Origin of the sequence: Streptobacillus canis (assembly GCF_009733925.1) — a bacterium.
Lineage (GTDB): Bacteria > Fusobacteriota > Fusobacteriia > Fusobacteriales > Leptotrichiaceae > Streptobacillus > Streptobacillus canis.
Genome location: NZ_WOEI01000002.1, coordinates 1 through 57,671, shown reverse-complemented (window position 1 = coordinate 57,671; position 57,671 = coordinate 1). Strand labels below are relative to the sequence as shown.

The following is a 57,671-nucleotide window of genomic DNA, read 5'->3' as shown; positions in this document are numbered from 1 at the left end:
CGATTTCAGCTTTACCTGCAGGTAACATATCTTCTAATTTATATTTGTCAAATTTGAATAATGTATCTGCACTTAACTCTATTTTTTTAACTTTTGGTTCTACATAAACTGGAACTTTAACTTCTACGATTTTTTCTACAACCTTTTCTACAACCTTTTCAACAACTTTAACCTCTTCTACTGGTTTTTCTTGAACCATTGGTTTTTCTTGAACCATTGGTTTTTCTGGAACCATTGGTAATACAGGTTCTTCAGCCATAGGTTTATCTAATTGACCTAATCTTAATCCTGCAGTTAATCCAACTTTATTTATAACGCTTGAATTATTTACACTAAATAATTCTCCACCATTAGTTGGTTTAACCATTAAATGTGTTCTAGATGCTAATGCTTCTACAACAAATGGTCCGTATTCTCCATTTAATCCCACTGCATAGTATAATCCACCTGATCCTTTAGCATCAGTTTCTCCATGTTTTCTTACAAATCCATATCCTAATTTCCCAACTATTGCAAGAGGTGCATCTCCTGTTTCTAATTGTAATACATTAGCTTTAATTACAGCATAAACTGGTACATGGTGATATTTGTTAGCAGCGTCTTTTGCAACTATTGTTTTATCAACATCTGACCATTTTTGGAATCCATATCCTGCTGTTTTGTCAGAGAAATTATACTCTGCTCCTACCCCAACTTCAACTTTATATTGATTAATTGGGAATAATTCTGCATTTACTACAAATCCTCTTTCTAAATCGTTTGATTGATCATGAAAGAATTTATCAGTAATTGATTGTCTTCTGAATACATCGTATCCACCTTTAATTTGTAACTCAACTCCAGCAACAGCGTTTAATGAAGCTAAAGCAGTTAACATTAAAAATGCCTTTTTCATCTTATCCTCCTAAATTTTTCTTTTTATATATTTTCAATGATAGTATACAACATTTTTTTAAAAAAGTCCACTATTTTTTGTAAACATCAATATTATCAAGTAATTTTTTTAGTTTTCCTTCTAATTCTTCTTTTATTGCATTTTCCTTGTCAATAACGTTTTTAGGGGCTTTTGCAACAAATGCTTCATTAGATAACTTATTAAGCGTTCTATCAAGTTCTTTTTTTACTTTTTCAATTTCTCTATTTAATTTCTTAATTTCTTTATCAACATCAATTAATCCTTCTAGAGAAACATATACTTTAGTATTACCAACTACTCTAAATCCTGCCATTTTTGGTACTTCAGTTAATACTTTAATACTTTCAACATTAGCCAGTTTATCAAGTATCTTAGGATTATTAATTAATAATGCTTTTTCATTTTCATCTTCACTATCAATTATTATCTCTATTTTCTTAGCTGGTGATATATTGTTTTCTGCTCTAATATTTCTTATTGAAGATACTGTATCTTTTAAGTAATCAAACTCTTTAATAGCTTCCATATTTAGTAATCCTTTATCTTCTTCAGGATACTCAACCAACATTATAGTCTCTCCATATGTTTTAACTTTTTGCCAAATTTCTTCTGTAACAAATGGCATAAATGGATGTAATAATCTTAATCCATTATCAAGAACATGCCTTAATATCCATTGAGCAGTCTGTCTATCTGCATCATTTTCTTCAATTCCATAAATTCTAGTTTTAGCTATTTCTAAATACCAATCACAGAAATCATTTCTAAAGAATTCATATGCAATCTTAGCAGATGTATCAATATTATATTCTTCCATTTCCTTATTAATATTTCTTGCAGCTAATTGTAATTTAGAAAGTATCCATTGATCTTCTAATTTAAAGTCTAAATCAAGTACTGAAATATCTTCTTTAAATCCTTCTAAATTAGAAATTACAAATTTTGAAGCATTCCATATTTTATTAGCAAATGTAAGTCCCATTTCAAGCAATTTTTCTGAGAATAATATATCTTGACCTTGGCTAGTATTATACATGAAACTAAATCTTACAGCATCTGCTCCATATTTATCAATAATACCTAAAGTATCTGGTGCATTACCTAATGATTTAGACATTTTTCTACCTATTTCATCTCTAATTATTCCAGTAAAGTAAACTTCTTTAAATGGTATTTGATCTAAGAAATGTAAACTCATCATTATCATACGAGCAACCCAGAAGAAAATAATGTCATCTCCTGTAACTAGTAAATCTGTAGGGAAATATCTCTCTAAATCTCTAGTTTTTTCTGGCCAACCCATAGTTGAAAACGGCCAAAGTGCAGATGAGAACCATGTATCAAGTACATCAGTTTCTTCTCTTAATTCCATTTCTTTTCCATATCTTTCAACACATATTTTTTGCGCATCTTCAAGATTTTTTGCAACTATTAAATCATTATTTGGTGTATAGTAAGCAGGTATTCTGTGTCCCCACCAAATTTGTCTACTTATAGTCCAGTCTCTAATATTTTCAAGCCAGTTATAGTATCTTTTTTCCATTCTCTTAGGTGTTAATTTTATTTCACCATTTCTAACAACTTCTAATGCTCTTTTAGCTAGTGGTTCCATTCTAACAAACCATTGGTCAGAAATTCTTGGTTCTATAACTGTTTTACAACGATAACAATGTCCTACAGCATGATTATGTTTTTTAACTCCTACTAAAAGACCAGCTTCTTCTAAATCTTTTAATATAGCTTTTCTTGCTTCAAATCTATCCATACCTTGATATTTTCCACCAAGCTCATTGATTTTTGCATCTTTAGTAAATACATTCATGATTTCAAGACCAGTTCTTTTTGAAACTTCAAAGTCATTTGGATCATGAGCTGGAGTCATTTTAACTACTCCTGTACCAAATTCTTTATCTACATAGTTATCTGCAACTATAGGTATTTCTCTATTCATTAATGGTAATATTGCAGTTTTACCTATTAAATGCATATATCTTTCATCTTCTGGATTTACAGCAACCCCTGTATCTCCAAGCATAGTTTCAGGTCTTGTTGTAGCAACTACTAAATATCCTTCTTCATCTTTTAATGGATATCTAATTTCCCAAATGTTTCCTTCTTTATCTATATGATCTATCTCATCATCAGCTAAAGCTGTAGTACATCTAGGACACCAGTTAACCATGTATTCACCTTTATATATTAATCCTTGATTGTATAAAGTAACAAATACTTCTCTTACTGCTTCAGAAAGTCCTTCATCCATGGTGAATCTTTCTCTTTCCCAATCAACAGAGTTTCCTATTCTTCTTTGTTGCTTTGTTATGATTCCACCATGTTCTTCTTTCCATTCCCATACTCTTTTAATGAATTCTTCTCTTCCTAAATCTTCTTTTCTTAAATTATCTTTAGCAAGTTTTCTTTCAACAACGTTTTGAGTTGCGATACCAGCATGGTCAGTCCCTGTTTGCCATAAAGTATCATAACCTTTCATTCTCTTGTATCTTACAACAACATCTTGTATTGTATTATTAAGTACATGTCCCATATGTAAAACACCAGTAACATTTGGTGGTGGGATAACTATACTATAAGATGGTCTTGTCTCATCTTTAGATGGTTTAAAATATCCTTTTTCTTCCCATATTTTATACCATTTTTGTTCTATATCAAGTGGATTATATTTATCCATATTAATATTCCTCCTTAAACAGCTTCAATATATATTTGTATTTAACATCATATCCTTTTAACCATTGAACAGATTTAACAGCTTGTATCACCATAGAGCTTACAAATAAAAAGAACATGAAAGTCCATATCTTTTGAAACATCGCAGGATCTCCATTTTTTAATAATAAGTTTTTAGAAACCATCATTAAAACAAGATATACTAGCGTCATTGTAAATGCTTTATTTAAAATCTGTACAAGTATAAATTTGGTTCTCTTCGGAAGATTTGCTCTACTAAAATAAATTATATACGGACCAAAGAATGGTAAAACAAAAGAAATTAATAGTATTAATTTAGTTTTAAAAGACTCATTTTTATCTATAACTTCTTCTACTTTATCATTTTTTGGACTATTAATTTTACTTTTTCTCATATATTATCAATCCTCCTCTAGTAATATATTGTATCATAATTGATAATTCTTTACAAGAAAAAAGACTCGAGAAACTCGAGTCTAAATATTATACTTTTTTTATTTAAAATAATCCTGGAATGCTTACTCCACCAGTAACAACACTCATTTCTCTTTCAGCTAATTCTTCAGCTTTTTTCATTGCACCATTAACTGCAGATAATACTAAAGCTGATAATTCATCTGGATTTTTTTCTTCTGCTGCATCATTTATGATGTCTTGAGAAATTTTGATTTCTACTATGTCTTTTTGTCCATTTGCTTTAACAGTAACTAATCCTCCTGCAACTGTTTCTTCAACAAATAAATCTTTTAATCCTTCTTGAATTTGTAACATTCTTTCTTGCATAGCTTGTGCTTTTTTAATTATGTCTGATTGGCTACTTGCACCTGATTGTGCACCTTTTAATTTTCTAACCATCTTTCCTCCTAAAATATAAAAAAATGGTGGCGAGAGAAGGATTCGAACCTTCGAAGGCTGAGCCGGCAGATTTACAGTCTGCTCCCTTTGGCCACTCGGGTATCTCGCCACGATGGTGCCGCTTATCGGATTCGAACCAATCACCTGCTGATTACAAGTCAGCTGCTCTACCTAATGAGCTAAAGCGGCAAATATATAAATTGTTTTCAAAAAAAAATGGCGGAAGTGACGAGACTCGAACTCGCGACATCTTGCGTGACAGGCAAGCACTCTAACCAACTGAGCTACACCTCCATAAATGGTGGTCACAACTGGGCTCGAACCAGTGACCCCCTGCTTGTAAGGCAGGTGCTCTCCCAACTGAGCTATGCGACCATTTATAACTAAACTAATTTGGTAGGCCCTAGGAGAATCGAACTCCTGTTTTTAGGATGAAAACCTAATGTCCTGACCACTAGACGAAGGGCCCAAATCGTTTTAGTTTTTCCTTGTCATCTACTGACAAGGATTATAATACCATAACCAAAAAAATAAGTCAAGTGTTTTTTGAAAATTTTTTTTATTTTTTTAAAATTTACGATTTTACTAGTTTTTGAACTTTCTATAAGAACAATGAAATTATTGCACAAACAATAATTATATTCCTCATTTTTATTTTTAATTTTATCAGTATTATTGATATTACAAAACAAATTAGGGAAATATACTCAACTTTAAAAGAAATAGTCCAATCTATAAACATACTTTTTTTCAATATATTTAATGTAGCAATAAAAATTAGGGAAATAGTTGCTGGCTTAATCCCATCTATCATTTTCATCATCATTTTATTTTCTAATCCTATATAGTTTATAAAAATTGTAAGTAATATAATTTGAGGACTTACTACTCCCACAGTTGCAATAATTGAACCTAATATACCTTTATTAGTCATCCCAATAAATGTTGCAGCATTAATTGCTATAGGTCCAGGTGTAACTTGAGATATCGAAATAATATCTATTAAAGTAGCACTAGTTAACCACGAATATTTTTTTACAATAAACTCTTCTATTAAGGGTAAAATTACATATCCTCCACCAAAAGCAAACATTCCTATTTTAAAGAAAGCCAAATATAATTTAAACAACATTATATTTCACCTCTATTCTTCCACAAACCAAGAAATGCACATATTATTAATATATATACTAACTCTAATTTAAATATTAAAGATAATATTAACACTAATATATTAATACTTACATAAAAAACTTTTTTCTTTGTATTTAATTGTTTAACAAACATGTTATATAAAGTATAAAACAACATTGCAATAATAGCTCCACTAATACCTTTCAACGCCTTTTGTATATATATTTTTTCTATAACTTTACTATAACTAAACGCAATTAAAGATATCACTATTATACATGGTAATATAGAAGCTGCAACAGCTACAATTGCACCTAAAAAACCTTTAGTGTAATAACCTACTAAAAATGAAGTTGATATTGTCATTACTCCCGGTATAGATTGTGCAAGTGTTACTATTTTAATCATTTCTTCTTCAGTAATCGCATTATTTTTTTCAACAAACTCATCTTTTATTATCGGTATAATCGTATATCCTCCTCCAAATGTTATGGAATTAATAATAAATAGACTTGTGAATAATTTTAAAAAACTAATTTTCTTTTCCATCTTATCACCTATAACATTATACCATTTCTACTTGATTTTTACAATTTATTATGATAAAATAAATCTTTAAAACAAAACTTGGAGGTAAAAAATGTTATTAGAAAACTTAAAGGTAGTCTTAAACGATAAATTTTTATCAGCTATCTTTTCAACAATTTTTATAATACTTTTAGGGTATTATTTAAGAAAAAAACAAATAGTAAATGAACATGCTTCAAAAGTATTAAGTTCAATTTTACTAAGTGCTGCATTACCTGCATTAGCTTTCAAAGCTTTCTTAGCAGATATCAGCGAGAAAACTTATACTACAGGAATTAATGTGTTAGTATTTGGTTTTGTAGCATATATTTTATTAATCTTAATTGGTAAAGCATTATATGCAAACAAAAAAGGAGATTTAAAAGATGCTTTAGTTGTATTAACAGCTTTTGGATCTACTACTTTCTTTGGGATCCCTATAATTAATGGATTATTTGGTAACGAAGGAACTCTTTATGCTAATGTATTCAATATAGCTTATAGAGTATTTCTTTATTCTTACGCTCTAATAGTTATGAGTGGCGCAAAATTTGATAAGAAAAACTTAAAACAAATTTTTGCTAACCCTATCATAATTGCAACTTTTTTAGGATTATTTTTATGGATATTCCAATCAGCAATGCCACAAACAAGCATCATGGTTAAAGATGCAAAAACTGGAGAAATGATTGCAAAAAGTATTTCTATTTTTAGAATAGACAAAACTTTACCTTGGTTATTCAATGGTATAAATTATTTAGCTACATTATCATCACCACTTGCATGGCTTGCAATAGGTATGACTTTAGCTCAAATATCATTAAAAGAAGCATTAAAAGAAAAATTAACATTAGTTTATGCATTTAACAAATTATTATTAATACCTGCATTATTCTTTGTAATTTTAGTAGTATTAAACAAATTTGGAATCACATTTACTTATGAAGCTATTGCAGCTATTATTATAATGCTTGCAACACCACCTGCTACAGTAGCCGTTGCTTATGCAATTAAATTTGAAAAAGAAGCAGTGCTTTCATCTAATATTTCATTAGTAAATACAGTATTTGCAATTTTCGCAATAATCTTATGGATATTAATTCTTGCAGCTACACACGCAGCTGGGATAATATAATAGAAAGAAGGAATTAAATGAAAGTTTTATGTTATGGTGTAAGAGACGTTGAAGAAAAGTTCTTCCATGAATTAAATGAAAAATTTAATTTTGAAATTACATGTATACCTGAATATCTTAATACTAAAGAAACTGCTGAAATGGCTAAAGGTTATGATGCAGTAATCTTAAGAGGTAATTGTTGGGCGAACAAAGAAAATCTTGATATTTATAAAGAGTGTGGTGTTAAATATGTTTTAACTAGAACAGTTGGAGTTAACCACATAGATATCAATTATGCTAAAGAATTAGGAATGCAAATGGCTTATGTTCCATTTTATTCTCCTAATGCTATAGCTGAACTTGCAGTTACTCTTGCAATGATGTTATTAAGAAACACTGCATTAATGACTTCAAACTGTGGTAATAAAGATTTCAGAGTAACATCAAGTATGTTCTCTAGAGAAATCAGAAACTGTACAGTAGGAATAATAGGTCTTGGTAAAATAGGATTTACAGCAGCTAAATTATTCAAAGGTTTAGGAGCAAATGTATTAGGATTTGACGTATTTAAAAAAGAAGATATAGAAGATACAGTAACTCAAGTAGATTTAGAAACTTTAATTAAAGAAAGCGATATAATCTCATTACATGTTCCATTTATTAAAGAAAATGGAAAACTTGTAACTAAAGAATTCGTAGAAAAAATGAAAAATAATTCTATCTTAATTAATACTGGACGTGGTGAAACTATGTCTACTCAAGCCATCATAGACGGTATTAAATCAGGTAAACTTGCTGGAGCAGGTATAGATACTTTAGAAAATGAATCTGAATTATTCTTTAAAGACTTTACAGGAAAAACTATTCCAAACGAACTATTTGAAGAATTAACAAATCTTTATCCAAAAGTATTATTAACTCCTCATTTAGGTTCATTCACTGATGAAGCAGTAACTAATATGATAGAAACAACTTATGAAAATTTACAAGAATTCATTACAACAGGAGATTGTAAGAATAAATTATAACCAAAAAGGAGCCAATTGGCTCCTTTTTAACTTTTTTATTTTATTTGACATAATTTTGTATTAAATTTTAATTCTACTAATCCAGGTATCAAATCTTGTTTATTTCCATATTTCATAGTTGGTATAAATAATACAGAAAATTTATCATTTTTTTCTCTATATAAATTTTTTGATTGACCTTGTTTAACTTCATAATCAACGTTTGCAATTTCAATTAATCCCTTATCCAATTTAGGATATATATGAGAGTGTAAATAACCTCCATAAGAATGATAGAAAGTATTTTTTTCTGGTGCTTCCTTAGGCGAAATATAATTAACATCTATCATTAAAACATTAGTTTTAACAGTTAAAGTACCATCATCATTTTTTATAATTTCAAAATTATTGTTTTCACCAATATAGCCAGTAGATGTTTCTTCCAAGAAAATTCTACCATACTTTTTAATATATGCAAGATCCTTTCCATTTGATTTTCCTAACACCATTTCTAATGGTAAATTTTCACTATTGTTACATGTAGCATATGTAACTGATTTTTCAAATTTAGGTGCTTCATATTTATGTCCGCTAGCAAAACTTGTTAATGTAAGCCCTAAAGAAAATAATAAAAAAGCTTTTTTCATAAGCATCAACTCTTTCTAAGATCTAATTTACCTTAATTCTAACATTTTAATTGAAATTTGTAAACTAATAAATAATATTTTATCATAAATAATTTACTAAAAATAACACTATATTATTACTTTTTAAACATTTCCTTCTTATACTCTTCATAAATTATACCTAATGTTTTAAATAACATATCTCTTAATACAGGTTCTTTTATAGTTTTAAGTAATACTTGACCTGTAGATTGCCAACTTGTAACTATTTCTTTCATATTTAGATTTATCCCTGAAATAGATGTAAATAATAAATCTACAAATTCTTTTCTTTGCTCTTCTTCAACAGTTTCAAGCCAACTTGTAACACTCTTACTTAATACCTTACTATCTACTGTTAAATTCTTTTCATAAATAAAGTCTTTACCTAAAATATTCCAAGAATATACATCATGTTGCATAATTAATTTTTGAGAACTTCCAACTATTTTAACCTTTTCCTTTCTTTCTAAAAATAAGCCAACTACTGATGCTTTAGGTATATATGTCTCTATTTTAGAAAGTATCATTTCATATCTTTGATCTTCTAATATTTCATTATTAAATCCAGGTCCATCAAAATTATATATTCTTAAAATCCTCTTCTTATATTCATCTTCTATAAATATAGATGAATATATTGCAAGATTACCACCTTTAGAATGTCCTCCTATTATTACTTTATCATCATATTTTTCAAGTACTTTCTTTAAATAACTCACAGATTCAATTTGAGCTGGAACTTTATTTGTAAAACTCATATTAAAATCCTCTTTCCATCCTACTACAGTATCATCTGTCCCTCTAAATGATACATATCTAACATTATCAGGCAAGGTTATTACCATAGCTGAAAACTGCTTTTCTTCATCATTATCAACATTATTTACATAATCACTTAATATTAAATTTGAATATCTTTTAGATTTTATAAGAGCCTTAGCTAAATCTATATCATATGGCCATATAGTTCTTTGTTCTCTATCTTCTGATTCTAAAAATTCATTCATAGCTTCTTTCAATACTTTAGTTTCATTCTTTTTAATTATTCCTTCAAAATATATATATGAAACTCTTGCTAAAATTAATGCATCTATTTTATTAAATTTATCTGACTTAAATTCTAAATCTCCCCTCCATTTTAAATATTCTAATATCATAATTCCCCTTTCACTAAATATTCTTCATCTAAATTACAAATCTTCTTTAAATTCCCATCAGATAAAATATATGCCTCACCTCTAATAACTTCACCTTTATTTCTAATTCCTAATACATAGCTTCCATCATCAAGACAATAAAAAATTTTACCCATACTATCACTTTTAGCAATATCCTCTATCATTTTATATCCATCTACTTTCTCTTCTTTTAAAAATTGAAAATGTGGTAATATTTGTACATCTGTTATTCCTAATCCTACAAGATTTCTATCATATTTCTTATCTATAACTTCCCCATCATGTTCAGGTATTGAATATACTTTAGTTGCACTATTCATACTCCCTGCACTACAACTCATTAATACACCTTCATACTTATCTATATACAATTTTAAACTAATATCATGGAAAAACTTATTTTGAGTAGGAACATGTCCTCCAGCTAAAAATATTAAATCTGCTCCAAGAACTAACTCTTCTACCTTTTCTTTATTTCTATTATCTAAAATATTAAATACATTTACTCTTATTCCTTCAATTTCTAATGCATTTTTTAATTCACCAGCATATTTTTCAGTCATCTCTATATTTTCAGGATTATTTGCAACAAAAAGAAATGAACATGGATTTTTTAAATTAGATTTAAGATCATCAATAAATCCGTTTTCTTTTATTAATAACCTATCCTCAAAATTTATAGCAGCACTTGTTAAATAATATCTCATAAATCAACCTCCTTTTAGATAAATATATCATATTTAATAAATATATACAAATAAAATTAATTTTATAATTTTTAAAAAAATGTTAATATTATAATAATAATTCATATCTTTTTTATTCTTATCTAAAATTTAATTCCAAATAGAAAAAATCCTCTTTCGAGGATTTTACATCAAATATTTATTAGTAATTTTTCTAAACATAAATATTATTAAGAATACTATTCCTATTACTACTGCTATCATACCTGCTATAGAAACATCTAAATATATAGCACTATAATATCCAACAATAGAAGAAAATACTCCTATTATTATACTAATTACTATCATTGTTTTAATACTTTTTGAAATTAAATATGCTGCAACTGGCGGTCCTATCATAAATGAAATTAAAAGCATCGCTCCTACTGACTCAAATGCTATTACTGATGTCGTAGATACTAAAGTCATTAAGATATAATGAACTAAAGTAGGATATAGCCCTAAAGAAAACGCTAAAGCCCTGTCAAAAGTAGATATTTTTAATTCTTTAAAAAATAGAACTACAAACGATATATTAATAATACTGATAACTAGACCATAAACTATACCTTTAGATATAGTTAGGCCGAATATATCCATAGTATAAAAAGGAGCAAAAGCAATCTCTCCTAATAAAACTGCATCTATATCTAAATGTATATTAGCTGTATATTTTGATATTAACAAAACAGCTATAGAAAACAAGAAAGACAGTACAACTCCTATGGCTGCATCTTCCTTCACTAATCTAGAACTAGTTATCAATTCAACTAAATATACCGTAACTAATCCAATTAAAGATGCTCCAATTATAAGTAATGGAGAATCTAATTTTTTTACTATAAAAAATGAAATTACTATACCTAATAATATAGTATGACTTATCGCATCTGTAAGCATACTCATATTTTTAAGAACTAAGAATACTCCTAGAACTGAACAAGAAATTGCTGTTAATATTGCTACTGTAAGTATTATAAAACTTGAACTCATCTTGCCCACTTCCTTTTTAATTCTCTTTTCTTGTTATATCTTCTAATATATGCATAAAGTAAGCCTTTTTTAACAGAAAAAAGCATACTAAAAATTACAAATAATGATAATACTACTACTATTACTGGTCCTGTTGGTAAAGTAGTATTTAAACTTGATGTAACACTACCTATAAATCCAGAAATTGAACCAAAAAATGAAGCTAGTATTACCACTACACTTAATTTATTACTCCATTGTTTTGCCGCAACTACAGGAGATACCATCATCGCAGTCATAAGTACTACTCCTGCTATCTGTATTCCTATAATTACATTTATTACTATCATTACTGAAATTAACAATCTATATCTATCACTATTTATACCAATAGTTTTAGCATAATCTCTATCAAAAATACTTATTTTTATTTCTTTCCAAAAAAATATAACTATAATTAATAATATTATTCCAACAACACTAATTAAATATATATCTTTTACCACTAATGTTGATGCTTGACCAAATATGAAATTACTTAACCCTGCTTTTTTAGCCCCAGGGACTCTTTTTAAAAAAGTTAATAATACTAGTCCTAATCCAAAAAAAGTTGATAAAATTAGTGCAATTGCACTATCAAACTTCACTTTAGAATTAGTCCCTATATAATGTATAAGAAAAACACAAATTAACCCTACTATTAAAGCTCCTATTAATAGTATTGGTAATTCTTTTTCCCCAGTTAATAAAAATGCAATACAAATACCTGCAAGTGATGAATGTGCAACTCCATCTCCTAATAAGCTTTCTTTTTTTAATACAGCAAAAGATCCAATAATTGCACTTATCATTCCAAGTAAACTACATCCTATAGCAACAACTTTAAAAGTATAACTATTAAATAATACGTCAAACATTTCTACTATATGTTCTTTCTATATTTTCTTTTTTAAATACATCTTTTACTTTTCCTGTTGTAATTATAGTTTTATTTATAAAGGTTACACTATCAAAATATTCCTCAACAGTTTGTAAATCGTGGTGAACCACTACTACAGTTTTCCCTTTATCTTTTAACTCTTTCAATATATTTACTATCGATCTTTCAGTTACTGCATCCACACCCTGAAATGGCTCATCCATTAAATAAATATCTGCATTTTGAACTAAAGCCCTTGCAAGAAATGCTCTTTGCTGTTGACCACCTGATAATTCAGAAATTTGTCTATCTTTAAATTCAGTCATTTCAACTTGTTTTATTGCATTATTAACTTTTTCTATTTCTTCTTTTGGTATTTTTTTTAAAAAACCAACTCTTCCATAACAACCCATCATTACTACATCAAATAAGGTAGTGGGGAAGTCCCAATCGACACTTCCCCTCTGTGGTACATAAGTTATTTTTTTCTTTTCATACTTATAGTCATTTCCATTTATTTTAATACTACCTACTATAGGTTTGATGAATTGAAGAATAGCCTTAATTAAAGTAGATTTTCCTGCACCATTAGGACCTACTAGAGCCATCAAATCCCCTTCATATATATCAAGATTAACATTTTCTAGTACAGGTTCTAAATCATAAGCGACCACTAAATCTTTAATTTCTATCGCCTTCATTCTTCTCTCCTAACTTATTTTAATGCATTTGCTATTGTATCTGCATTAAATTTTAAAGTTTTAATATATGTATCTGTATCATGTTCTTTATCTCCCATAGAATCTGAATAAAGTTCTCCACCTATTCCTACTTCAAATCCTTTTGCTTTTACAGCTTCTTGTAATGATTCTATACTCTTATGGTTAACTGAACTTTCAACGAATATTGCTTTGATTTTATTTGCAACAATAAAGTCTGCTAATTCATTTATTTCTTTAGTTCCTATTTCTGAATCTGTTGAAACTCCTTGGATTGCTTTAACTTCTAATCCAAATTGGCTTGCAAAATATCCAAAAGCATCATGTGCTGTAATTAATACTCTTGAACCTTCAGGTATTTCATTTATTTTATTTTGTACATAGTTTGTCGCTTCATCTAATTGTTTTAAATACGCATCTAAATTAGCCATATAAAAATCTTTATTTGTTGAATCAAGTTCTGCTAATTTATTTGCAACTGCTTTTGCTTGAACTCCCCAAAACTCTGTATTAAACCAAACATGTGGATCATATACCCCTGCTTCTTCTTCAACAAGTTTAGATTGGTCTAATTGTTCTCCTAAATTTAAAACAGCTTTATCTTTTAAGTTGTCAAAAATTTCTACCATTTTACCTTCTAAATGTAATCCACCATAAACTACTAAATCAGCACCTTGTAATTTTTCAATATCTCCTGCTGTTGCAACATATAAATGCGGATCTTCTCCTTCACCCATCAATCCTGTAATTTCAACTTTATCTTTACCTATTTCATCTAATAAGTTTACATAATAATTTAAAGTTGTTGTTACTTTAATTTTTGCAGCTCCTTCTTCAGGTTTTACTTCTTCTGTAGCTTTATTACCACAAGAAAACATAAAAATTGTTAGCACTAATGCTAATAAAAGTGATTTTAAATTTTTCATTTTTGTACCTCTTTCTTAATTTTATCAAGGTAATCATACTATATTTTTTATACTTTGTCAATCAAAATATTATATTTAAAAATTAAGACATATCTATAAAAATAGCCGTTTTATTTTTAGTTTGATATTTACTTAATTATTTATTATCAAACTAATTTTTCTCTAAAACATATATTTACAAAGTTCTTTAATTATTTTTAAGTGAAAAATATTTTAATAATTCATAACCATACCAATTAAGCTCTGTAACGAGAAAATATTTTTTAAAAATTTAAAATAATAAAAATATTATGAAAGTAAAAATAAAGTTTTAGAATTAATAGTTCATATATTAGACAATCAATAATAAATTTGGTATAATATAATTGAAAGTGAGAGTGATAAATTTGAAAAAATCAGTAGGAAACTTAGATGAAAATTTAGTTGCAACTATAATATTAGCAGCAGCAAGCTTACCTTTTATGGGAGTAATTTTTAGCTTTGGAGCTTTAATTTTAGAAAAAGAAAATAATTTTGTTAGAGATTATGCTAAACAAGGACTTATATTTTCCATAATTAAATATGCTTGTTCATTCTTTAAAGAGGTTGATTCTTTCTTTTTTGCAGGAATATACGGAGTATTACAATTAATTTTATTAATACTAATTGTTGTTACAGCAATACATGCTTATAAAAAAGAAGAATTTAAATTTGAATTTATGAAAAAAATTTTTGATTATATAAAACTATAATTAAAAAGGGGCTGTTGAAAAGTAAGAGTTTTTTTCTTCTTCAATAGTCTCCTCAAAAAATAGAAGGGATTAATCTAAAAAAAATTAGATAATTCCTTCTATTTTATTAATTTTTTTGTACAGATAAATTATCATATTAAGTGCAACACAAAAAAACTCATAGAGAATCTATGTTAAAATATAGGTGACCAAACCAATAATTAACAGGAGGATTAATCTATGAGTTACAAACATATTACCATATTTGAAAGAAGTTGTATATAGCAATTTTTAAATTTAGGAATGAGTATAAGGGAAATAGCTAAAGCAATTAAAAGGTCTCCTAGTACAATTTCAAGAGAAATTAAGAGAAACAAAACTAAAACTAATAATAAGTATTCGTCTTTTGAGAGGTATTTTCCAATAGTCTCTCAAAATAAATATGAAAAAAGAAGAATAAAATGTAAAAGAAATCTTAAATTTAATCACAATTCGATAAAATATGTAGAATCTAAAATATTAGAACAATGGTCACCAGAACAAATATATCAAAGGAGTAGTTTAGATAATGTTAAAATCCCATCAACTTCGACTATTTACAGATTAATAAAAAAAGGTATATTACCAAAAGTTTCTATGAAATCTTTAAGAAAAAAAGGAAATTTTAAAAGACCTAATGAAAAAAGAGGAAAGTTTAATGATAGAGAAAGAACCATAAAAAAAAGAGATAAAAGTGTATATAAAAGAATGGAATATGGACATTGGGAAGGTGATACCGTAGAATCTGGAAGATTTGACCACAAGAGAAAAAGTAAATATTGTTTTTTAACATTAGTAGAAAGAAAATCAAGATATTGTAAGGTGGTGTTGCTACCGGATAGAACAGAAAAGAATGTTACAAGGGCAGTTATAGAAGCTTTAGGAGATTTACCAAAAGAAATGGTAAAAACAATAACCTTTGATAGAGGAAAAGAATTTTCAGGATACTTGAAAATAGAAGAAAAATTAGAATGTAAAACATATTTTTGTGATCCATATTGTGCTTGGCAAAAAGGAACAAATGAAAATACAAATGGGCTTCTAAGAGAATATTATCCAAAGGGGATGGATTTATCGGAAGTAAATGAAGAAGAATTAGAGTTAGTACAATCAAGGCTTAATAATAGACCTAGAAAATGTATAAATTTTAAAACACCTAACGAAGAATTGTTCGGAAACTTATATTAGGTGTTGCACTTGGCTTGACAATTTACCCACAAAAAAAGAGGTTAATTACATGTTAGCCTCTTTGATTATTAAATTTTAATTTTTACTTTATTTTTTCAATTTCTTTTATTCTATTTTCAACATGTTCAATTTTTCTAAGTAATTCTTCATCTTTAGAATCTATATTATATGCAGCTTTAAATTCTTTAAGAGCTTTTCTATGTCTTCCCATATGCTCATATTTTCTTCCAAAATCTATATGTGCTCCATACATATCAAAATCAAGAAATATTGCAAGTTCATAACAATCAAGCGCTTCTCTTAACATACCTTTTCTTGAATAAACATTTCCTAATAAAAACAATAAAAAAGGTTCTCTTTCACTTAAATAAAGAGCATTCTTCAATCTTTCTTCTGCTTCATTTAAGTTTAAATTTTCATAATATAGATAACCTAAATAACCTTCTACTTCATGATCATTTGGAAGATATTTTGATAATTCTTCATATAACAATATTGCTTTATCATTTTGAGAATAAGCATGATATATACCTGCAAGTTTTTTTAAAGATTCGACATCTCCGGGAGTTTTAGCTATTTTAGCTTTTAGCTCTGTTTTTAAATCCTCTATATTCCCATTATATCTAAACTCCCTAAAAACTAATGTTGATAACATAAATATCTTTCCTTTCAATAACTTATTTATGTATATATATTAGCATATTTACTGATAAAAATCAATTATCTTAGTCTATTATACACATCAAAGATTTTATCAGTTAAAGTTTTTAATTCTTCATCAGAAAAATTAGAAAATAAATCTTCTAATTTTTCCTTTTGTTGTAAGTATACAACCTGAACTATTTCTTTACCTTTTGGACTTAAACTAATGATACTTATTCTTTTATCATTTTCTGGCTTTTCTCTAATAATCAATTCATCTCTTTCTAAGTTTTTAATTACTAAAGGTATATTTCCATTTGTACCTAATACTAATTTTTGTATTTCACCCACACTTTTAGAGCCTTTATGTTTTAAAACTTCTAAAACAGAAAACTGAGTTGTAGTTAATCCATACATTCTAAAAACCACTTCTAATTCTCTATGCATTAAATTTCTTAATCTACTTACTGCTATTAATAACTTCTCTTCCCTTGTAGACATTTTACCTCCATAACTTAAAATATATCTAAATAGATATTTATTTTACACTACTTAATATATTTTGTCAAGTAAAATATTTTGTGAAAATATTAAAAAATATTTTTAAAAATTATTCATCATCTATTATTTATTTTTCTTTAGTAACAAAAATCTTTATTTTAATATAAAAAATGTACCAACAAACTTTTTCACCTTCCTATATCCAGTTTATTGGTACATATTCTATGTCCTATGTTTTATCTCGTAAAAAAGAGAATACATATTATTATTTTTTATTTTTCTTTATATTAATTTCAGAATACTCAGTTTCTTTACTTTGTGTTCCTATATTTTCATATATTGGCTCATTATCTGCTTTTTTTACATTATTCTCAAAATTAATATCTGCATAAACAGGTTCTTTTTCCTTAGTTTTAACTTCAGTGTAAATCGTCTCAAATTCCTTTTCTTTTTTAACTCTAGGATTAACATTTTCATATATAGGATTTTCATTTTTAATAGATTTAACATCTGAATAAATAGGTTCTTTTTTACCTGAATTTATTTCATTTCTTACTTTTTCTATATCTTCAAAGTCATCATCTTCTTCTATAACTTCTATTTTTTTATTTTTTCTAAATAAATTTTTGAAAAAATCTAGTATATTTAATTTAGGTAATATTCTTCTTTCAAATTTTGTATTCGATTCATCTTTTGAATTATCTATCTTTAAATCTTTAATAGGATTTTCTATAACCTGTTTTTTTATAGTAAATTTAAGGTTAGGATTATCCTTAAAGTTTTCATAAAGATAACGTAATTCCTTAGATGTTACAGAATTATAGAAAGGATGATTTGGATCAAATAAATCTTTTAATTTATTAAAATCAATCACTGTTTTATCTTTATTAAATTTAGTACCATCTGTAGCAAGTCCATCTAATGCAAAGTATATTTGTCCACCTCTTTCAAGTGTTTCTTTTGCAATTAACTTAGTCTTTTCAGAAAAGAAATCTATTCTTGTTTCATTTAATCCTTCTTTTACTTTTAGATATTCTTCTATAACTTCATTTTGTTCTTTAGTAAAGTTTGATGAAGTTTTAGGATAATCTATATCTACAAATTCATTTTTCTTAATTTCTTCAAGTAAAACTTTTTCCTTTTCGTTTAATTCATCCATTCTTATTAAAGCTTTTTTAGCTATTTCATTATTTAATAGCTCTGTAATTATTCTTTTATTATCTTCGTTATTAGCTGAATTTATTCTACTACGAGATTCAGAAATTCTTGCACTTCCACCTTCATCAACAAAATTTGCTATATCATCTAAGTCCTTTTCACTTACTTCATTATTTCTAACTTTTTTAGCAAAATTTGATAATCTTGAAAATTCAAATCCTAAATTTAAATCACCAATATAGCTATCTGCAAGTATTGCATTTTTATTTTCTTTATCAGCTTTATTTGCAGCTTCTATCAATTTTTTTCTACCATCTTTTAATCCATATATTAATGCATTATTTCCTAAATCTGTTTTAATCTCTTTAGAAGTTTCTAAATTTTTATTATTTCCTCCTAAATGTTCTATTTCATTAATTTCTCTTAATCCTCCAGTATATCCTTTATCAACAAGCTTAGTTAATTTTTCTCCTAATTTATCTCCAGAATAGAAAGCTTCCCTTTCTAATGGCTGATTTTTATAATCTAGATAATTTAATCCATTAGGACTAATATAGAATACTTGATTTAAACTTAAAAGTTTAGCATCATTTTTAATTTCATCTGCTATATTTTTATCTTTATTTCTTGCAAGTTCTGCTTGATCATGATGAGTTAGCTCATGAACTATAGTATTTAATATTGATTTATTATTCATCTTTTGAGTTTTAGCAAAATCAAAGAAAGGAACAATATTTGTATGAACTACTCTTTTATCATAATAACCTTGTCCTAATGAAAGTGCGCCCTTATTTGTTCTTACATCGATTTCAGCTGCTTTTCCATCTATTCCTGCAAGTTCTTTTAAAGTTTCTCTTTTAACTTGTTCTACCATATTAAATAATTTAGTTATATTTTCTTGATTTCCTGCAAGTTTAGTTTTCATTAATCTATGGAATTCTGGATTTTGATCTAATTTTTCAGTAATTCTATCATTAATTTTTTCTCTTAATTCAACATATGCTTCGTCAAATTGTATATTTCTTAATATTTTAGCCATGTTATTAAGATTAGATCCTGTAAATTCTTCAATAGTATCAGGTCTTACAAACTTAGTACCTTCTTCATTTGATTTCTTTCTAAGTACTTCATTTTCCTCTGCACTTAATCCATAAGATATTTTTTCTACAGCATTTAATAAATGCTCTTTAGGTATATTTTTAGAATACTCTGCAATTATTTTAAGTTTTTTCTCAGCTTCTTTTGCTGAATCTTTTTCTCTTGCCTTTTTCTTTGCTTCTTCAAATAATTTTTTAGAATCAATATCTGATTTATATACTTTTTGGAATAAACTATCACTTAAATTATCTGCTGATTTAAAAGCTTCTCTTTCTAATGGTTGTTTTGCATAACCATGTACATGAGAATCTGTTGTAATATATAATTCTTGATTTAACGCAAATAAATTAGCATCATTTTTAACTTTAGAAGATAATTCAGAATTATCTTTATTTTTAGCAAGATATGCTTGATCATGATGAGTTAATTCATGTATTATTGTATTTAATAACTCTTTATTTTGATCTTTTTTACTCTTACTTTTAATTGGTGCTACTATATTCATAGTAACTATATCTTCAAGATAATTACCATGTGTTTTTACTTTACCTTTTTTATCTTCTAATACTAATTTAGGTTTTTCTACTTCAATCCCTGTAACTTCTTTAAATGCATCTTTTTTAGCAGTAGAAACAATTTCAAATAATTTTCTTAAATTTTCTTCATTTCCACTTAAGTTAGTATTCATAATTTTCTTAAATTCAGGATCTTTAGATAATTTATCAAAAATTTTACTATCTACTTCTTTTCTTACTTCTTCATAAGATTCATTAAATTTAACATTTTCAAATATTTTACCTATTTCTTTTCTATCATTATTTGTAAGTTTGTTTTTATCTACAGTATCAGGAACAACAATTTTTGTAGCATTTTCAGCTGATTTTTCAACTATTTTTGCAACTGTATCATTATCATAACCATACACTACTTCATTTAATTTATTTAAAAGATGTTCTTTAGGTATATTTTCAGAATTTTGTGCAATTTTCTTAAGTTTATCTACCGCTTCTTTTTGTACATCTTTATTTTCAGCATTTTTACGTGTTTTAGCAAATAAAGCTTCTTTTTCTGCATTACTTAATTGTTTTGGTATATATGGTGTATTTCCAAATCCTTTAACAACTTCTTTTTCTACCTTAGTTTCTGATTTCTTAGCTTTTAATTCCTTTTCATACTCTTCAATTTCTTTTAAATTCTTTTGAAGTGCTTTTTCTCTTTCTTGGAATTCTTCTTTTGTTAATCCATCGTACTTATCTACATCTTTAGATTTTTTTATTTCTTCATATATCCCATCAGATTTTTCTTTTTCATCAATAGCTTTTCCAGGTACTTCTGGTAATGGTCTATTTGTTAAAACTTTTTTAGTCTCTAAACTTTCATATATTGGGTTATCTTTTGTTACTTTTTCATCTTTATTTTTACTAATTTTATTCTTTAAATTTTTAGCTTTTTGAATAATATTTTTGCTATCTTTAACTGAAAAACTTAAACTAGCTGCTCCGCCTTTTTTAAAGCTATCTTTAGTTATCTCTTGCGCATTATCTAAATTAGTTTCTACATCTAATGAATTAACATTTTCAAATCCTAATACTGATTTTGAAATTTGTTGTTTATCTTTAGAATCTCCTATTTCTATATCTGCACCAATTTCACCTGTAAGTCCTCCAGAACCACCAACTATTGCTCCTCCGGCTTTTTCTTCAGTAGTTATATTTTTAGTTTTAATTTCACCTTCAACATTTAATTTACCTTTTTTATTCTTAGACCCTAATACTCCTGCTTCTAATTCTAAATTATTCTTAACATCCACATCTAAAGAACCATTTGAAGTAATTCCACTTTGTTCACTAATTTTGTTTCCTTGTTCATAAATATATCCAGCTGATGCATTTCCACTTATTCTTCCTGCAAGTAAAGTATTACTTGCAACACCTAATGAAATATTTCCTCCTACTTCAGATTTTATCTTTTTATTATCCACTTCATCTAATGTAGATTTAATAATTAAATCTTTTCCAACTTTCACTTTAGCATTTCTATTAGCATGAACTTTAGCTCCTTCAAGTTTTGTACTTTCTTTAGATTCTATTTCTACATTATTTGCACTAAGTTTAGAAATATCGGTAGTTTTTTCTTTATTATTTTCATAAGTAAGTCCAACATTTCCGCCTGCTCCTAATTGAGAATTTGCACCAAATAATGCACTAACTCCTGCGCTTTGTGTTCCTCTAACTTCTGCTTCTATATTAATTTTTTCAATAGAAGTTCTATTCTTTCCTCCGATTAAATTAATATCTTTTTCTGATTTTAATTTAAGTTTATCTCCAGCTTTTACATCTACATTATTTAATGTAATATCCCCTTTTGTAGTTTCTATAGATACATTATTATCTGAATTAATATTTGTTTTATTTATACTTTCTTTTTCTACACCTGTTCTAGTATAAGAAATACCTACACTTTGTTTAGATTGAGATCCAATACTATCATTAAATAATAGATTAGTCGCTGCACCTGCAACTTTTAATGCTGTAAGTGTTTCATTAAGTTCATTATTTTTAACATCAGTTGCTATTTCATTTACTGTATTTACAGAATCTAAAACTGAACTATTTACAGTACCACTTTGTTTTAAAGTTACATTAATGTCATGAGATTTTTCATTATATGTATTAGTTTTTTTAGTAGATTTAATTTCTCCTGCTTTAATATTTACATTACCTTTACTTGCAGCATTTAATCCCCCTAAATCAATAGCTTTTTTAGCTGTAATATCAGCACCTTCACTACCTATGATTATATTAGAATTTTTAAAATTATTTACTTGTACATCTTTAGTTTTAAATCCTACTTTTACTCCCGCATCTGCATTAGCAAGATTAGCTATTTTAGCATGTCTATTTTTTACTTCTTTACTATATTCATTTGTAATTGAAGAAGATATACCATCTATACTATCTATTTTCCCTTCAACTCCAAGTCCTGTAACTCCAGCTCCTCCACCAGCACTTAAAGAAATTGTTAAGTCTTTTAAATTACTTGTATACGTTTCTTCTACAGCTTCTATATTAATATCTTTTCCACTATTAATATTACCTGAATTTGCAACTACGTTAGAACCTTTAATCTTTATATTTCCTTTATCAGTTAATACCTCTAAAGCTCCTTTTGAAGTAATATTACTTGACTCAACTTTAGTTAATGTTTCTTCTTTACTTCTATTTTCATATGAAACATATCTTGCTCTTTCTTGAGCAATTTTTTCTTCTATTTTTCTAGTTTCATTTTCTATATTAATATTTTCTTTAGCCTGTAATTTTAAATACTCTTCTCCATGAATATTACTTCCTTTAATATTTAAATCTTTTCTTGCTTCAATATTTGTTGCAACTCCTGATTTAATATTTGATTTATTCACTTGTTCTTTTTTAATATCAAATGAAGTATTAGAAATTATTTCACCAAATCCTGATGAAGTTTTATTCCCTTTTTCTTCTTTTTTACTAATAGAACTTGAAATATTTACATCCTTACCATTTATTTCTAAAACTTTTTTAGCTTCTACATCAGATGCTTTAATATTAACATCTTCTGCAGCTATTAATGAAACATTTTTCCCTTCTATTTTAGACTTAATACTTTTTTGCTCTTTAGAACTTGTTTGTTCATAACTATGTTCAAATACATCAGATATAGCTTTATCAGTTGAAGTTGATTCCTCTGTTATTTTATCAGATATATTTAAGTTTTCTTTAGCTCTAATATTTACATTTCCTTCTTCAGATTTAATTTCACTTGCTTTAACCTCTACATTATTACCAAGTAAAGATATTCCATTTTGTGCTTCTATTCTTGAAAGCTCTAATCTTACATCTTCTTCTGCATCTATTATAACTTTATTTTTAGCACTAATATTTGTATCAAATCCCTTATTCCCTTGATTTGTTAGTTTTTCTGTAGATAATATTACATTATTCTCTGAACTAATTTGTGAGTTTTTATTTTCAATATTCTTAATACGACTAGTTATTATATTTTCTCCAGCAACTACAGATGAAAAATTATTTTTATCTTTTCCTTTAATTCTTCCTTCAGTTTTTTTAGATAAATAAATCACAGGAGTTAATACTTTCGCTCCTTTAATTTCAGTTTCTACATACCAAACTATATCTTTTTCTAATTTATTAACTTCTTCTTGAGTAAGTGATTTACCTATTTTTAATCCTAGTCTATTTCCTTCAATACTTGCTTGAGTTAATAAATTATCAACTGTTTCTTTAGAAGGTTTTAGATTTTTATCATTAATATTAGATAACATATTATTTATCATATTATTTTGATAAAATTCATCTCCTATAACTTTACTATCTTTAGTTGATCTTAATTCTTTATTTACATTAGCTTCTAGATATTCTAAACCTTTATACTGATCTTTATCCTTTATATATTCAGAAGTAACATATTTATATTTACCATCTTTATTTTCTTTATATATTCCATTATCTTTTGGCAATACTTTATTTATTGTATCTTGTATAGTTGTTTCGCTGCCATTACCTACTTCTATTACTCTTTCATAAAATGCATCAGCATCATAACTATCTCTATAACCTTTACCTTCAATATTTTCCGCTTGATCACTATTTTTTAAACTTCCATAAGCCATTACTATATTTTTCCCAGCACTAATTAATGCTTTATTTCTTAAACTATAGTAATTTATTTCTTTATCTTCATCAAATTTAGTATCAACTCTGTTTTTATATTTCCAATCTTTACCTAATACTAAACTTAATACTTTATCAAGTTCTGGAATATTTGCATTTTTTAATAATTCAAAATATCTTCCATTATCGTTATTAAGTTCTCCAGATTTTAATAAGTCATAAAGATTTTTATTTGCAACTTCGGCTGATTCAAAAACAGTATTACTATTTACTAAAGATGAAGTATCCCAGCTTATACTTACATTAATTTTTTTAAGTATATCTATAGCTTTTCTTTTATGTGTAGTAGTAACATTTTCAGTTTCTGCATCTATATATATATTACCATTTGCAAGTATAGCTGAATCTTTATTTAATATTTTCTTCCCTGTTTCCCATACCCCTTTTTTACCAGTAATCGTTAAATTAGCTCCAGATCTAATTAAAGAACCTTTTGCTTCTAAATATGCTTTTTCATCTGGTATAGTTAACTTTAAATAATATCCATTATACCAAGATTTCCAACCAGCTTCTTTAATTTTTAACCCTCTGCTATATTCCTTAGTTTCTCCATTTTCTATTTTAACTTCAGTACTTTCACCCAGATTTTTTAATTCATCTGCTCTAATTGCTAAACTACCTTCAGTTTCTATATTTGATAAATTATTTGTTACTTTTTCTGCAACAATTAATCCCTTACCTTGAGCTTTGATTAAAGATTCATTTTTATTTTCTATATCTTTATTAACTTCAAGTGCAATAGCTCCTGATGAATAAATAACTGAATTATCATTAATAATATTTTCAGCAGTAATTCTTATTCCATTTTTACCACCTATTATTAATGATTTATCTTCATTTTTAACATTACCTTTAACATAAATTTCTGCTCTATTTCCAGATATTACAGCTTGATTATCTGAATTTCTAAATGCTGTATTATTTCCGTCAGTTTTATTTACTAGATCTTTTTCTACTTCTAGATATAGTGTAGAATCTGATAAAATTTTACCATGGTTATTTAAATCATTTTGAATATTTCCTCTAATATCTCCTGTAGCTTTAATAGTTGCTGTTTTTTCATTTTTTAAATTTTCTATATGTAAACTAATTCCACCTTTAGATAAAATACTTGATTTATTTTCTAAATCTTTACCTTGAATAAAAATATTACTATCTCCAGTATGTTCACTAAAATCTGTTCCTTTATGTTCTATTTTACCTTCATTAATAATTTTATTATTTGATCTAATAGTTAAATATGCATCTGAAGCTATATTACCTTTATTTATAAAATCATTATCTTTAGATGCTAAATATAGAGTACTTGCAGCTTCTATTTCTGCATTTCCCTCATTTGTAAATTTTGAACCTTTTAAACTTACTACTTCACCAAATATTTTAGCTTTATTTATAAATTCTCCATTAGCATTAATTCTAAAATTACCTTCTGCATAAATATTATTATTTATAGTTACATTTTCTGTAGTATATATTCTAGCATTTCTAAAATTAATTTTATCATTAACTGTAAACTCTTTACTTTCTATTAATATATTTTTTACATTAATATCTGTTTTAACTTCTACATCTTTTTTTCTATTATTTTCAAATTCATAATCTCCCTTATGGGCTTTTTTAAATTTACCTGTACTTAATGATAAATTATCAATATTAAAAAATTCTCCGCCATTAACTATTATCCCATTTTCATTTGCTATTATTACATCCGCACTTTCTCCTAATAACTCTAATTTACCAGCAAGATTTGTAGCTTCTTCTTTAGTATTTAATACTTCATTAAGGATTATTTTAGCTGAACCATAATATAGGTTTTCATTTTTATGTCTTATATTTTTAGATAATGCTTGAGATATTATATCCTTATCTTCACTATTATTATTTAATAATATACTATAGTCTTTATCAACGCTAAATTTAGAAAAATAGTTATGTGATATACCGTCATGTTTTGCTGCATTAATATCTATTAATGTTGCTTTATCTTCTTGATTTTCATAAAGTTTTATTTTTCCTTGAGAATTTAGTGCAAGTTTAACTTTAAATGATTCTTCATTTAAGTTTTTAAGCTTATATCCATCTTCTCTTGGTTTTTCTTTTTCTCTTTCTATTTCTGTATCAAAATCAAAACTTTCTTTTTCTTGTTTATCTCTTGTATTAATTACATATATTTTTTCACTTTTATATTTTTCTACTTTTTCTTTATATTTTTTTTCTCTATCTTCAACAGTTTCTTTCTTTAATTCTTCTTTTTTCTTATTATATTCTTCTTCTGATAATAATGTATCTTCTATAGGTGTTTCTTTGTTGAATTTTTTTATTTTTTCATCATCTTTATCTTCACCAAATATTATACCTATTGAATCTCCCACTTTTACTTTATTTGGAAGTAAAATATTTAATAGATTATATTTAGATTTGTCTTTTTGTTTATCTAATTCTTCTTTTTCTCTTTTTGTATCATAGTATCTTTGGTAAATTTTTTCTTGACCTATAATATTATTAATATATGATTCTTCATCTTTCGCTGTCATTTCTTTTAAATTTAATGTAAATTTATTACCCACATCTACTAATCCATCAAATTTAAGTTTATCTTCATTTTTAGCTTTAATTATTAAATTATTACCTACTTTAACATCATTAATTTTAATATCTCCTGTAGCAGAATCTATAACTAATTCATCTGCTACAACTATTTCTTTAGAATTATGTTTTATTCCAGAATTTTCTCCTTCAACTTTTAAAAGTATTCTATTTCCATACATAGAACCATATTTAGATGTTTCTATAAATCCATTTTTTGCTTTTAAATTAATATTTAAACCTTTATTTTCTTTACTTCCTAAAGTTGTATTAACATATATATTTTGACCTTCAATATTTAACTCTTTATTATTACCTTCTATATCTAAACCATTACCTTTAATTTCTATATTTCCTTTAGATATATTAAATTCATTTTTTTCTTTATCATATTTCCCAGTATTTAAGGTTAAACTATTTACATTATGAAATTTTGCACCGTTAACTGTAAATCCACTTTCATTTGCTATTATTAAATCTGCTGACTTACCATATATTTCTACTTGTGTTTTCCCTAAATATGTTTCATAATATGGATCTACTTCTGCAATAATTACTTTTGCCTCAGTTCCTTCTAATTTTTTATTTTCATCTAAATATTTATTTAATATTTTTGATTTTTCATAGTCTGATTCATTTTTTAAAACTGAGTTATTAAATATTAAATTATCTTTATTTAGATATAATTGGTCATATTTATTATGTGATACACCTTTTTCATTAGGTTTTTCTATATCTGAAATATATGTGTAACCTTTAAAATATGAACCTTCATATTCTACATCTTTACCTTTTACTGACCCAAAATTACTTATTGATCCTGTAATTAAAAAAGTAATTACTAGCGTACGTGTTAATCTTTTTTTCTCTTTTAAACTACTTTTTAATATTCTTTCTGCTTTTTGTAAAATGTTCATAAATTTTCCTTCTCCCTAAAATGAATATGCTAGATTAAAGTCAAAGATATTCTCTCTTTTTTGTTTATCAACTGATTTTAGTCCTTTTGAATAACTTATTCTTGAACTAAATTTACCTACATTAGCTTTAATCCCTGCAGTTATACCAAATATACTCCCATTTTCTGTAGCACCCATATCCATACCTAAATATGGTATTACACTATATTTTTCCTTTTTTATATTATATGATAAAGTATTTTGCATAAATGCTCCCATATTACCATATATATTTGTTTCATTATATCCTCTTACAGTACTTTCACCTCCTAAAGAAACATTTTCCCTTCCCCTTATTACTGAAGCTGACATCTTAACATCATATTCTAAAATATTTCTATTTTTTAAAGGTTTTTGAATATTATATCTTAATTCCGACTTAAATTTATCACTACCTGTTTTTCTAATACCTCTATCATATGTAAAATTAAAATTTAAATCTCCTCCTAATACCTTATCTTTATGATTTAAACCAAGTGTTAAATCAAATTTAGTCTTTGATTGAACTGATATTTTTTGATCAGCTATTCTTGAATCAACAGTTATAACATTTAAACTACCAAAAAGATTTGTTTTAGATTTTGACGTTCTATGTACATTTGTAGCTACTTTAAATTTTTGTGTTACTGTTAAATTATTATTTTTAATTTCACTTTTTTTCCCTTTAATATATCCATTAGTCTTTATAATATTAACATCATAAGAAAAATTATTATTCCTATAAGGAATTTCATAAGCTAAATTTATTATATGCCTATTATTTTTTAAGATTTCTTTATTAATCAGTGTAGAATAAGAAAAATATAGTTTATCATTATATCCCAAAATATTAGAGTTTGAATAAATTCCTGTAATATTTGCTTCATTTATTTTAGTTCCTATATTATCTATACTTAAATCAAAATAACCTTCTTTTCTTTCTTCTTTTTCTTTTATTACTATATTAGAATAACCTTCTTTTTCACTTGCTTGTATTTCCATTAAATGATTAGAACCTCTTACATTTAAGTTTTCAATACCCTGATCTAAATTATGTATTTTTAAAATTTCTCCTTCATAATTACCAAAGGCTGATAATATTTTCTTTTTAGATTTTTCATCATCTTTCCCTTGTATATATATTTTATCAATTTTACCAGCATTAATCTTAAAAACTAAATCTCCATTATTAATATTACCTTCTTTAAAAGAAATACTACTTGTTGGATATCCAAAATTTATTAATATTGTTGTAAATTCATTCATTAATTCAACTATTTTTTCTTTATCTATATTTTCATTCAAATGATCTTTTGCATTTTTTTGTAAAATATTCTTTATAGGATGTTCTCCTTCAAATTCTATATTTTTTATATTACCTGTTAATGCAAACGATTTCATTGTTAATGAAAAAAATATAAAAAATAGTAATTTTTTCTTATTTTTTAATAACATTTTTCCCTTCCTTTTAACATGTATTATTTTTTCAGACAACTTCATTATATCATAAACCAAATATATAATTCTAATACTTTTTATATATCTTAAAATGATATGTTATTTAAAAAAATTAATGATATTTACATGATAATGTCAAAAAATTTAATCAATATTTGAGATAAATAAACTTTTATTTCACTATTCAACTTCTTTATTTTTTACATTTAATTTGATATTAAATTTATAATTATGTATTTCATGAAATACTTTTAACATTTTTTTATTTCACAACTTTATTTTTGACAATAAATATTGTTATAAGTTAAAAAAGTATTTTTTTATTTATACTTTAAATTTAAAGACATTCAAAGATATTATTTTTATAAGGTTAAAAAATAAATGTAAAAAGAATAGACTTTTTTTATTAATTTTTATTTGTATTCACTATTTTTCAAGGTATCTTTTATTAAATAAAATATTTTAGGAGGAATAATATGATTACAACAATTCTAAGTTTTTTACTTGTAACAGGCTTAATCGCACTATTATCATGGTACAAAACAAAAGATGATGATTTAACAACATCAAAAGGATACTTCTTAGCTGGAAGAGGATTAGGTGGTTTAGTAATAGGATGTTCAATGGTTTTAACTTCATTATCTACTGAACAACTTATAGGAGTTAATGCAAATTCATATAACGGAAATTTTTCAATTATTGCATGGACTGTACAATCAGTTATACCATTATGTGTACTTGCTAAATTCTTATTACCTAAATATATAAGAGAAGGATATACAACTATCCCTGAATTCTTTGAAAATAGATACGACAAAGCAACAAGACTTATAATGTCTACTTTATTCTTATTTTTTTATTTATTCATAGCTATACCAACTGCACTATATACAGGAGCTATTGCATTTAACAAAATATTTAACTTAGATCAATTTGGTTTAACTTATGCACAATCTATGTGGGTTACTATTTGGGCAATAGGAATAGTTGGAGCTATATATGCAATATTTGGTGGATTAAAAGCAGTTGCAGTTTCTGACACTATTAATGCTATTGTATTAGTAATAGGTGGATTATTAGTTCCATACTTTGGATTAAAATTCTTAGGAAATGGAAGTATGTTAAATGGTATTAATACAATTACAACTACTCATGTTGAAAAGTTTAATGCTATAGGTGGTTCAGGAGATGCAGTACCTTGGGCAGCTATTTTCACAGGAATTTTAATAGTTAACTTCTTTTATTGGACTACTAACCAAGCAATAGTTCAAAGAACACTTGGAGCAAGAGATTTAAAATCTGGACAAAAAGGTATATTAATAGCAGCATTATTCTTACTTTTATTACCAATAATCCTTAACTTACCTGGATTATTAGCATTCCATATCTTAGGTGAAGGATTAAAACCCATTGATGTTTCATACCCTTCATTAGTTAATAAGGTATTACCTTTACCATTACAAGGATTTTTCGTTGCTGGATTATTTGGAGCTGTTTTATCAACATTTAATTCATTCCTTAACTCTGCTGCAACAATATTTTGTAATGATTTATTACCTTCTTTAAGTAAAGAAAAAATCGATGATCAAAAATTAATATCTATCGCTAAGAAAGTTTCAACTGTAATGGCAATATTAACAATGTTTATTGCTCCATTACTAATGTACGGTACAGATGGAATATTCTTATTTACTAAAAGATTTGCTGGTTTCTTCAATATACCTATAGTTGCTTTATTCGTAGTTGGAATCTTTAATAAAACTGTATCTGGAAAAGCTGCAAGAACTGCAGTAGGATTACATGTATTATTATATTTCACTTTAGTTTGGATATTAAAAGTTAAATTAAACTTCGTACATGTTATGGGTTCATTATTCTTATTTGATGTAATAATAATGTTAATCTTAGGAGCTATTTGGAAAAGAGAAACACCATATGTTGCTCCTAAAGATAATAAGACTAATATTGATTTAACAGATTGGAAATATGTTAACCTTTCAATTGCAACATTAGTTGTAAGCTTATTAGGATTATATGCATTACTTTCTCCAATTGGTTTAGCATCTACTGAAGGTAAACCAGGATTAGTAATTGCAGCTTACGTAGTAATAGAATTAGTTATTATTGCTTACTATACAGTATTAAAAAAACAAGAGGTAAAATAAAATGAAAAACAATATAGCATACATCTTACTAGATCAGGTAAGAAAAGATATGATAGGAGCTTATGGACACAATATAGTTAAGACTCCAAACATAGATAAACTAGCTACCGAAGGTATTAAATTCGAAAATGCTTTCACACCAGCATCTGTTTGTGGACCAGCAAGAACTTCATTATTCACAGGACTTATGCCTTCTACTCATGGAATAATAAGAAATGGTGAAAAAGGTGGGATAGGAGAAATAACATCTGAAAATCCAAATATTATGACATCTTTAGAAGGGTATAACTCTTATGTTGTTGGTAAATGGCACGTTGGAACTAATTCAGTTCCAGCTGATTATGGTATTAAAGGACATAACTTTAATGGATATGGATATCCTGGAAGTGGAGTTTATAAAAATTTAGTTTTTAACCAACCACCTACAAGAATGGGAAATAGATATCATGAATGGTTAATAGAAAAAGGATATGAGATACCTGAAGTATCAAATGCATACTTTGGAGATAATCCTCATTTAAGAGTACAAGAGTTATGTGGATTATTATCTGGAACTAAATATGAAACTATACCTTACTTTATTATAGATGAAGCTAAAAAATATATATTAGAATCTAAAGCAGAAGGTAAACCATTCTTCACTTGGATTAATTTCTGGGGGCCTCATACACCTTGTATAGTTCCTGAACCTTATTATTCAATGTATGATCCTAAAGATATCGTACTTGATGAAAGTTTCTTTAAACCTCTTAAAGGTAAACCTGGACATTATAAAACTATTTCTAAAATGTGGGGAATGTGGGAAGCAAGTGAAGAACATTGGAGAGAGGTTATTGCTAAATTTTGGGGATATATCACACTAATAGATGATGCTATAGGTGATTTCCTAGATTTCTTAAAAGAAGAAGGATTATATAATAATACTTTCATTGTAGCAACCGCAGATCATGGAGATGCCATGGGGGCTCATAAAATGATAGAAAAAGGGGAATTTATGTTCGATAGTACATATAATATTCCTATGATAATTAAAGATCCTAAATCAAATAGAATAAATGAAGTAGATGAGAATCTTGTTTATTTACACGATTTAACTGCAACTGTTTATGATGTAGCTGGTCAAGAGGTTCCATCATCATTTGAAGGTGAATCAGTACTTAACATCGTAAGAGAAAAGAAAGATAATGATAGAAAAGGTTTATTATGCCAATTAGCTGGACACTTCGTAGCATTCGAACAAAGAATGTGGAGAAGAAAAGATTATAAGATAGTATTTAATGCTTCTGATGTTGGAGAACTTTACGATGTAGTAAACGATCCAGGAGAATTAAATAACTTATTCTATAATGAAAACTATAAAGAAATTAAAAAAGAATTACTAGAAGAAATGAGAACTGAGATGAAACGACTTGGAGATCCTCTAGAAAACTGGGTATATAGAATCATTAATGAAATATAATATAAATGGCCATTTTAAATGGCCATTTTACTTTCAAAAAAAGATTGCCTAAGCAATCTTTTCATTCATTACTACAATTATGACAACTGCAGTCATGTTCTATTATATTACATTTAATTTTTGTTTTGATATAATGGTTTATCATATCCTGACTTGGTACTCCTTCTGTAATTAAGAAATATGTTTTTTCCCATAATCCACCATCTTCTAATACTGTGTTTACGTGTTCAAATTCTTTCTTTATTAATCTTGAAGTAGCACTCTTATATGCATTTATAAACTTAGAAATTTCACTTTTTGGGTGAGCTTTAAATTTAATATGTATATGATCCTTTTCATAACTATAGTCATATAATTCTATTAAATATGTTTTAGATATCTCAATAAATTTATCTATAGCATATTTAGAAACTGTTTCATCAAAAATTGAACTTCTATTCTTAGTAACTAATACTAATTGATAGTAAAGTGCAAAAACTGAATGATTATTTCCATAAATTTCCATATTAATTCTCCTTAACTAAAAGTGTATTTAGTAAATGTTTATTATCAAATGCATAACTTCCCCCTACAGCCACTGAATCAAGTGGTGCATTAGGTACTTGTACAGGTATTTTTACTTCATTTGCAATTAATTGATCTAAATTAGAAATTAATGCTCCTCCACCAGTAAGCACTATACCATTATCTAATATATCTGATGCAAGTTCTGGTGGACATTTACCTAACACTTCTTTAACTGCACTTACTAAATCAGATAGTGAATCTCTTATAGCGTCACATACTTGATTTGAAGTAATTGTTAATTCTTTAGGTTTTTTATTGTTTATGTCTAGTCCTTTAATAACAAGTTTTTTGTTTTCACTTTCTGGTACAGTTAAAGCTGTTGATAGTTCTTTTTTAATTTTTTCTGCAGTTCTATCTCCAATATTTAAAGATAATTTTTCTTTAACATATTTAACTATATCATCATCAAACTTATTACCTGCTATTCTTATTGATTTTGAAACTACTATTTCATCTAGGGATAATATTGCTATATCTGTAGATCCTCCACCTATATCTATAACCATATTTCCATTAGGATTTGAAATATTAACTCCTGCACCCATTACTGCTGCTCTACCTTCTTCTATTAAGAATATTCTTTTAGCATCATCTAGAGCATCAAATAAGGCACGTCTTTCAACTGTAGTAACTTCTATAGGTACACATATTATTACTTCAGGTTTAAACGGAGATACTCCATAAACTTGTTTCATAAATGCTGAAAGCATTTTTCTTGTTGAGTCTATATCAGAAATTACCCCATCTTTTAACGGTTTAATAACTTCTATACTTTTAGGGTTTTTACCCAACATTTCTCTTGCTTCTTTACCTACAGCAACCACCTTATCAGTTTTTTTATCTTTAACTATAACTGAAGGCTCATTTAAAACTATTTTTTTTGCTTGTTTATCATAAAATAAAACGTTTGATGTACCTAAATCTATAGATATTTGTTTTTTTATTCTAAAAAAGTTTATTAATTTATTAAACATCAATATCACTAGATACTTAATAATTCTTTTTCTTTTTTAGCTAAAAGTTCATCTATATGTTTAATACAATCATCAGTTAATTTTTGAATTTTATCTTCAACTTGTTTTAAATCATCTTCTGTGATTTCAGAATCTTTTTCCATTTTTCTAACTTTATTGTTATAGTCTTTTCTAATATTTCTAGCAGCAACTTTTCCTTCTTCTGCTTCTTTTTTAACTACTTTAACATATTCTTTTCTTCTATCTTCTGTAAGTTCAGGTACAACAAGTCTAATTATTCTACCATCATTTGAAGGATTGAATCCAATATTTGCAGCAAGTATCGCTTTTTCTATTGCTGGTATTAAAGATTTATCCCAAGGATCAATAATTAATAATCTTGGTTCTGGTGCTGTAACTGATCCAACTTGGTTTAATGGTGACATTTGACCATAGTAATCTACAGTAACTCCATCAACCATAGAAATACTAGCACGCCCTGCTCTTACGTGTGAGAAACGTACTTTAGTACTTTCTAAAGTTTTCTCCATTTTTTCTTCAATTTCTAATAATAGTTCTTCTACCATACTATCTTCCTTCCGTTTTTTAGTTTCAATATATTATACCTCGATTAGTCATTTTTTACTAATGTTCCTATTTTTTCCCCTTTAGCTAATTTTAGCATATTACCATCTTTTAATGCGTTAAACACTATTATAGGCATATCATTTTCTCTACATAATGATAATGCAGTTGCATCCATAACTTTTAAGTCTTTACTTAATGCTTCTTTAAATGTGATTTCTTCAAATTTAACTGCATCTGGATGTTTAACTGGATCTTTATCATATATTCCATCAACTTTAGTTCCTTTTGCTAAAACGTCTGCTTCAATTTCTATGGCTCTTAAAGCTCCACCTGAATCTGTAGTGAAATATGGATTTCCAGTTCCACCTGCAAATATTACTACTCTTCCTTTTTCTAAATGTCTAATTGCTCTTCTTCTAATAAATGGTTCTGCAACTTGTGGCATAGAAATAGCTGTCAATACTCTTGTTGATACTCCACCTATTTTTTCTATTGCATTTTGTAAAGCAAGACCATTCATTATTGTAGCTAACATTCCCATAGTATCTCCAGTTGATCTATCCATTCCAACTTCCTCACCAAATTTTCCTCTAAAGATGTTTCCTCCACCTATAACAATAGCTAATTCTACACCTTCATCATGTATTTGTTTAATTTGTTTTGCAAAACTATGTAAAACATCATCTGAAAAACCAAAATCTTTATCTCCTGCAAGAGCTTCTCCACTTAGTTTTAATAATATTCTTTTATGTTTTAGCATTAAATTCCCTCCGTTTGATAAAAAAGAGTTTAATTGCTTAAACTCTCCCTTATGTATTGTTATTTTGTATTTGCTATTTGTGCTGCAACTTCTGCTGCGAAATCAGTTTCAACTTTTTCAATTCCTTCTCCAACTTTGAATCTTGCAAATCCTGCAACTACTGAAGGAGCCATAAATTCTTTAATTGATACTTTATCGTCTCTTACATATTTTTGTTCTAATAAGCAATTTTCTTCATAGAATTTTCTCATTTTACCTTCTAAGATTTTTTCAACTATAGCTTCAGGTTTTCCTTCTTCTAATAATTGAACTCTTGCTATTTCTCTTTCTCTTTCTAAATCAGTTGCTGTTACTTGCTCTCTGTTTAAGTAAGATGGATCCATAGCTGCAATATGCATTGCTACACCTTTTGCTTTTTCGTGGTTTTCTGGAGTATTTTCTCCATCAACTTCAACTAAAACTCCGATTTTTCCACCTAAGTGAATGTAGTTTACAACAAATCCTTTTGCTTCAACTAATACTAATCTTCTTATGTTTAAGTTTTCTCCTATTTTTGCAATTAATTCAGTTAATTGTGCATCAACAGTAGAACCGTCAACTGCTACAGCTTTTAATTCTTCTACTGTATGAGTTTTGTTTGCTAATGCTAATTCTACTAATTTAACTCCAAAGTTTTTGAAGTCATCATTTTTTGCAACGAAGTCTGTTTCTGAGTTGAATTCAATGATAACACCTAAGTTACCTAATTCACCACCGAATACTAATCCTTCAGCTGCTACTCTTCCTGATTTTTTAGCTGCTTTAGCAATTCCTTTTTCTCTTAACCAATCTATTGATTTTTCTATATCTCCACCATTAGCTTCTAATGCTTTTTTACAATCAAGCATTCCAGCTCCTGTTCTTTCTCTTAATACTTTGATGTCTGCTGCGCTTGCCATAATGTTTCCCTCCTAATTTTAGTTATTATTCTTCTATTTCTTCTTTTTCAACTACGAAATTTTCTTCTAAAACTTCAACTGTTTCAAGTTCTGCTGGAGTGTATTCATTTTCTTGCCCACCGTTAGCTTCAACAACTGCATTTGAGATTACTCTTGCGAATAATTTGATTGATCTAATTGCATCATCATTTGCAGGTATTCTGTAAGTTACTAAGTCTGGATCTACGTTTGAATCTATTAAAGCTATTACAGGTATTCCTAATTTATCTGCTTCTTCTAAAGCTAAGAATTCTTTTTTGATGTCAACTACAAATAAAGCTGCTGGTAAAGTGTTCATTTCTTTAATTCCACCAACATTTTTTTGTAATTTAACCATTTCTTTTCTTAAGATAGCTGCTTCTTTTTTAGTGTAAGCTTCATCTAAAGTTCCATCTGCATCCATTGCTTCTAATTCTTTTAATTTTTTAACTCTTTTTTTGATAGTTTCTAAGTTAGTTAATAATCCACCTAACCATCTTTGGTTAACGTAGAATCCTCCACATCTTTCTGCTTCTTCTTTCATAGCTTCTTGAGCTTGTTTTTTAGTTCCTACGAATAATACTTTTCCACCTTCGCTTGTGATTTCTCTTACGAATTCATAAGCTTTTTCTGTAGATACTAATGTTTGTTGTAAATCTAAAATGTGTAACCCATTTCTTTCTGCATAAATATATGGTTTCATTTTAGGATTCCATCTTTTTGCTTGGTGACCAAAGTGTGCACCTACTTCTAATAATTCTTTCATTGAAATTACTGACATTTCATTTTCCTCCTTGATTTTTTTGGTTTTTTCATCCACTCATCTTTGTTTGCAAATCCAAGTTCCTTGGCACCATACAAACAAAAAAAACAGAGTGTGTTTATCCTTAGCTATTATATCACTATTGCTAGTTTGTGTCAAGTTGTTTTGTATTATAATTTCCATCTAAAAAACATACTTTTAATACTTTTTTTGGTAATTTTAAATTATATTTCAACTTTTCTATTTTTATATTATATTTTGTAAAAAAAGGTAATTTGGGATTTTAAAAAATCCCTTAAATCACCTCTTTCTTTTCTGTATAATTTAATCACCAAACAAAAATAAAAGAAAGGAGTGATAAACATGACATCTAAAATCAAATTCATCTAGATGTCATATCTGTAACTTTCAACATAAAATGAAAATCTAGATTATGTAATTCTTGTGGTTATTATTACTCTATTAAATGGACTAACTCCATCACTAATCAATTAATTAATATTCCTCATAGACATGTTCTTTTTACTATTCCTCAACAATTTAGAAAATTTATTGCTTATGATAAAACTATTCTTTCTAAATTAGCTGCTGATATTAATAATATTTTCAAATATCAATTCCATAATATTCATGATAAAAAGAAAAAACTTAATTATTTTCATGTTAATTCTATTGCTAATCAATAATGCTTTAAATATGGCTTCTAAAATGATTAAAGAAGATGTTAGATTCTTCTTTAATGTTGGTGATAATGATGTTAATAACCCTAAAGGTATTATTAAATTTAGCTAGAGTTCCTATTGCTGAGTATAAAATTATTGATATTAATATTAAAAAGAATTATGTTACTTTTATGTTTAATGATTTAACCAATAATAAGAAAATCTCTTACCATAAATTAACTATTCAAGATTTTGTTACTAAATTACTTTTTCATTTACCTTATAAACATTTTAAGATGATTAAAAGTTCCTTCTCTTTTTATAAAGAACTTTAAATCTATTTGGGGTTTTGATCCTTTTATGTGTCCTAATTGCAGTATTAAGCTTGAAGTTTATGAACTTTTTCTTTCTTCTGCTATTGGCCGACCTATTCATAAATTCTATAACCCTAATGGCCTATTATTTAAATAGGTATTTTTGTATTACTCAAATTTACTTATTAATTTTATTTTTTATAAACTGTTGTTGCTCTTTATATTAATCAATAAAATTATATACATCTTATTAGAATTCTAATTTCCTATATAATGAAAAATGTCTAAATTAAAAATTTAGACATCCTTTCTTTATTTTTTTTCAAATTTTTCTAATGTTTGAACTAATGATTGATCTATCAATATTGATAAGTTAGTTACTAAATATACAGGTTCTTCCTTCATATCATTATCTAACCATTCATATACAATAGATGCAAACGCAACTTTATAGTAATCAATTAAGAAATTTCTGTCTTTTTCAGTTATTGTATACCCTGATAAAATATCAGCAAATAATTTCTCAAAAAGTTTTTTACTCATAATCTCAAATGATTCTCTTAAAAGTCCACAAGATTCGCAGTGGTTTATGTTTGTCATTACATCTTTTCTCTCTGCAACAGATTTAAAGAAAAGTAAATAAGCTTCTTCAAAACTCTTAAATCCTTTTTTATCTTTTAATATTTCTTGCATTTCTACTTCAAAGTAATATCTCAATAGATCAGTCATATTTTTGAAATAATAGTAAAATATTTGTCTTGTAACTCCACTTTCCTCTGTTATTTCTTTTACTGTTATTTTGTAATAAGGTTTAACTTTAAGTATTCTACTAAATGTGAATCTTATTAAGTCTTTTGCCTTCATTCTTCCTTTCATATATGAATCCTTCCCATCCCTTATTTTTTCTCGGAATTAATTCTGTTAACTGTTCTTTCTTTACCTATAATTGAAACTATTGAATAAAGATCTGGACCTTTAGATCTACCAGTAAGAGCAGCTCTTATAGGCATTAAAACTTTACCTATTCCTTCATTTAATTCTTCAGGTAATTTATGAAGCATATCTTTAATCATTTCTTCTTCTAATTCTTCTCCTAAAGTACTTAATTTATCTAAGAATAGAGCTATAGCTTTTTTACCTTCTTCTGAAGCTAATGCTTCATGTACTCTTTCAACGGCTTTTCTATCTTTTTTATTCATATCTTCAGTTAATTCTGGTAAAGTAATCTCATCAATAAAGAATACATCTAAGTTTTTAGCTAATTCTTTTAATGTATGAGAACCTTCTCTAGTTATTTCAAGCATTCTTTCAAGTTTTTCTCTGCTGAATTTAGATAAGTCATACCCTTCTTTTTCAATAAATGGCATAGCTAAATCTGTTAATTCAGACACAGATTTTAACTTCATATGTTGGTTGTTAACCCAAGCAAGTTTTACTAAATCAAAAACTGGTCCTCCTAAAGATATTCTATCGAAACTAAAGTTTTCAATCATTTCTTGTAATGTGAAGATTTCTTTTTCTCCACCTAAACTCCATCCCATTAAGGCAAGGAAGTTTAAAATACCTTCTTTTAAGTATCCTTCTTCTTTATAGTAATTTAAAGAAACAGGATTTTTTCTCTTAGATATTTTTGTTTTATCTGCATTTCTTAATAAAGGCATATGGAACCATTTAGGTTCTTCCCATCCAAATGCTTTATATAGTTGTATATGTTTAGGTGTTGAAGCTATCCATTCTTCAGCACGTATAACATGTGTAACTCCCATTAAGTGGTCATCAACTATATTAGCTAAATGATATGTAGGGAATCCATCAGATTTTAATAAAATTTGGTCATCGATTTTATCATTATCAAAGAATATTTTTCCTCTTAATCCATCCTCAACAACTGTTTGTCCATCTAATGGCATTTTTAATCTAATTACATAAGGTAACCCTTTAGCTAAGTTTTCTTCAACTTGTTCTTTAGTTAAGTTTCTAGCTCTTCTATCGTACATAGGTGGAAGACCCATAGCTTTTTGTCTTTCTCTCATAATTTCTAATTCTTCTGGTGTTTCAAATGAATAATATGCTTCACCTTTTTCAACTAATGAAACCGCATATTCTTTATATATTTCAAATCTTTCAGATTGTCTATATGGACCATAAGGACCACCTAAATCTGGACCTTCTGTATAATTAAGTCCTAACCATTTCATAGCATCAAAAATTTGTTGCTCTGAATCAGCAGAAAATCTTGTTCTATCAGTATCTTCAATTCTTAGTATAAATTCTCCACCATTGTGGTGTGCGAAAGCATAATTAAATAACCCTATATATGCAGTACCTACATGTGGATCTCCTGTTGGAGATGGTGCTATTCTAACTCTAACTTTTCTTTCCATTATTCAACCTCTCATATCATTTCTTTTATTACTAAATATATCATTTTTAGTACATTTTGTCTAGCTTTTTTTACATTTTTAGCTTAAATTAAAATTTTAACTTTCTGATCATCCTATCTAAGTATGAATTATTCTTAATTCTATTATCTTTTAACTTAAATACCATTTCAGGATAATCAGTGATTATTCCGTTAACTCTTGAGTCAAGATATTTTTGCATTAATTCCTCATCATTAATAGTCCAAACAAAGATTTCTTTATCTGTATCTAATAGATATTCGCTAAATGAAAAATCTTCTATAACAAAAAAGTCTACATCTACATTTTTAAAACTTCCAAATTGAAAAGGTATTACATATCCTGTTTTTATTTCAGGTTCTAGTTTATTTATTTCTTCCATAACCTTTAAATCAAGAGACATAGTAATATGATTTTTATCTATTCCTAGTCTTTTAAATTCTTCTATTACTAGTTCTGCATAATTATCAGGTTCATGACCATGTGGCTTCAATTCAACTAATAGTTTAGTATTATTATCATCTGCTATTTTAACTACTTCTTCTAAAGTAGGTATAGTGCTTTCAAATTTCCCTTGTTTAATTTTAGTTTCTGTTAGCTCTTTAGAGCTTACATTATACACATTTTTGTTAATACCTGCAAGTCTTTTTAAATTAAAATCATGAAATACTACAAACTTATTATCTTCTGTTAAAACTATATCTATTTCAATATAGTCTACGCCTATTTTTGCAGCCTCAAGTATAGCTTCTTTTGAATTTTCAACACCTTTAGAAACTAATCCTCTATGAGCTATAATTAGTTGCTTATTATCAGCAACATCGCTATATATGTCATATGCGTTTAATCCTAAAGTTGCTATGATTCCTATGATTAATAAAGGAATAAAAATTCTTGATTTTTTCTTTTCAATATCCTTTATTTTTTCTACATCTAAATTTATATCTTTTTTCTCAACCATGAAAGTAACTAATGTTGCTATAATAGTTATTTTACTTATTACTCCAAAGAAGAATATTCCGAACTGTAACATCGTATATGCTAAAGTTTGTAATATTAAACTATCTCCATTTTTATCAATAAAAGTAAAAATCAATAGTATTAAATAGTAAATTGTAAATGAAACTGCCCCTAAAAGCATTTCAAACGTTATTATTATTGGAAATATTTGTGATTTTTTCTCCCATGTTAGTCTCCAACTTTTTTTAATACTTTCTATCATAGTATAGTTACCTAATAAGTTAAGTGGTATAGTAAAAAATAGTCTAATGTTAATAAAGAAAATTAGTAACATAAACACTAAATAAAATATTGCACCTATAGGAGTTTTCGTTAGTTCTCCTGTTATAAATTTAGGGATATATAGATCATTCATAACTGTTGAAGATAATCCTAAATTTGTTAAAGGTATCATAGTAACAAAATATATTACAAAATATATTAATTCTTTTCCTATTAATTTTTTTATACTTCTTATAGTTAATTTAAATACTTCTCTTATTGAATATACACTTTGATTCATTCTTCCATATATCATCAAAGTTAAGAATGAATATTCAAAGAATATCAAAAATGCTAAAAATAGTATATATACCATTACTATTATTAAACTAATGGGATTTGATAATATTTTGAAAATATCATGCTGTGTAAGATTTTCTAAATTAGATACATAAAGCATAAATTTAAAAATATAGTTTAAAATACCCATACCAAAGCTAATTATGAAAAATTGTAATATTGCAGCATTTAAGAAATATGCATACTTATTTTCATAGATGTTTTTTGAAATTATTTTTACTTTATTTATTCTTTCCCTCATCATACTCCTTACAAAAAAAGGTGGCAGCTGCCACCTTCTTATTATATTAATCCTGTTTCGCTTAATTTTTCTAATACTTCAACATCATCTAAAATGTTTTTAACTGAAACAACTTTAACTCCTTTAGCATCAACTTTAGGTGCTAATTTATCTGAGCAAACTACTAAATCTACTCCTTCTAATTTTGTTGCTAAATCATTAATAGTACAAGTATCTATATCAATTTTAAACCCTTTTTCTACTATCTTTTTCATAGTTGTTTTTAAAATCATGCTTGTCCCTGTTCCACTTCCACATACTGCTAATACTTTCATTTTTCTCTCCTTAAGTTATGTATTTCACGATTTATTGTATCATAAATATGAATACTATTCAAGTATTTTTGATGGACCCATTCTTAATATATTTATTTCATTTTTGATTTCATCTATAACTTCTTGTTTAAACATTCTAGGTATATTTATCCATATAGTATGAAATCCATAAGGCCCTTCTCTTAATTCTTTTAAAGCCTCATCTATTTCCCAATTTTGATATATTATTCTATACATTCCAGAAATTAATCCAGTTCTATCTGATCCATGATAGCAATGGAAAAGTACTCCTCCATCTTCTTTTGCCATTTCTATGTTATATAGTATATTTGCTATTTCTTTTGGTGTAATATACCAAGTAGTTAATGGTTTCCTTATTAAATTTAAATCTGTTTCCCCAAAAACCTTCTTGTCTTTATTTCTACCAAAAAATCTTAAGCTTATCATAGTCTTTATAGCAAGTTCATCTAAAAGTACTTTATCTTCTATACTTAATTGTTGACTTCTATATACACCTTCATCTAACTTATACATATTGATAGGTTCACTTACTAAAGTTGCCCAATCATTAGAATAAGCTCCTAAAGATATTAATAATAGTAAAAAAGCTAATATTTTCTTCATTTTTCTCCTCAGAACAAAAAATTTATATATTGTTCTTTATATCACTATAATAATTTCTATATTACTAACCTTTTTATTAAGTTTTTCAAAAATTAAACTTCATTTGTTTATTATAATTTATTTTAACAACTTAATTTGTAATTAATAAATTTTATCTTTACTTTATTTTCAAGTTTGCAATAAAATTTACAAAACTATATTTAAGAAATATATTATATAATCATCTATTTATGAAAATTAAATTATAAAAATTTAAAATATAAAACTATTTTAGAATTTGACTTTTAAGAATCAATAACTCTTATAAAAATTTATCTAAATTTAAATAAATTAGAAAATAACATTTAATTGATTTTCAAAATATATGAGAATTATAATAATATAACTCTTACATATTTTCAACTAATTCAAAGTAACTCTTTCAAAATGTATATCCCATTTCTATTCCAGATATTCCTTTATTTCCATGCCCTACAAATATTGCAATATTATATTTATCTTTTATTTTTAATCCTAAACTTGCTTTAATTAATAATCCTAATTCTAATCCATTATCTATTTTTCTTTTAACATTGTTTGAATCATCATTCATTTCTAAATTATCAATAAGACTCAAATCTAGCACATCATCTTCTATTGGTAATGGTATTGGTGATGGTACTGGTGGTACTGGTGGTTCTGATGGTTCTGATGGTTCTGATGGTTCTGATGGTTCTGATGGTACTGGTGGTACTGGTGGTACTGGTGGTTCTGATGGCTGATTATCTGTCGAAAAATCTGTTAAAAAAAGTGCTCCTATTCCACCTTCAATTCCTACAAAACCTTTTACATTATCTCTTAATTTATAATTTAATTCTCCATATAAACTTAAACTTGCTGAACCATGAGTTTTTATTACATTTTTTTGTTTTTCATTAATTATTACCTCTCCAACACCTATAGAACTTTTAGTCCCAAAAGTTACATCAAAATTATTATTAATTTGTTTTTTCCATTCTGGCATTACAGAGAATGATGCTGTAACCCCTTGAAATTTTCCAATATATTGTTTATCATATGCAATTGTTCCCTCAACCCTTACTTTTGCATTACCTACAGCAGCTACATTTATTAAACTTGATATAATTCCAAAAAATATCAATACTTTTTTCATACTTAGTCTCCTTTACTCTATTCTTCTTAAAATATTTTCATTTAGATTTTAATATATAAATAAACAATTGTCAATAAAAAATTAAACTTATCTGTAATTTAAATATGATAATGTATTAAATAAATAAAAATGATTATGTTTCATATAATTTACTAAACATTTAATTTAATTGTATAATATAACTTTGAATAATATATTTAAAATATATAGAAAGAAGGTATATTGTATGAATAAGAAATTAAGAAAGGTTGTTTTAAATTTGAAAGAATATAATATCTATAAAACTATTAAAGATTTAGCTGAAAATAAAATTTCTAAAAATAGAGCTATTGTAATTTTAGGTTATCCTAATGTACATATCAATAGATTATTAAAAAAATATAAATTGGAAGGTAAAATTGCTTTTTCTCATGGTAATAAAAACAGAAAGCCTGCCACTACTACATCTAATGAAATTAAAAACCAAATAATTAAACTTTATGAACAAAAATACTAAAAGAAGCTTTCATTCTTTCTCCTAAAGCTCATAAAAAACTAAAAAAGATTTAATACAACTAATTGAAAAAAAACAAGTTGAATCTAAAAGTAAAAAAGTAATATATAAACTCCAAACCTACACGTCCTAGAATGAAATATGCAGGTGAATTAATTCAAATGGACGCTTCTAAACACGATTGGTTTTGTAATGGAACTTATGCTCACCTACATATAGCAATAGATGATCATAGTAGGAAAATTCTATCTGCATATTTTTATAAAGAAGAAACCCTTAGAGCATACTATCAAATAACACATGATATGATTGTTAATTATGGTATCCCCTATTCTATTCTTACTAATAAAAGAACTGTTTTTGAATATAAAAATAAATCTAATAAAAGTATTGAAAATGATACTTTTACTCAATATGGTTATGCTTGTCATAGATTAGGTATTGATTTAAAAACTACTTCTATCCCTCAAGCAAAAGGGCGTGTTGAAAGAGCCTTCTCCACTCTTCAATCACGCCTTGTAAATGAGTTGAGAATTAATAATATTAATAATATTAATAATATTGAAAGTGCTAATATGTTCCTACCACAGTTCATTGAAGCCTTCAATAATAAGTTCTCAACTGATATTAATAATACATCAATGGGATTTTTGATAATAAAAATAATAGAGTTTATCCTAAATATAATTCTAATGTACTTGTTATTAAAACTTTTGATAATAGATTATTTGCTAGTATTGATGATGTGGTTGATGTTAAAGTTAAAAAGAAATATATCCCACCTATCTCTCACCCTTGGAAAAGAGAATCTTTTATTAGGTATCTTGAGAAAAATAATAAAATTGAAAATTATATCGATTACATTTAATTTAAAAGTCCCTAATTATTAAAGCTTTTACTTTTAAATTTAGGGACTCTTATTTTCTATTTTATGAAACATTTTCATTTTTAATTGACATAAAAAATTAAACTTATCTTAAATTAAAACAATAAATAATTTAAAAATTTATGTACCCATGACTAATAATAACATAAATATTAAAAATAAAACAGTAATATTTTCTAAACTAAAACAAGATAAAATAAAGAATTTAATTAAATAACAAATATTTTTTTAATAATTGTATCAAAAATATTAGTAATATCTTAGGTACATGTGCAAAAAATAAAAAGAGAACCTATAAACCAACTTGCTTTCTTTCATAATTTAATTTTAGTGTATTCTTATAATATATAAGAAATAATATCACTAATAAGAATTTACCTAGTAACATTGATAATAACATTAAACTAACTAAAAAAATCGTAAAATTATTAAAAGAAAAACATTATCCCTATGCTACATTTAAAAAATTAAGAGATAAACATAAAATTAATTTTTTATTTCAAACTTTATACAATTACATTAATGAAAATATATTTTTATTTCTAAATTTAAAAAATAATAGTATACCATTATTTACAAAAATAAGAGTAATAAAAAATAGAAAAAGTTAGTCAATTTGGAAATAAATATGATAAATCTATATTTACACTTAGTGAAATAACTACAAGAGTTAATATTGTTTGTTTATCAAATTCTAAAACTAATGATAATGTTATTAAAAAAATTAAAAGTAAAAAGCATGTCATAATACCTATTCACTCTGACAATTAAACTAAGTTTATAATTGTCAAAAAGTTTCTTGATTTAGCTGTTAATTAGTATTTTACTTATCTGATTAAAAAAGTAATAAAAATAATATAAAAATAGTTATAGTAGTGTGTATATGAATCATTTAACAAAAAAGATGTTAAAAATATTGAAAAATTCATGAATAACTATCCAAAAAAAACTTTCAATGCTTTAATATATAATTAAATTTATGAATATCTATTAAATATAACTTAGTTAGATTTTTGAACGCTTACTATTTTAATTTAAATCATTTATCCTTTCAGACTTTTTCATATTTTTGTATCTAGTTCATTCGTATCTATTGTTTTGCTCATTTTTTAATTTATTATAAACTGTATATTTGGGGTTGAATAATAAAAAATTATAACTTAAAGCTATAGCTTTAAATATTAAAAACCATTATTTTTACTAGTTTCATTAAACCAATAACCTGATTTTTTAATATATCTTTTAGCTGTTGATAATTCTAGTTCTATTAATCCATATCTATTTTTATATGAATTTAGCCATGACCAACAATCTATAGCTGTCCAAACTAGATATCCCTTACAATTTGCTCCTTCAGATATACCTTTATGTAACCATTCTAAATGTTCTTTGAAGAATTCTATTCTGTAGTCATCATGTATCATGTCTCCTACCTTATATTTCTCTTCTCCTTCAACTCCCATACCATTTTCAGCTACGAACCATGGAATATTTCCATAATTATCTCTAATATTTATTGAAATATCATATAGTCCCTTAGGATAGATTTCCCATCCTCTATGAGGGTTCATTCTTCTTCCTGGCATTACAAAGTGTTCATAATAGTATTCTGGCATAAATGGTGCCTCATCATTAGGTTTAGAATCTCTTGCTTTAACCCTTAATGGTTGATAATAGTTTATACCTAAAATGTCAACTTTGTTATTTTTTATTATATCTAATTCTTCATTTGTATAATCAGGTAATAAATCATGTTTTTTAACTATTTCTATTAATTCCTTATCATATTCTCCTCTTACTGCAGGGTCTAAGAAACTCTTATTTGCAAATAGTTCTGCTATTCTAGCTGCTTTTAAATCTGCAGGATGATTACTTCTAGGATATGCAGGTGTCAGATTTAAAATTATCCCTATTTGTCCATCTTTAATCACTTTTTTAAATTCTTTTATTGCTTTTGCAGATGCAAGAGCTAAGTTATATGCAACTTGCACAGCCTTTTTAGAATCAACTTCCATTGGATAATGGTATTGTTTTAAATATCCACATTCTACAGAAACTATAGGTTCATTGAAAGTAAACCAAGTTTTAACTATATCTCCAAATAATTCAAAACAAGTTCTAGCGTATTTAGCATATGCATCTACTACTTCTTTACTTACAAATCCACCAAATTTTTTCTCTAATACAAGAGGAGTATCAAAATGTGATAAATTTACAAATGGTTCTATTCCATTTTCTTTTAAAGTGCTAAAATATGATCTATAAAATCTTACAGCATCTTCATTTACTTCACCTATTCCATTAGGTATTAATCTTGCCCAAGAAATAGATGTTCTATAAGTATTATGTCCTGTTTGTTTTAATAATTTAATATCATCAAGATAATATTTATACATACTAGTAGTAGTTTGTGGTCCTATACCATTATGGAATTTATATGGTTCTACTTCAAAAAACTTATCCCAAGTTGTAAGTCCTTTACCATCACCTTCAAATCTTCCTTCACTTTGTTCTCCACTTATTGAACTACCCCAATAAAAATTTTCTGGAAATTTAATCATTTTTAGCCTCCGTTCTCTTATTTATTAAATAACTTTCTACTGCTTTTAACATTTTCTTTTTCTTTCTTTTTAAGAAGAATGAATAAAAGAATTCTACAAACATTTGATTATATCTTTGCATAGTAGAATTAGTAATATATATTTCATCATATATTATCTTTATTTCATCACTACTTATTTCTTTAATTTGATAATCAACTATATTTTCTCCTAAACTAGAATAATATTTTAGTGTATATCTTTCATTTGGAGTTAAATTCATAATCTCTGCTGTACTTTTAGTTACTTGATTAGTTTTAGTTTTCAGATTTACACTAAATCTCATACCTTCTTTTATCTTACCTTTAATATTCATTTCTTGTCTTAAATTTTCAATTAAAAAATCAAAAAATTCTTTTGAAGAAACTTTTATATTCTTTTCTACTCTCATTTTTTATTACCTCTAGTTAAAAATATTATTCCTAATATTATCAATGTTAAACCCATTAGAAGGGTAATTAATTTATTACTTATTGGATAAGTAGCTATAGCTAGTGTTCCAAGTGTAATTACAAACATAGGCCATGATTTCATAATCCTTGCCTCCTTTATTTGAAATTTGGGGTGGTTTACCCACCCCTAATATTAATCTTCTTTTACTCTATTTGCTAAGATAACAAATGGTGTCCATATTACAAACGCTAAGAATACGTTGAATAATGAAACTAATGCTGCCATGAAGCTTCCACCTGTTGCAAAGAATGCATATATACCTGGAGGTAATACCCAAGGTACTTGAACGAATACTGGAGGAACTACTCCTAATACTGTTGCAGTATATGCTACTATTGCACCTAAAGTTGAAACTAATAAGAATGGTATTAAATATAGTGGGTTAAGTACTATAGGCATACCAAATATCATAGGCTCATTAATGTTGAACATACCCATAGGTAATCCAAGTTTTGCAACCGCTCTATATTCTTCTCTTTTTGAGAATAAGAAGATAGCTATAATTAAAGCTATAGTTATTCCTGATCCACCCATTTGTAAGTAAGCATCAAATGATCCTCTAGTCCATAAGTATGGTAAAGTTTCAACAGTTCCACCTTTTGCAATGTGTTCAGCATTTGCAAGTAAAGCTGGTTGGTAAATACCATCTAAGATTGGAGCAAGAACGTTGTGTCCATGTAATCCAAAGAACCAGAATAATTGTACTAAGAATGCCAGTAAGATAACTGTAAATGCACCTTGTGATAATTCTAATAATGGTTGTTGTATATATTTAGATATAATATCTATTAAAGTTTGTCCTGTATAAGTAGTGATTAAATATGATACAGTTGCTGAAGCATATATAGCTAAAACACCTGGTATTATTGAAGCAAACGCTTTGTTTACTGCAGGTGGAACTGAATCAGGTAATTTAATAGTTACTTTGTTTAACATTAATTTACTATAAATTATTGTTGAGAAGAAACCTATTATCATAGCAGGGAATAATCCTGTAGCTCCTAAATATTTATTGAAGTCTAAGAATCCCCAAGATGATACTTCATGCATAGCACCATTAATTTCTGCCATGAATCTAGCTTCTTGTGGTAAGAATAAGATAAATGATGCAACAGCTACTAAAGATCCTGCTAAAGGATTTACTTTGTATCCTGAAGCTACATTGTATCCTAATGCAACTATAAACACTAATGAAAGAATAGCAAGTGAACCGAACCAAACAACACCATTAATATTAATTAATGGAGCCATGAATTCTGCTACACCAGGGAATCCATATTCATTAGGAATATTTCTAAATAATACGTTTAATAATACTGCTATAGATCCAACCATAGTAACTGGTAATATAGCAATAAAAGAGTCTCTAATTGCAACTAAATGTCTTTGAGAAGAAATTTTCGTTGCTGTTGGAACAAAATGATGCTCCATCCAATCCATAAATTTTTTCATGTGTCTCTCTCCTTATTTATATTTTTTTATTTTAGTGATAATGCTTGATCTAGTACTTTGTCACCTTTCATCATTCCATAATCCATCATGTTGATTACTGCAACTGGAGTACCTTCAAATTTTCCTTTAATTTCATTTTCTAAATATTTAATTTGTGGCCCAAGTAGAACAACATCAACTTTACCTACAAATTCTTCAGCACTAGCTTCAGGAGTTGCTGTTACTTCAACTTCTAAACCTCTAGTTTCAGCTTCTTTTTTCATTTTTTCTACTAAAAAGCTAGTAGACATACCTGCTGTACAAATTAAAAGTATTTTTACCATTTTAATCATCCTTCCTATTTTTTATGTAGTTCTATAATTTCTTTTGCTAAATCCTTAGTTAAAAGTGCCATAGTTAAGTGATCTTGAGCATGAACCATAATTAAATTTAATATTATTTTTTCCTCACTTGATGTTTCCTTAACTATTAAGTCTGTTTGTATTTCATGAGCTTCTAAATAGTATTTATCCGCTTCCTTCATACATTCTTGTACTTTTTCAAAATCCCCCGCTTTTGCAAATTGTATAGCTTGCATAGCACTTGATCTTGCCATTCCTGAATTTGCAATTATCTGCATTGCATATTCACTTAATTCATCATAAGTCATTACTATTTTCCTCCTAAATTTTCTAGTATGTTTATAAAATAATTGTATGTAGGATTTGATAAGATATCTTTTATTATTTCTTTATCTCCTACTATTTTTGTAAATGATTCATATATCTTTTCATTCTTATTATTCTTATTATCTAAACATAAGAATAATATAATATTTACAGCATTGTTTAACCATCTTACTGGATGTTTACTAATACAAACACCTATTACATTTACATTACTAATTACCTCTGTTGGATGAGGGATAGCAACTTCTTGTGAAATCTCTGTCATCCCTAGTTTCTCTCTTTTATGTATTAATTCTTCAATATTTTCTTTCATATTAGGAATTAATTTAAGTTTTTCTGACATTAAAGTAATTATTTCATCTTTATTCATTTCTTTATCTACATATACAAATAACTCTTCAGGAAGTACTTCCTTCAAGAAATTGTCATTATCTTTAAGTATATTTTTTATTCTTAAAACATCTTCATCATTTAGAAAGTAATTTATCTTATACACTGGCTTATTAACTTTCGTTTCTAAATCAGTAAGTGTAAATATCACATCTATATTTTCAAGATCTGTATCCATTAATTCATGTTCACCACAAGATGAAACAATGTTTATATATTCTGAAAATAAATTATTATACGTATATATTAAAAATTTTGATACACCTCTTCCACTTGGACAAACTATTAATACATTTTTCTTACTTGATATATTAACATTTATTCCCTTACTCATATGTAATATTACAGCAATATAGCCTATTTCTGCTTCTGATAATGGAATATCATCAAATCTTTTTGAAATTAAATTACATACATAAGTTGCAACATTATATTCAAGTGGCATATTCTTTTTGATATCATCTAATAATGGATTTTTAACTCTAATACCAAATCTTATTCTTATACACAATGCTAAGATATGAGTATATAGATTTTTGTATAAGTCATCATCATTATATAGATCTATTTTAAATGTTAGTTTCACGAAATATAATAATTCTTGTATAATATCATTTACTTCATTTATATCTTCTGTTTTAAGTGATTTATATGTAAGAGTTTCTGTAGTTAAAAAATGTATAGTTATAAAATCTATATCTCTATCATCTAACTTAAGTTTAAATCCAAGTTTATTAAATAATTCATTCATACATTCTTCAATATGATCTCTTTTACTTAAAAAAAGATTATTTTTTGATATATCAATATTTTTAATTCTCTTATTTTCTTGGACTCTATGAAAGGTTACATATATTGCAGCTACAAGATTTTGTAATGATATATCTGAAATTTTAACATTTTTAGTCTTTAAAAAACTATAAGTATATTTTGCGATGTCAGTTACACTATATTTAGATTTTTTATCAAGAAACTTATTTTCATTCAATCTTTTTTCTAAACCATCTATTAAATAATTTCTAATATTTAATTCTTCTCCTACAATTTTCAAACCATAATATGGTTTTCTATCTATACTTAAATTATGAACTTTTATTGTATTTTCTATTTTTTTTATATCATTTGATAAAGTTTTTGTACTAATAAATATTTTTTCTGCTATATCCTCAAGCTTAAGATAATTATCTTCATAAATTAATTTATCTATTAAAAAATTTTGTCTTTCATCTGCTGTTATTGGAATTTTAGAATGATCTCTATCAAAGATTTCATTTTCTTTTAATATTTCTCCTTCAAGTTTATATCCAAATCTTGTTTTAGAAATTATATTAATATCATGTTTTTTAAGTAATTCTGATAATTCCTTTACATACTTTCTACATGTTTTATCAGAAAGCTTAAGATGGGTAGATAGTTCAATTGCTGAATGAAAATTTCCATCCATTAATATCCTATATATTAGTTTTAACTCATTTTCCATAATTTACCCTTTCTATAATAAATATACCTCAAAAATCAATATTTTCAATTACATCTTTTTCCATTTCATTACGGAAATGATTTTCTATATTATATCAAAAATTTATCTTAATATAAATAGCTGTGATTAAAACAAATAAAAAGGTTATCTTCTCAAAGAAAAAATAACCTTTTAAATATTAATTTATTTTTTTAAAGTTTCTAACACTTTTTCTATTTTTTCTATTTTTAATTTATGTTCATAAACTTTCTCATCAAGTAAATTAATATTTCCATTTCTTTGTAATGTTAATATATCTTTTCTTCTTGATTCTAATTTATCAAATTGATATCCAACTCCTGCTCAAAAACAAGTTGGCTATTGGAGTAGAAAATTCTATAAAAAAAGAATTAAATGAAAATTCTAAAGATTTTAGAACTACTAAATTTAGTAAAAAACTTCTTGCTAAATCTTTCAAAAAAGAAGCAATAAATGAAAAAACAGGTAAAATAATATCAATATTAAGAATTTTTTTGATACTGATAAGGTTGGAGAATATAAAAGTCTTATGGTATATTACTTAATAGTTCCCTCTGAACTTGAAATGTCTGCTTTAAATATTATAGAAAAATATCATAATTTAATTAAAATTTAGAATACTTAAAAGCACTATTAATATTAGACCTATGTTTATTAGACAGAATGGTTAATATTAATGATAAAGATTTAGATATAATTTTAAAAGCTTTAAATCTTAATATTGAACCTAAAATATACAATAATATGGATGTTTTAAAACTTAAAAAAGAAATATCTTCTTTCAACTAAGTAACATAATATCAAATATTGAAAATAGATTCTTGGTAGTATTTTTAAAAGCTTTCATAGAATCTATTTTGTCATTTTCCGAGGCAAACTCAGGTATCATCACACAAAAAACAAAAATCAACAAAAAAATTTTAAAGTAAATAAAAAATCTTTATTTAATGTAATATTTCAACATCAATAAAGATTTTTCAAATATATTTTATCTTTCTATATTAAATCCTATAGTTCCTTTTCCACCATATTTATTTCCACCATAAACTGATTTTTCAAGACTTACTTCAAAATAAGAACTTACATTCTTAGTTACTGGTATATTTGCTCCAAGTCCTGCTTCTAACCAAACTTTAGCATAATCTGTTACATATTCTTTCTTACCTTGAGTAACTTTATTTCCATCAGTCCATTGTCCCCAAACATTAAATAGAGCATATCCCATACCATTTTTATATTTATTGTAATTTGATATTGAATATCCAAGTCTTAAGCCCATTCTTCCTGTGATTGAATTTGAATATCCATAACTAATTTTTTGTTCTACTATATCCATATTTTTACCAAATTGATATATTATTTGTGCTTGTGGCTCTACTATATATTTTTCATCTCTTTCTTTATTGTTTTCAAAATATATTGGTGATCCTACTTCTAGTGAACCTGTAAAAATTACTCCCGTATTGTTATATTTCTTATCATTTTTAAATTTATACTCATTTCTAAGTGCCGAAACTTGAACTACTGCATCAGCATAGAATTTTTCTATCTCATAAGTATTAGTAAATCCAAGAGAATACATATTAGTTGTAACCTTACCTTTATACTCATTTGAAAGTTTATTCATGACATGTTTAAATGAATTAGAATATCCAAAATACACTCCTGTTAAATTTTCTTTTTTAGGATCAATATGATAATCAAATCCAACATTCATTCCTATAGTTCCGTCCATATAACTCGTTTTTTTACTTAAATGTTGTATATGTTCTCCACCAAATAATCTAAACCAAGCCATAGGATATTTAGTATCTTTACCTATATTAAATAGTTTAGTTTGTATTCTTCTTTCATTTAAACGTCCAAATATATTTCTAGATTGTTCCATGTTTTCTCTAGTTGCAACTAAGAATAAGTCTGGTTCGTTATTACCTAATTTAGTAATTTCCCAAAAGAATAATCTATTACCATCTTTTACTTCTGATTTTAATTCAAGTTCTGTTTCATTTTCAGTTTTTGCTTTACCAAAGAATGCACCTTCTGCTGTCCCTTCAGGTGTTTTGATAACTATAGCACTTCTATGTCCTTCATCACCTTCATCAGCTCCAACTAATCCATCAATCATATTTTCAGACTTATTACTACCTATTGTTATTACTTCTATTTTTCCTTCAACTACTCCTGTAATTTCAAATAAATCTGACTTAGAATTTTCTCCATTTACACCACTAGTTTCATTCCATAAAGTATTTACTAGTATTTTACCATTATCTCCTTTATAAGTACCGTTTAATGTTAATTTATCTTCATATTTACCATTATCAAGTGTAATAGTCCCTGCATTAGTTACTTTACCATTTTCTGTAACACTATCAATTGTTGCATGTAAATCATATTCTGCTTTATCTTCTTTATTTATATTAGATGCATCAAGAATAGAATTTGTTATAGTTAAATTATTAAAAGAAGTTCTATTAATATTACCTTTATTTCTTAATGTCCATTTAGCTTCATTTTCTAAATTAATATCTAATCTTGAACTAAAATCTTTACTTGTTAATCCTTCTACCATAGCTTTATCTTTAATAGTTGCTGTTAAAGATGATGAAGCTGTTCTCGTTCCAGTTGCTTCAATTAACCAACCATTAGTTGCTGCTTTTGCTATTGATTTTTCTCCAGATAGTTCAAAAGTAGCATCTTTATTTGTAAATTCTTCACCACTATTTAATGAAGCTTCAAATTTTCTAGCTTCACCTGCTGATCCATCTAACGTTTTCATACCTTTAACTAATATTAAACTGTCTGTTTCAGACATAGTTCTTATTTCAGTATTATTAAGTTTAACACTTTGTCCAGTAGCATTTGAATTTCTACTTACTTCTGATTTTCCAAAAGGTCCTACAAAAAAAGTCTATAATCCTGAACATCAAATGCAATAGCAGTATTTCCTGAATTTATTACTGAAGCTTCTTCATTATTTTTACCTGTAACTTCTAAACTTACATTATTTGTAAATAATCTAATTGCAGGTGAATTTTTTGCTTTTGTTGTATCTATATTCATTTTACCATTAAAGATTACTTTTGGTGCCATATTCTTTTCAAAACTTTCACCAGGTTTCCCTATTTTTATAGCTGCAGAATTTACTCCTTCTCCAATTATTTTAATATTAGAATGTCCATTAAAAGTTGCACTTGCTTCATTTCCAGATATAAATATACCTGCTAGATAATCTCCTGATTTAGTAGCTGAAACATCTTCTACTTTTATATTTGTTTCACCATTAGAAATAAATGTCGTTTTATCTCCCTGTAATCTAACCAATCTTAATCCTGATAATTGATGTGTAAAATCTACACTTGCATTTACGTTAAAAGAAAATGGACCAAATGAAACTCTTTTACTAACGGTATATACATTTAAAATCGTATCTTCTGTATTTTTAACTGAAATATTCATATTATTTACTGTTAAATGTGTTTCACCACTACCATCTCCAGCACCATGTACAGTTTCATTAATTCCTAATGCAACACCATAAGATGCATTTGAATCTGCAGAATATTTTGAACCAGTTATTTTAGATCTTAAAGCTATATCTACATTTAAATTTTCAATAGTAGCTTTAGAATTACCTCTAAGCCATATACCCTTAGGTCTTGAATGTGCTCCTTCTTTTGGATTAATTCTAACGACTAATGAATTTACTTTTACATTTTGTCCATTTAAATCTAAACGTGTTTCTTCACCTGTTGATACAACATTAAATTTAACATCACCTTCAAAAGATGTATCAGTCTTAGTTAAAATTATTGAACCTGAACTTTCACCAGTATATGTTCCTGCAGTCAATTTATTATTTGTATCAATTTCGTTTTGTGCTTCTCCTATAGTACCCGCTAATGATAATCCACCAGTAATAAGGAAAGTAACTAATAATGCTTTAGTAATGCTTACTCTTCTTTTTAAAAGACCTTTAAGGACTCTTTCTTTTTGCATACCAATTCCTCCATCTCATTTTATATTTTTACACTATATTATATTACTAATAACTAAATATGTCAACTTAAATGTGATAATGTATTAAGTAACCTAAATTAAAATAGTAAGTGTCCAAAATATAAGTTAAAAAAAAGTTGATATACAGTACAATCATAAACGACTAAATTCATTGAAAGGAACTGTATACCCATGACTAATAATAACATAAATTTAGAAAATAATAAAAAAGCTAAATATAAACATTTGAATTATGCAGATAGAGTAATAATA

General features: G+C 26.5%; 51 protein-coding genes and 5 tRNA genes (1 of these 56 running past the window's edge). 13 read left to right on the top strand and 43 right to left on the bottom strand.

What is annotated here, in order from left to right; all coding sequences use genetic code 11:
• From GM111_RS01240 to GM111_RS01190, 11 genes are all read right to left on the bottom strand, one after another.
• Window positions 1-895, bottom strand: the 5' portion of a protein-coding gene (locus tag GM111_RS01240; RefSeq protein WP_156299076.1) for an OmpA family protein. The gene continues 314 nt to the left of window position 1, outside the view; only the first 895 of its 1,209 coding nucleotides appear in the window; it begins with the start codon at window positions 893-895; its stop codon lies off the left edge, out of view.
• 70 nt (window positions 896-965) lie between these two features.
• Window positions 966-3,605, bottom strand: a complete 2,640-nt coding sequence (locus tag GM111_RS01235) for a valine--tRNA ligase (protein ID WP_156299075.1) — start codon at window positions 3,603-3,605, stop codon at window positions 966-968.
• A 1-nt stretch (window position 3,606) separates the two neighbouring features.
• A complete protein-coding gene (locus GM111_RS01230) occupies window positions 3,607-4,020 on the bottom strand; it encodes a hypothetical protein (protein ID WP_156299074.1) in 414 nt (137 codons plus the stop codon).
• Between the two features lie 103 nt (window positions 4,021-4,123).
• Window positions 4,124-4,480, bottom strand: coding sequence for a YbaB/EbfC family nucleoid-associated protein (locus tag GM111_RS01225; RefSeq protein WP_156299073.1), 357 nt, complete (start codon window positions 4,478-4,480; stop codon window positions 4,124-4,126).
• A gap of 24 nt (window positions 4,481-4,504) precedes the next feature.
• Window positions 4,505-4,589 (bottom strand) — tRNA-Tyr (locus tag GM111_RS01220).
• Window positions 4,590-4,593: 4 nt separating this feature from the next.
• Window positions 4,594-4,669: transfer RNA gene (locus GM111_RS01215), tRNA-Thr, on the bottom strand.
• A gap of 28 nt (window positions 4,670-4,697) precedes the next feature.
• Window positions 4,698-4,774 (bottom strand) — tRNA-Asp (locus GM111_RS01210).
• A 5-nt stretch (window positions 4,775-4,779) separates the two neighbouring features.
• Window positions 4,780-4,855 (bottom strand) — tRNA-Val (locus GM111_RS01205).
• Between the two features lie 19 nt (window positions 4,856-4,874).
• A tRNA-Glu gene (locus tag GM111_RS01200) sits at window positions 4,875-4,949 on the bottom strand.
• 132 nt (window positions 4,950-5,081) lie between these two features.
• Entirely contained in the window at window positions 5,082-5,612 is a 531-nt protein-coding gene (locus GM111_RS01195) for a chromate transporter (protein ID WP_197034432.1), read from the bottom strand.
• Entirely contained in the window at window positions 5,612-6,163 is a 552-nt protein-coding gene (locus GM111_RS01190; RefSeq protein ID WP_156299072.1) for a chromate transporter, read from the bottom strand. The genes GM111_RS01195 and GM111_RS01190 overlap by 1 nt, the downstream gene beginning before the upstream one ends.
• Window positions 6,164-6,254: 91 nt before the next feature.
• On the opposite strand from GM111_RS01190, the gene GM111_RS01185 reads away from it, so the two are divergent.
• Both GM111_RS01185 and GM111_RS01180 read left to right on the top strand, forming a co-directional pair.
• A complete protein-coding gene (locus GM111_RS01185; protein WP_156299071.1) occupies window positions 6,255-7,316 on the top strand; it encodes an AEC family transporter in 1,062 nt (353 codons plus the stop codon).
• Window positions 7,317-7,333: 17 nt separating this feature from the next.
• The gene (locus tag GM111_RS01180) at window positions 7,334-8,326 is read left to right on the top strand and encodes a 2-hydroxyacid dehydrogenase (protein ID WP_156299070.1); all 993 of its coding nucleotides are present in this window, start codon (window positions 7,334-7,336) and stop codon (window positions 8,324-8,326) included.
• A gap of 35 nt (window positions 8,327-8,361) precedes the next feature.
• Here the strand turns inward: GM111_RS01180 and GM111_RS01175 are convergent, their stop codons facing one another.
• The 7 genes from GM111_RS01175 to GM111_RS01145 form a co-directional block, all read right to left on the bottom strand.
• Window positions 8,362-8,952 carry a hypothetical protein gene (locus tag GM111_RS01175; protein WP_156299069.1) on the bottom strand — a complete coding sequence of 197 codons (591 nt, stop codon included), beginning with the start codon at window positions 8,950-8,952 and terminating at the stop codon, window positions 8,362-8,364.
• 116 nt (window positions 8,953-9,068) lie between these two features.
• Window positions 9,069-10,130, bottom strand: coding sequence for a DUF2974 domain-containing protein (locus GM111_RS01170; protein ID WP_156299068.1), 1,062 nt, complete (start codon window positions 10,128-10,130; stop codon window positions 9,069-9,071).
• On the bottom strand, window positions 10,127-10,858 hold the full coding sequence (locus tag GM111_RS01165; RefSeq protein WP_156299067.1) for a Type 1 glutamine amidotransferase-like domain-containing protein: 732 nt from the start codon (window positions 10,856-10,858) through the stop codon (window positions 10,127-10,129). Before GM111_RS01165 ends, GM111_RS01170 begins: the two co-directional genes overlap by 4 nt.
• A 165-nt stretch (window positions 10,859-11,023) precedes the next feature.
• Complete coding sequence (locus GM111_RS01160; RefSeq protein ID WP_156299066.1) at window positions 11,024-11,872, bottom strand: metal ABC transporter permease; 849 nt, start codon at window positions 11,870-11,872, stop codon at window positions 11,024-11,026.
• A complete protein-coding gene (locus GM111_RS01155) occupies window positions 11,869-12,777 on the bottom strand; it encodes a metal ABC transporter permease (RefSeq protein WP_408022628.1) in 909 nt (302 codons plus the stop codon). The genes GM111_RS01160 and GM111_RS01155 overlap by 4 nt, the downstream gene beginning before the upstream one ends.
• On the bottom strand, window positions 12,761-13,471 hold the full coding sequence (locus tag GM111_RS01150; RefSeq protein WP_156299064.1) for a metal ABC transporter ATP-binding protein: 711 nt from the start codon (window positions 13,469-13,471) through the stop codon (window positions 12,761-12,763). The genes GM111_RS01155 and GM111_RS01150 overlap by 17 nt, the downstream gene beginning before the upstream one ends.
• 14 nt (window positions 13,472-13,485) lie before the next feature.
• On the bottom strand, window positions 13,486-14,415 hold the full coding sequence (locus GM111_RS01145) for a metal ABC transporter solute-binding protein, Zn/Mn family (protein WP_156299063.1): 930 nt from the start codon (window positions 14,413-14,415) through the stop codon (window positions 13,486-13,488).
• Window positions 14,416-14,801: 386 nt separating this feature from the next.
• Here GM111_RS01145 and GM111_RS01140 point away from each other — a divergent pair, with 386 nt between their 5' ends.
• Together GM111_RS01140 and GM111_RS01135 are read left to right on the top strand one after the other, a co-directional pair.
• The gene (locus tag GM111_RS01140; RefSeq protein ID WP_156299062.1) at window positions 14,802-15,146 is read left to right on the top strand and encodes a DUF4870 domain-containing protein; all 345 of its coding nucleotides are present in this window, start codon (window positions 14,802-14,804) and stop codon (window positions 15,144-15,146) included.
• A gap of 282 nt (window positions 15,147-15,428) precedes the next feature.
• Window positions 15,429-16,352 (top strand): IS30 family transposase, encoded by a 924-nt coding sequence (locus GM111_RS01135; protein WP_197034431.1) that lies wholly within the window; start codon window positions 15,429-15,431, stop codon window positions 16,350-16,352.
• Between the two features lie 82 nt (window positions 16,353-16,434).
• Here GM111_RS01135 and GM111_RS01130 read toward each other — a convergent pair whose 3' ends face one another.
• The 4 genes from GM111_RS01130 to GM111_RS01115 all read right to left on the bottom strand — a co-directional run bounded on the left by GM111_RS01130 (window position 16,435) and on the right by GM111_RS01115 (window position 29,400).
• On the bottom strand, window positions 16,435-17,007 hold the full coding sequence (locus GM111_RS01130; RefSeq protein WP_156299061.1) for a tetratricopeptide repeat protein: 573 nt from the start codon (window positions 17,005-17,007) through the stop codon (window positions 16,435-16,437).
• Between the two features lie 65 nt (window positions 17,008-17,072).
• Window positions 17,073-17,495, bottom strand: coding sequence for a MarR family winged helix-turn-helix transcriptional regulator (locus GM111_RS01125; protein ID WP_156299060.1), 423 nt, complete (start codon window positions 17,493-17,495; stop codon window positions 17,073-17,075).
• A 265-nt stretch (window positions 17,496-17,760) separates the two neighbouring features.
• Window positions 17,761-27,981: a hemagglutinin repeat-containing protein gene (locus tag GM111_RS01120; RefSeq protein WP_156299059.1), complete on the bottom strand. Its 10,221-nt coding sequence runs from the start codon at window positions 27,979-27,981 to the stop codon at window positions 17,761-17,763.
• Window positions 27,982-27,996: 15 nt separating this feature from the next.
• Window positions 27,997-29,400, bottom strand: a complete 1,404-nt coding sequence (locus tag GM111_RS01115) for a ShlB/FhaC/HecB family hemolysin secretion/activation protein (RefSeq protein ID WP_197034430.1) — start codon at window positions 29,398-29,400, stop codon at window positions 27,997-27,999.
• Between the two features lie 533 nt (window positions 29,401-29,933).
• On the opposite strand from GM111_RS01115, the gene GM111_RS01110 reads away from it, so the two are divergent.
• Both GM111_RS01110 and GM111_RS01105 read left to right on the top strand, forming a co-directional pair.
• Window positions 29,934-31,622 (top strand): solute:sodium symporter family transporter, encoded by a 1,689-nt coding sequence (locus tag GM111_RS01110; protein WP_156299057.1) that lies wholly within the window; start codon window positions 29,934-29,936, stop codon window positions 31,620-31,622.
• A 1-nt stretch (window position 31,623) separates the two neighbouring features.
• On the top strand, window positions 31,624-33,081 hold the full coding sequence (locus GM111_RS01105) for a sulfatase-like hydrolase/transferase (protein WP_156299056.1): 1,458 nt from the start codon (window positions 31,624-31,626) through the stop codon (window positions 33,079-33,081).
• A 61-nt stretch (window positions 33,082-33,142) separates the two neighbouring features.
• Here the strand turns inward: GM111_RS01105 and tnpA are convergent, their stop codons facing one another.
• Genes tnpA through rpsB form a run of 6 tightly spaced genes read right to left on the bottom strand, consistent with a single transcriptional unit; the run spans window position 33,143 to window position 37,686 of the window.
• On the bottom strand, window positions 33,143-33,586 hold the full coding sequence (gene tnpA / locus GM111_RS01100) for an IS200/IS605 family transposase (RefSeq protein ID WP_156299055.1): 444 nt from the start codon (window positions 33,584-33,586) through the stop codon (window positions 33,143-33,145).
• A gap of 1 nt (window position 33,587) precedes the next feature.
• The gene (mreB, locus tag GM111_RS01095; RefSeq protein ID WP_156299054.1) at window positions 33,588-34,622 is read right to left on the bottom strand and encodes a rod shape-determining protein; all 1,035 of its coding nucleotides are present in this window, start codon (window positions 34,620-34,622) and stop codon (window positions 33,588-33,590) included.
• An 8-nt stretch (window positions 34,623-34,630) separates the two neighbouring features.
• Window positions 34,631-35,188 (bottom strand): ribosome recycling factor, encoded by a 558-nt coding sequence (gene frr / locus GM111_RS01090; protein WP_156299053.1) that lies wholly within the window; start codon window positions 35,186-35,188, stop codon window positions 34,631-34,633.
• A 44-nt stretch (window positions 35,189-35,232) separates the two neighbouring features.
• Window positions 35,233-35,949 carry a UMP kinase gene (pyrH, locus tag GM111_RS01085; protein WP_156299052.1) on the bottom strand — a complete coding sequence of 239 codons (717 nt, stop codon included), beginning with the start codon at window positions 35,947-35,949 and terminating at the stop codon, window positions 35,233-35,235.
• A 59-nt stretch (window positions 35,950-36,008) separates the two neighbouring features.
• The gene (gene tsf, locus GM111_RS01080) at window positions 36,009-36,887 is read right to left on the bottom strand and encodes a translation elongation factor Ts (RefSeq protein WP_156299051.1); all 879 of its coding nucleotides are present in this window, start codon (window positions 36,885-36,887) and stop codon (window positions 36,009-36,011) included.
• 25 nt (window positions 36,888-36,912) lie between these two features.
• Window positions 36,913-37,686: a 30S ribosomal protein S2 gene (rpsB, locus tag GM111_RS01075; protein WP_156299050.1), complete on the bottom strand. Its 774-nt coding sequence runs from the start codon at window positions 37,684-37,686 to the stop codon at window positions 36,913-36,915.
• A gap of 443 nt (window positions 37,687-38,129) precedes the next feature.
• Between rpsB and GM111_RS08530 the strand changes: the two genes are divergently transcribed.
• Genes GM111_RS08530 through GM111_RS01065 form a run of 3 tightly spaced genes read left to right on the top strand, consistent with a single transcriptional unit; the run spans window position 38,130 to window position 38,665 of the window.
• Window positions 38,130-38,354, top strand: a complete 225-nt coding sequence (locus GM111_RS08530) for a hypothetical protein (protein WP_156299131.1) — start codon at window positions 38,130-38,132, stop codon at window positions 38,352-38,354.
• On the top strand, window positions 38,299-38,460 hold the full coding sequence (locus tag GM111_RS08135; protein ID WP_197034429.1) for a hypothetical protein: 162 nt from the start codon (window positions 38,299-38,301) through the stop codon (window positions 38,458-38,460). The genes GM111_RS08530 and GM111_RS08135 overlap by 56 nt, the downstream gene beginning before the upstream one ends.
• On the top strand, window positions 38,390-38,665 hold the full coding sequence (locus GM111_RS01065; RefSeq protein WP_156299049.1) for a transposase: 276 nt from the start codon (window positions 38,390-38,392) through the stop codon (window positions 38,663-38,665). Before GM111_RS08135 ends, GM111_RS01065 begins: the two co-directional genes overlap by 71 nt.
• Before the next feature lie 291 nt (window positions 38,666-38,956).
• Here the strand turns inward: GM111_RS01065 and GM111_RS01060 are convergent, their stop codons facing one another.
• From GM111_RS01060 to GM111_RS01035, 6 genes are all read right to left on the bottom strand, one after another.
• Window positions 38,957-39,520, bottom strand: a complete 564-nt coding sequence (locus GM111_RS01060) for a TetR/AcrR family transcriptional regulator (RefSeq protein ID WP_156299048.1) — start codon at window positions 39,518-39,520, stop codon at window positions 38,957-38,959.
• Between the two features lie 20 nt (window positions 39,521-39,540).
• Window positions 39,541-41,028: a glutamate--tRNA ligase gene (gene gltX / locus GM111_RS01055; RefSeq protein WP_156299047.1), complete on the bottom strand. Its 1,488-nt coding sequence runs from the start codon at window positions 41,026-41,028 to the stop codon at window positions 39,541-39,543.
• 88 nt (window positions 41,029-41,116) lie between these two features.
• Complete coding sequence (locus GM111_RS01050) at window positions 41,117-42,868, bottom strand: glycerophosphoryl diester phosphodiesterase membrane domain-containing protein (RefSeq protein ID WP_197034427.1); 1,752 nt, start codon at window positions 42,866-42,868, stop codon at window positions 41,117-41,119.
• 41 nt (window positions 42,869-42,909) lie between these two features.
• A complete protein-coding gene (locus GM111_RS01045) occupies window positions 42,910-43,182 on the bottom strand; it encodes a PTS sugar transporter subunit IIB (protein ID WP_156299045.1) in 273 nt (90 codons plus the stop codon).
• 54 nt (window positions 43,183-43,236) lie between these two features.
• Entirely contained in the window at window positions 43,237-43,806 is a 570-nt protein-coding gene (locus GM111_RS01040) for a protein-tyrosine phosphatase family protein (protein ID WP_156299044.1), read from the bottom strand.
• Between the two features lie 421 nt (window positions 43,807-44,227).
• Window positions 44,228-44,959, bottom strand: a complete 732-nt coding sequence (locus tag GM111_RS01035; protein WP_156299043.1) for a hypothetical protein — start codon at window positions 44,957-44,959, stop codon at window positions 44,228-44,230.
• Between the two features lie 226 nt (window positions 44,960-45,185).
• Between GM111_RS01035 and GM111_RS01030 the strand changes: the two genes are divergently transcribed.
• Both GM111_RS01030 and GM111_RS01025 read left to right on the top strand, forming a co-directional pair.
• On the top strand, window positions 45,186-45,455 hold the full coding sequence (locus tag GM111_RS01030; protein ID WP_156299042.1) for a hypothetical protein: 270 nt from the start codon (window positions 45,186-45,188) through the stop codon (window positions 45,453-45,455).
• 131 nt (window positions 45,456-45,586) lie between these two features.
• On the top strand, window positions 45,587-46,342 hold the full coding sequence (locus GM111_RS01025; protein WP_156299041.1) for a DDE-type integrase/transposase/recombinase: 756 nt from the start codon (window positions 45,587-45,589) through the stop codon (window positions 46,340-46,342).
• A gap of 1,177 nt (window positions 46,343-47,519) precedes the next feature.
• On the opposite strand, the gene GM111_RS01020 is transcribed toward GM111_RS01025, so the two are convergent.
• The 7 genes from GM111_RS01020 to GM111_RS00990 are packed head-to-tail and all read right to left on the bottom strand — an operon-like array spanning window position 47,520 to window position 53,381.
• A complete protein-coding gene (locus tag GM111_RS01020) occupies window positions 47,520-48,899 on the bottom strand; it encodes a glycoside hydrolase family 1 protein (RefSeq protein WP_156299040.1) in 1,380 nt (459 codons plus the stop codon).
• Complete coding sequence (locus tag GM111_RS01015; protein WP_156299039.1) at window positions 48,892-49,329, bottom strand: DUF3284 domain-containing protein; 438 nt, start codon at window positions 49,327-49,329, stop codon at window positions 48,892-48,894. Before GM111_RS01015 ends, GM111_RS01020 begins: the two co-directional genes overlap by 8 nt.
• Complete coding sequence (locus GM111_RS01010) at window positions 49,326-49,472, bottom strand: hypothetical protein (protein WP_156299038.1); 147 nt, start codon at window positions 49,470-49,472, stop codon at window positions 49,326-49,328. The genes GM111_RS01015 and GM111_RS01010 overlap by 4 nt, the downstream gene beginning before the upstream one ends.
• A 51-nt stretch (window positions 49,473-49,523) precedes the next feature.
• Window positions 49,524-50,843: a PTS sugar transporter subunit IIC gene (locus GM111_RS01005; RefSeq protein WP_156299037.1), complete on the bottom strand. Its 1,320-nt coding sequence runs from the start codon at window positions 50,841-50,843 to the stop codon at window positions 49,524-49,526.
• Between the two features lie 26 nt (window positions 50,844-50,869).
• Complete coding sequence (locus GM111_RS01000) at window positions 50,870-51,166, bottom strand: PTS sugar transporter subunit IIB (RefSeq protein ID WP_156299036.1); 297 nt, start codon at window positions 51,164-51,166, stop codon at window positions 50,870-50,872.
• A 14-nt stretch (window positions 51,167-51,180) separates the two neighbouring features.
• Complete coding sequence (locus GM111_RS00995; RefSeq protein ID WP_156299035.1) at window positions 51,181-51,492, bottom strand: PTS lactose/cellobiose transporter subunit IIA; 312 nt, start codon at window positions 51,490-51,492, stop codon at window positions 51,181-51,183.
• Between the two features lie 2 nt (window positions 51,493-51,494).
• Window positions 51,495-53,381 (bottom strand): BglG family transcription antiterminator, encoded by a 1,887-nt coding sequence (locus tag GM111_RS00990; protein ID WP_156299034.1) that lies wholly within the window; start codon window positions 53,379-53,381, stop codon window positions 51,495-51,497.
• A 353-nt stretch (window positions 53,382-53,734) separates the two neighbouring features.
• Here GM111_RS00990 and GM111_RS08130 point away from each other — a divergent pair, with 353 nt between their 5' ends.
• On the top strand, window positions 53,735-53,944 hold the full coding sequence (locus GM111_RS08130; RefSeq protein WP_197034426.1) for a hypothetical protein: 210 nt from the start codon (window positions 53,735-53,737) through the stop codon (window positions 53,942-53,944).
• Between the two features lie 118 nt (window positions 53,945-54,062).
• Entirely contained in the window at window positions 54,063-54,188 is a 126-nt protein-coding gene (locus tag GM111_RS08475; protein WP_269320127.1) for a hypothetical protein, read from the top strand.
• A 199-nt stretch (window positions 54,189-54,387) separates the two neighbouring features.
• Here GM111_RS08475 and GM111_RS00985 read toward each other — a convergent pair whose 3' ends face one another.
• Both GM111_RS00985 and GM111_RS00980 read right to left on the bottom strand, forming a co-directional pair.
• On the bottom strand, window positions 54,388-56,214 hold the full coding sequence (locus tag GM111_RS00985) for an autotransporter outer membrane beta-barrel domain-containing protein (protein ID WP_156299033.1): 1,827 nt from the start codon (window positions 56,212-56,214) through the stop codon (window positions 54,388-54,390).
• An 83-nt stretch (window positions 56,215-56,297) separates the two neighbouring features.
• Window positions 56,298-57,398, bottom strand: coding sequence for a hypothetical protein (locus tag GM111_RS00980; RefSeq protein WP_156299032.1), 1,101 nt, complete (start codon window positions 57,396-57,398; stop codon window positions 56,298-56,300).
• Between the last annotated feature and the right edge of the window lie 273 nt (window positions 57,399-57,671).

What these genes read in the sequence shown, in the direction of transcription:
- GM111_RS01190 (WP_156299072.1), bottom strand. Translation starts at nt 6,163, where the DNA reads ATGGAAAAGAAAATTAGTTTTTTAAAATTATTCACAAGTCTATTTATT.
- mreB (WP_156299054.1), bottom strand. Translation starts at nt 34,622, where the DNA reads ATGTTTAATAAATTAATAAACTTTTTTAGAATAAAAAAACAAATATCT.
- GM111_RS01010 (WP_156299038.1), bottom strand. Translation starts at nt 49,472, where the DNA reads ATGAAATCATGGCCTATGTTTGTAATTACACTTGGAACACTAGCTATA.
- GM111_RS01000 (WP_156299036.1), bottom strand. Translation starts at nt 51,166, where the DNA reads ATGGTAAAAATACTTTTAATTTGTACAGCAGGTATGTCTACTAGCTTT.
- GM111_RS01110 (WP_156299057.1), top strand. Translation starts at nt 29,934, where the DNA reads ATGATTACAACAATTCTAAGTTTTTTACTTGTAACAGGCTTAATCGCA.
- rpsB (WP_156299050.1), bottom strand. Translation starts at nt 37,686, where the DNA reads ATGTCAGTAATTTCAATGAAAGAATTATTAGAAGTAGGTGCACACTTT.
- GM111_RS00985 (WP_156299033.1), bottom strand. Translation starts at nt 56,214, where the DNA reads ATGTCTGAAACAGACAGTTTAATATTAGTTAAAGGTATGAAAACGTTA.
- GM111_RS01040 (WP_156299044.1), bottom strand. Translation starts at nt 43,806, where the DNA reads ATGAAGAAAATATTAGCTTTTTTACTATTATTAATATCTTTAGGAGCT.
- GM111_RS01035 (WP_156299043.1), bottom strand. Translation starts at nt 44,959, where the DNA reads ATGAAAAAAGTATTGATATTTTTTGGAATTATATCAAGTTTAATAAAT.
- GM111_RS01050 (WP_197034427.1), bottom strand. Translation starts at nt 42,868, where the DNA reads ATGAGGGAAAGAATAAATAAAGTAAAAATAATTTCAAAAAACATCTAT.
- frr (WP_156299053.1), bottom strand. Translation starts at nt 35,188, where the DNA reads ATGGTAGAAGAACTATTATTAGAAATTGAAGAAAAAATGGAGAAAACT.
- GM111_RS01175 (WP_156299069.1), bottom strand. Translation starts at nt 8,952, where the DNA reads ATGAAAAAAGCTTTTTTATTATTTTCTTTAGGGCTTACATTAACAAGT.
- GM111_RS01120 (WP_156299059.1), bottom strand. Translation starts at nt 27,981, where the DNA reads ATGAACATTTTACAAAAAGCAGAAAGAATATTAAAAAGTAGTTTAAAA.
- GM111_RS01060 (WP_156299048.1), bottom strand. Translation starts at nt 39,520, where the DNA reads ATGAAAGGAAGAATGAAGGCAAAAGACTTAATAAGATTCACATTTAGT.
- pyrH (WP_156299052.1), bottom strand. Translation starts at nt 35,949, where the DNA reads ATGCTAAAACATAAAAGAATATTATTAAAACTAAGTGGAGAAGCTCTT.
- GM111_RS08135 (WP_197034429.1), top strand. Translation starts at nt 38,299, where the DNA reads ATGATAAAAAGAAAAAACTTAATTATTTTCATGTTAATTCTATTGCTA.
- GM111_RS01170 (WP_156299068.1), bottom strand. Translation starts at nt 10,130, where the DNA reads ATGATATTAGAATATTTAAAATGGAGGGGAGATTTAGAATTTAAGTCA.
- tsf (WP_156299051.1), bottom strand. Translation starts at nt 36,887, where the DNA reads ATGGCAAGCGCAGCAGACATCAAAGTATTAAGAGAAAGAACAGGAGCT.
- GM111_RS01145 (WP_156299063.1), bottom strand. Translation starts at nt 14,415, where the DNA reads ATGAAAAATTTAAAATCACTTTTATTAGCATTAGTGCTAACAATTTTT.
- GM111_RS01045 (WP_156299045.1), bottom strand. Translation starts at nt 43,182, where the DNA reads ATGAAAGTATTAGCAGTATGTGGAAGTGGAACAGGGACAAGCATGATT.
- GM111_RS01025 (WP_156299041.1), top strand. Translation starts at nt 45,587, where the DNA reads ATGAAATATGCAGGTGAATTAATTCAAATGGACGCTTCTAAACACGAT.
- GM111_RS01065 (WP_156299049.1), top strand. Translation starts at nt 38,390, where the DNA reads ATGTTAGATTCTTCTTTAATGTTGGTGATAATGATGTTAATAACCCTA.
- GM111_RS01165 (WP_156299067.1), bottom strand. Translation starts at nt 10,858, where the DNA reads ATGAGATATTATTTAACAAGTGCTGCTATAAATTTTGAGGATAGGTTA.
- GM111_RS01125 (WP_156299060.1), bottom strand. Translation starts at nt 17,495, where the DNA reads ATGTCTACAAGGGAAGAGAAGTTATTAATAGCAGTAAGTAGATTAAGA.
- GM111_RS01105 (WP_156299056.1), top strand. Translation starts at nt 31,624, where the DNA reads ATGAAAAACAATATAGCATACATCTTACTAGATCAGGTAAGAAAAGAT.
- GM111_RS01150 (WP_156299064.1), bottom strand. Translation starts at nt 13,471, where the DNA reads ATGAAGGCGATAGAAATTAAAGATTTAGTGGTCGCTTATGATTTAGAA.
- GM111_RS01115 (WP_197034430.1), bottom strand. Translation starts at nt 29,400, where the DNA reads ATGAAATCGTTTGCATTAACAGGTAATATAAAAAATATAGAATTTGAA.
- tnpA (WP_156299055.1), bottom strand. Translation starts at nt 33,586, where the DNA reads ATGGAAATTTATGGAAATAATCATTCAGTTTTTGCACTTTACTATCAA.
- GM111_RS01185 (WP_156299071.1), top strand. Translation starts at nt 6,255, where the DNA reads ATGTTATTAGAAAACTTAAAGGTAGTCTTAAACGATAAATTTTTATCA.
- GM111_RS01235 (WP_156299075.1), bottom strand. Translation starts at nt 3,605, where the DNA reads ATGGATAAATATAATCCACTTGATATAGAACAAAAATGGTATAAAATA.
- GM111_RS01180 (WP_156299070.1), top strand. Translation starts at nt 7,334, where the DNA reads ATGAAAGTTTTATGTTATGGTGTAAGAGACGTTGAAGAAAAGTTCTTC.
- GM111_RS00990 (WP_156299034.1), bottom strand. Translation starts at nt 53,381, where the DNA reads ATGGAAAATGAGTTAAAACTAATATATAGGATATTAATGGATGGAAAT.
- GM111_RS01015 (WP_156299039.1), bottom strand. Translation starts at nt 49,329, where the DNA reads ATGAGAGTAGAAAAGAATATAAAAGTTTCTTCAAAAGAATTTTTTGAT.
- GM111_RS01160 (WP_156299066.1), bottom strand. Translation starts at nt 11,872, where the DNA reads ATGAGTTCAAGTTTTATAATACTTACAGTAGCAATATTAACAGCAATT.
- GM111_RS01230 (WP_156299074.1), bottom strand. Translation starts at nt 4,020, where the DNA reads ATGAGAAAAAGTAAAATTAATAGTCCAAAAAATGATAAAGTAGAAGAA.
- GM111_RS08475 (WP_269320127.1), top strand. Translation starts at nt 54,063, where the DNA reads ATGGTTAATATTAATGATAAAGATTTAGATATAATTTTAAAAGCTTTA.
- gltX (WP_156299047.1), bottom strand. Translation starts at nt 41,028, where the DNA reads ATGGAAAGAAAAGTTAGAGTTAGAATAGCACCATCTCCAACAGGAGAT.
- GM111_RS01005 (WP_156299037.1), bottom strand. Translation starts at nt 50,843, where the DNA reads ATGAAAAAATTTATGGATTGGATGGAGCATCATTTTGTTCCAACAGCA.
- GM111_RS00980 (WP_156299032.1), bottom strand. Translation starts at nt 57,398, where the DNA reads ATGCAAAAAGAAAGAGTCCTTAAAGGTCTTTTAAAAAGAAGAGTAAGC.
- GM111_RS01020 (WP_156299040.1), bottom strand. Translation starts at nt 48,899, where the DNA reads ATGATTAAATTTCCAGAAAATTTTTATTGGGGTAGTTCAATAAGTGGA.
- GM111_RS01130 (WP_156299061.1), bottom strand. Translation starts at nt 17,007, where the DNA reads ATGTTATCAACATTAGTTTTTAGGGAGTTTAGATATAATGGGAATATA.
- GM111_RS01030 (WP_156299042.1), top strand. Translation starts at nt 45,186, where the DNA reads ATGAATAAGAAATTAAGAAAGGTTGTTTTAAATTTGAAAGAATATAAT.
- GM111_RS01195 (WP_197034432.1), bottom strand. Translation starts at nt 5,612, where the DNA reads ATGTTGTTTAAATTATATTTGGCTTTCTTTAAAATAGGAATGTTTGCT.
- GM111_RS01225 (WP_156299073.1), bottom strand. Translation starts at nt 4,480, where the DNA reads ATGGTTAGAAAATTAAAAGGTGCACAATCAGGTGCAAGTAGCCAATCA.
- GM111_RS00995 (WP_156299035.1), bottom strand. Translation starts at nt 51,492, where the DNA reads ATGACTTATGATGAATTAAGTGAATATGCAATGCAGATAATTGCAAAT.
- GM111_RS01135 (WP_197034431.1), top strand. Translation starts at nt 15,429, where the DNA reads ATGAGTATAAGGGAAATAGCTAAAGCAATTAAAAGGTCTCCTAGTACA.